Source organism: Microcoleus sp. S13_B4, assembly GCF_036700885.1.
Classification (GTDB): Bacteria; Cyanobacteriota; Cyanobacteriia; order Cyanobacteriales; family Microcoleaceae; genus Microcoleus.
Window position 1 is genome coordinate 173,015 of record NZ_JAUBPU010000004.1, and the last position, 42,369, is coordinate 215,383.

The window sequence follows — 42,369 nt, forward strand, 5'->3', positions numbered from 1 at the left end:
GAGGTCGGTAAAGTTCATATAACAAAGGATACTTGGGTGGCGCTGGATTGTACTCTAAAGACGGAACACCTTGTTTAAAACTAGAGCTTTCTCCAGCCATGACACCTTTCATAATTGAATAACCCAATACATTCTTTGATACAAAAATCAGGTGATGGCTAGTCCTATTGCCGCTCTCATTTTTGAACCCAAAGGGTAGTACATATGAACCACCTATTTCTTTCAATGCCTGACAGATAGCTTCCACAATTATTAACTCTCGCTCGTCTGGTTGCTTCGACTCAAGCTGTTCTCTCAGATGATCTGCTCGTTCTTTACCAAAAAGGGCGTTCATATGGGACTCTACTGCTGCATTATTCAACCCCATATTAATCCGGTTGTAGTTGAAGAAAAATATGCAATCGCATCCCCAACTAATGATTAGTGAACCAATTAGTCTAAGTGACAAGCCTTTGTAACCCCAAGGATCAATAAAAAAGAGTGTAGGAACATTATTAATTTGCCGAACTTCTTGGACGATTTATTCTCCAACCTCCTTATTTAAAACTTTTGGTTCATGCTGTAATCTACCTATGTTGGGGATGGCTGCTATAGCCTGTTGGAGAGAGTGAGTATTATTGGAGTCTTTATCATTAAACAGTGTTACTAGCATTTCTGACATATCTGGATCGGCAATAGCACGTTCCAATATAAGTAGTGGAGTAGATTTAGAACCGTCTTGATAGCGACCTGGGCCCGAGAACAAATCAATATAGGCAATTTTATTACTCCTTTTCTTGGCTGTTTTTATAATTACCTTTGCCCAGGCCCAAAAGTATTTAGCAACTATTTCTGATTTCACTAAAGAATTATCTCTCAACTCATCAAAAAAAGAACTGTCAGCCATGACTGTTACCTCTACACTCTAGTTCATTTTACTGCTGCTACATAATACTACCATATCCTCCGCCCCCTGGTGTTTCAATTACAAACACATCCCCCGACTGCATTTCCACAGTTGCCGTACTCCCCAAATCCTCAACTTTTCCATCAACCGTTTCAACATAATTCTGTCCAACTTTCCCCGCTTCACCCCCATTCAAACCGCAAGGAGAAATCACCCGCCTCCCCGATAAAATCCCCGCCGTCATTTTTTCCAAAAAACGTAAGCGACGAATTGCCCCATTCCCGCCGCGATGATATCCAGTCCCCCCGCTATTAGCCCGAATTTCAAAACTTTCTAACAACACCGGGAAGCGCCATTCTAATACTTCTGGGTCAGTTAAACGCGAATTAGTCATGTGAGTTTGAACCGCATCAGTACCGTCAAAATCTGCACCAGCACCCGAACCGCCGCAAATAGTTTCATAATATTGATAGCGCTGATTTCCAAAGGTAAAATTATTCATAGTTCCCTGAGAAGCCGCCATCACTCCCAAAGCACAATACAAAGCATCGGTAATATTCTGCGAAGTTTCCACATTTCCGGCAACTACCGCCGCTGGATAGCGAGGATTCAGCATACAGCCTTCGGGATTGATGATTTCGAGAGGTTTCAAACAGCCCGCATTTAGAGGGATATCGTCATCTACCAACGTGCGGAAAACATACAAAACAGCGGCTTTGCACACCGCAGCGGGAGCATTGAAATTGTTGGTTTGTTGAGCAGAAGTGCCAGTAAAATCTATTTTTGCACTGCGCGCAGATTTGTCAATTGTAATCGCTACCTTAATTTGTCCGCCACTATCCATCGGATAAGTAAACTCGCCATCTTGCAAAACATCAATTACCCTGCGTACCGACTCTTCCGCATTGTCTTGTACGAAGCCCATATAAGCTTGCACAGTCTCTAATCCATAATGTTCTACCATCTTGCTCAGCTCTTCTGCGCCGCGCTTGTTAGCAGCAATTTGTGCTTGCAAATCGGCTATATTTTGAGCGGAATTGCGAACCGGAAAATTCCCCGCTGTCAGAAGTTCTAGTAATTCTTTTTCTTGAAAATTGCCCTCGCTTACTAACAGGAAATTGTCAAGCAATACACCTTCTTCAGTTACTGTTGTACTGTTAGGAGGCATGGAACCGGGAGTGATGCCGCCGATGTCGGCGTGGTGTCCCCGCGAGGCAACATAAAACAAAGGAAGGGAGGAATCCCGATCGAATACTGGAGTAATAACGGTGATATCTGGCAAGTGTGTGCCGCCGTTGTAGGGATTGTTAGAAACATAAACATCGCCCGGTTGAATCGCATTGCTTTGTGCTAAAATTAAAGCTTCAACGCTTTCGCTCATCGAACCCAGATGTACGGGAATGTGCGGCGCGTTGGCAACTAATTGCCCGTTTTTGTCGAAAATTGCACAGGAAAAGTCGAGACGTTCCTTGATGTTGACTGAGGAACTTGTGTTTTGCAATGTGACGCCCATTTGTTCCGCGATCGCCCGAAACAAATTATTAAAAATTTCCAGCAAAACCGGATCGGATTTAGCCGCAGATAAACGCGAATGAACGCCGATATTATCTGCGTCCATCTGCGTGCATCTGCGGTTCAAAATTAGATCGTTTCTTTCTGTTAATACCGCTTCCCAGCCCGGTTCTATGATATTAGTTCCCGTAGCTTCAACAATCATAGCAGGGCCTTCTATGCAGTCGCCCGATCGCAAATCCTCTCTCTGATAAACAGGCGTTTCCCGCCACCCGCCAGCAACATAGGTTTGCACCGTTGAAATTGGTTGCACGGGCAAGATGCCCGTGCCACAAGAGGGGGAAATTGTGGATGCTTCCGGCACATCCATTCTTTCTACAACTTCCAGCGAAACCGCTTCCACAATCAGCGGTTTTTCTGGCATAATAAAACTGTAACGCTGTCGGTGTGCTGCTTCAAATTCAGCCTGCATCGCCTCAATATTGTTATCAAAATTGACCGCCAAAACCGAGTCACTTCCCTGATATTTTAAGCGCAACTTGCTAACAACTAAAACCTCTGAATCATTCTCTGTGTTCTCTGCGCCTCTGCAGTTCAATTCCCTCTTTCCCTCAGCCTCCAATTCGGCTAAAATATGATGCAAATCAAGTAATAATTCTGCATTTAATTGTTGCTCGATCGCCCTTTCGCGAATAGCCCGCACATCAGCCAAACCCATACCGTAAGCCGACAACACACCCGCATAAGGGTGAATAAATACCCGTTTCATGCCCAAAGCATCGGCGATCGCACAAGCGTGTTGGCCGCCCGCACCGCCGAAACAGCACAATGTATACTCCGAAACATCGTAACCGCGCTGAAGCGAGATTTTTTTGACAGCATTTGCCATCTTTTCCACGGCGATCGCCAAAAAACCCTCCGCCACCTCTTCGGCTGTCCTCTCGCCCCCAATTTCCCCCGCTAATTGCCCAAATTTTTGCTTTACTACGTCAGGGGCGATCGGCCAATCTCCATTCAATCCAAATACTTTCGGGAAAAAATCCGGTTGAATTTTCCCCAACATCACATTGCAATCAGTCACCGTCAAGGGGCCGCCTTTGCGATAGCAAGCAGGCCCAGGATTCGCCCCTGCAGACTCCGGCCCGACGCGGTAGCGAGCCCCGTCAAAAAAGACAATTGAACCGCCGCCGGCTGCTACAGTGTGAATTGCCATCACGGGCGATCGCAATCTCACCCCAGCAATTTCCGTCTCAAATTCGCGTTCGTATTCGCCGTTAAAATGGGCAACATCGGTCGAAGTTCCGCCCATATCAAAGGTAATAATTTTATCAAAACCTGCCTTTTTGCTGGTTTGAACAGCACCGACAATTCCCCCAGCCGGTCCGGATAAAATACTATTTTTTCCTTGAAATTGTGCGGCGTCCACTAAGCCGCCATTCGATTGCATAAACATTAATTTGGGGAATTGGGAATTGGGCATTAATAATCCCTCGTTCCCGGAATCTGCCTCGATTAACTGACTGGTTACTTGTTCGACATAACGCCGTAAAATCGGAGATAAATAAGCATCGACAACCGCAGTATCTCCCCGCGAAACTAATTTCATCAGCGGGCTGACTTCGTGAGATACTGAAATTTGAGTAAAGCCAATTTCTTTCGCTATTTTAGCAACTTGTTTTTCGTGTTCCGAGTAGCGGTAGCCGTGCATGAACACGATCGCACAACTGCGAATTCCCTCATCGTATGCTTGCTGCAAAGACGGGATAAACTCGGGATTGACCGCAGTTAACTCCTCACCTTGAGCGCTGTAACGTTCCGCAACTTCAATAACTCGATCGTACAGCATCTGGGGCAAAACAATGTGACGCGCGAAAATATTCGGGCGGTTTTGATAGCCAATTCTCAGCGCATCGCCGAAACCTTTAGTAATTAACAGAATTGTGCGATCGCCCTTTCGTTCCAGCAAAGCATTTGTCGCTACCGTCGTCCCCATTTTAATCGCTTCAATTTCGGCGGCGGGTATAGCTGCACCGGCGGGAATTCTCAAAATATCGCGAATTCCTTGAACTGCGGCGTCGGTGTAGCGTTCTGGGTTTTCCGATAGCAGCTTGTGAATGACTAACTTACCGTCGGGGCTCTTGGCGACAATATCGGTGAAAGTGCCGCCGCGATCGATCCAGAATTGCCAGCGAGTGCGATCGGGAAAATCAGCATTCATATCTTTTTCCTGAGTTTTGTTGTTTGACTGAATTATTCAACGAAATTATCTGAAAGTCAATTCATAAATTTCATAAAATGCAGAACCTGAGACTCATAAAAATCATATCTGTTTCTCTCTTATCTTCTTTCTTCTTCCTTCGCGCCCTTCGCGCCTTCGCGGTTCGTTAAAATAAAACTGCTATATATATCGAATAGCCTCAACCAACCCCTGACAAACACCACCCAGAAAATCCAAATCCAAAGTCTCAATCCTATCGCTATCTCGATGATAATGCGGATTTCGCATATTAGCAGTATCAGTCACCATGATAGCCGGATAACCATTATCCCAAAAAGGAACATGATCGCTGCGGCGAGTATCCGGCACAATTAAACCTCGATTCGGCACCGGCAGCCACTCGCAGGGCTGACCAGATTTGCGAATTTTGCCACTCAAATTAATCAAATCGGGAACCGTCCGCAAAGTGCCAATTAAAGCAATAAAATTACCACTATTTGGATAAAAATATTTCAAGCCAGCGGGATAGCTTTGAGAATTAGGATTATGGTTGCAATAACCCAACATTTCCAAAGAAATCATTAACCGGATTGACTCTTGCTGTTGCTTGTATTTAGCTGCATAATGCTTGCTGCCCAAACAGCCGTATTCTTCCATATCAAAGGCGACTAATTGCACCGGATATTTGAGCGGCGCAGATGCGATATCCCTTGCGAGTTCCAGCAAAACAGTAACACCAGTAGCGTTATCATCGGCCCCAGGCGATCCGGGTACAGTATCGTAATGAGCACCAATTACGATCGGTGGCAACCGCTTCTTACTCGCCCGATCTAAGGGGGGTAAATCCAAGATAAAATTGTGATGAATTCGCCCGCGCACCGAAAAATCGTCAATTTCTACAGTTCCCCACTGTGCGAACTGTTCGCGGATGTATTGCTGGGCATAAAAATGCCCTTCGGATGCGAGGTATGGATTGCGATCGCGTACAATTTGAATCAGATGGCTGTGCAAGCGTTCCTTGAGATTCATGCAGTCTGCTACACAATGAGTAAAATAAGATTATATTCGATTTAATCTCGGAAATTATAGGAAAACAACCCAAATGCCCTACAGCGATTTTAGTTTAGAAAAAGTCAAGCGAACCTTTGAACTGACAACTTCAGAAACAGTCGAGCTTTTCGGAGATGTACCCGAATTAGAATGCAGCGCCCTATTGACCGAAATTCTCCGCTATAATACACCTTTAGCCGTTGCTAGTAACAGCGAAAAAGCGCGATCGGAAATGATAATTTCCCCAATTTTAATCGACCTCAGAAGACAGTTAAACGAACGAATTAATTTATTTTCTGGAATAGAGTTTGACGTGGAAAGCGAAAACGGATTAAATGGGGTTTGTGACTTTATTATCAGCAATTCACCTGAAATACTCTTTGTCAGCGCTCCTGTAATTACCTTGGTAGAAGCAAAAAAAGAAAATATTACTGCGGGCTTGGGACAATGCGTAGCTGAAATGTTAGCCGCAAGGATATTTAATGAACGTGCAGGTAATGAAGTTTCAACAATTTACGGGGTAGTGACGACTGGGAGTATTTGGAAATTCATGAAGTTAGACGGAAGTGTAATTAGTATCGATCTGACTGAATATTACCTCAAAGATGTGAATAAAATTTTGGGAATTTTAGCAATGGGGCTGGTTTCGCAACCAATTGACGTTTGAGTGCGAGCAATAGTTAAATTAATTTATTTCAAAAGAGTTCCCGAACCTCAATTAATGCGATCTGCGGACTTCCTAATTTTTTGTAATATGATTAGTTTTGGATTGGTTACAGAGTGACTTACCGACCATATTGTTATTGAAAATATTTTAGCTGGATATTTCAATATTCCAGATGTTGAAGAGGATTGGTAATGAAGCAGGTTGTTATGTCATATAATAGAAACATAGTTATCGGAGATTACCATGCAAGCATACAAACTTAGAGGTAAAATCGATGCAACTGGCAACTTGGTAGTTGTGGAACCCGTGAATATGCCACCGGGAGATGTAGAAATCATCGTCTTGCAGCTAGCTGACACGGTTAAACAAGCCAGCGCTTCAGAAAGTGCGATCGCACTTTCTGAAGCACCTCAAAAAAAGTTTAAAACTAACGTGAAGGCATTTCAAGGTTTATTCGATCGAGATGCTGTACCGGAACCGCTGGATTTTGACGATCCAGACAAACAAGCAAAATGGGAATATTTAAAAGAGAAACATAACTTGTGAAAATCCTGATAGACACCAATATAATAGTAGATGTTGCGCTCGATCGAGAACCTTTCTTTGCTGAGAGCGATCGCATTTTAACTTTTGTTGAAGAAGCACAAATTCAAGGCTATATTTCAGCTTCAACTTTTAGCGACCTTTACTATATTATCCGCAGAGACAGAGGCCGCGATTGGACGCTGGATTTTTTGCGGCAGTTAGCCACATTTTGTCAAGTAGCAACAGTAGATAACTCTGTTATTTCAATGGCATTAACTTGCAAGTTCAAGGATTTTTAAGATGCGATTCAGTACAGCACTGCTGTAATCAATCGAATTGATGCCATTGTCACCCGCAACCCGCGAGATTTTCCGGTTACTACTCCTAGGATTGTAACTCCCAATCAGTTAATTCAAGAATTAACCAATTCTCCCTAAATTTCTCAAAGCGCTAAACTTCCGATTCCATTTCGCCTACCCGCACCTGCACCGGCAACTCCACGGAATTCAACTCAGACGACTCTAACAATCCTGTTGCTTCAACTTCTGCACTCGCTTCACCGTGCCGCACTTTTCGCAACTTTTCACCCACAGTATCCCGCTGATTAATCAAATAAATACTAACCAAAGTCAGCCCAACCCCCATCGATTGTAGCGGATTGAGCACTTCGCCCAAAAACAAATTGCCGAACAGCAAAGCAAATACAGGCGTTAAAAAAGTTAAAGAACTCAAACTTGTTAAACTGCCACTCGAAGCAAAATAAAAGAATAAACCGTAGGCGATCGCACTTCCGAACACAGTAGAATAAGCTAACGCCATCCAGCCGGAAAAATCGATATTCACAAACTGCTCAGACTCAGTTGCAGCCGAAATTGCCAACAGCGGCAAACCGCCCAAAATCATGTGCCAACCAGTCGCCACCACCGGGTCAACATAACGGCAAACCCAGCGCACCAAAACGGTACCCACAGCCATCGACAAAGCCGCCAACAGCATCAACCATTCTCCACCCTGAAACAACTGTTCGATACCCCCAGAAACCTGCGCGTTTTCAGGATGAAAAAGCCCCAAAATCCAGCCATCGGGCAACCCGATCAAACTAATCCCAGCAACGCCAATAACTAATCCCAACCAGCCCCAAAAACCAATTTTTTCTTGAAACAGCCACAAACACAAAATCGCCACAGCTAGCGGTTGAGAATCAATCATCACCGAACCCAAGCCCGCACCGGTTCTCGCCAAACCTTCGGCTAAAAAGCCTTGAAACAAAGTAGCGTCAACCAAAGCAAACAGCGAAATCCACAGCCAAGCTTTCCAACCCTGCGGCTGTGGCTTTCCCATCAGTGCCGCCGCCAGCAGCACCAACACGCCCGCAGGTACTAAACGCACGAATGCCACAAACAGCGGCGTTGTGTGCGGCATCACCCCCTTCATCGCTACCATCGCCGTTCCCCACAGGAAAAACGGCGCAATGAGCAACAGCGGGGCAAAAGGCAGTTTAGAATCGGTAAGTTTTAGCTGCATGGCGGAGACTCCAAATAATTGATGAGAGTGGCTCTCACGAGAATGATGTAGTTTTGTTAAGCAATTTTTACAATTATATATCGCTGTTGAGTTAAATGCGATCGCACAAATCTTGATCGGCCATTAGGAATAGGCAAGATGCCTGTTCCACAAAATCAAGGTGAAACAGGCATCTTGCCTGTTGCGAACAATCTGGAACGGGCTCTTCGGTCTGTTGCAAACACAGGCACAACATCTACCCCGATGAATAAGGCACACTATAAGAAGTTAGCTACAAAAATCCGTAACATTGCCTGTACACTGCCCATGATTTGGCCATTCAAGCCCCGCTACCGCAAACAAATAGCCCGTATCGAAATCACCGGAGCCATTGCCGGAGAAACCCGCAAACGAGTCCTAGAAGCTCTCAAAACCGTTGAAGAACGCAAATTTCCCGCCTTGCTGCTGCGGATAGACAGCCCTGGCGGCACAGTCGGCGATTCCCAGGAAATTTACAGCGCGCTCAAGCGTCTGCGCGAAAAAGTCAAAATTGTCGCCAGTTTCGGCAATATTTCAGCTTCTGGCGGAGTTTACATCGGCATGGGAGCCGAGCATATCGTTGCTAATCCGGGTACAATTACCGGCAGCATTGGGGTGATTATCCGGGGCAACAATCTAGAACGGCTGTTAGAAAAAGTAGGCGTTTCTTTTCAGGTGATTAAATCGGGGCCGTATAAAGATATCTTGGCATTCGATCGCGAATTGACCGATCCGGAACAGCAAATTCTGCAAGACTTGATCGACACCAGCTACCAGCAATTCGTGGAAACCGTTGCCGAAGCCCGGAACTTGGGTGTTGAGAAAGTGAAAAGTTTTGCCGACGGTCGGGTTTTTACAGGTCAGCAAGCCTTAGAATTGGGTTTGGTCGATCGACTGGGAACAGAAGAGGACGCTCGCCGCCTTGCCGCCGAACTCGCAGGCCTCGACCCGGAAAAAACCGAGTCTTGCACGCTAGAAAAACAAAAACCTTTCCTAAATCGCGTCTTGGGGAGTAGTCTGGATATATCCGGGCTTTCAGCTTACAATAATGTGCTGGAATTCGAGCTTTCTACTAGCGGTTTGCCGCTGTGGATGTATCGCCCGTGATTAAATAAATTAGTCATTGGTCAGGAGTTAGTAGTCATTAGTTACTCCCTGGATGATTGGGCGATTGAAATCTGTTGACCTCAAACTCAAATGTGGCGCTTCGCCCGTCATAAGCGCTTCGCGCTGGCTTCGCCTACGAGTTCGAGGTCAAACTACACAAACGAAGTCCACTCAAGGGCGGACTAAGAAATAAAGTGGGTATTTAAGCCTAATTTAGTATAACTACTTATTAGTGACTAATAACTAATGACTAATGACTAATGAGCGATAACAACTGACAAAAAATGGAGGAAATTTGCGTGGAGTGGCAAGTGCGGGCGATTCGCGGGGCAACAACTGCCAGCGAGAATTCGGTGGAAGCAATTCGAGAAACGGTGAGAGAATTGTTAGATGAATTAGAAGCAAAAAATGATATAAATCCAGAATTAATTATTAGTGCTACGTTTTCTGCAACTCGTGATTTAGATGCTGTGTTTCCGGCCGCGATCGCCCGCGAACGTGCCCACTGGTGTAATGTTCCTTTGTTGGATGTACAGCAAATGCACGTTGAGGGTGCTTTGGAACGCTGCATTCGGTTTTTAATTCACGTCAATTGGCCGGCACACGTTGAAATTTATCATCCTTATTTGCGGGGAGCTCAAAATTTGCGCCCCGATAGGAATTTAGCGGTGGCGGTGTCTGGGGAAAAATAATAGATTCACTTTGGGCTTGATTTAAAATTTAACTCACCATTACAGGTGGGTTGATTTTTTACAGGACTTGATACAGTACAAAACCTGCCTTGGGAATATATCGTTAAAAGTTTTTATTATAAAAAAACCCGGCTTCTCAAAGAAACCGGGTTTTTTGTCAATCAGACGCTTTCTTGTGATGCAGCCTAATCCCTAAAAAGATGTCATATATAAAATTCCAAAAGTCCTTTTTCCCTTCCAATATTCCCAAACTTTGAGGGGAACCTTTCTCATCCAACAGCGGCTTGACAGCCTCATAAGCAGGCTTGTAATTGTACCAAGGAATGGAAGGCCACAAGTGATGAATCAGATGATAATTCTGCCCCAAAATCAAGATATTTAGAATAGGACTAGGATATACTCTGGCATTTTTCCAACGATCGCGATCGTGAAACGGACGGTGCGGCAAATAATCAAAAAATAACCCCAAGGCCAAGCCCACCACCAAAGCCGGAGAAAACCAAAAATTCAGCACATAACCTAAATGGTCGTACTGAATGGCGATATAAACCACCCCCATCACAAACAAACGGCTGAGAAACCATTCCAATAGTTCGTATTTCCGCCACAGTTGGCGCTTAAAAAAGAAAATCTCGTGGTAAAAAAACCTCGCAGCAATCAACCACAAAGGCCCGCCGGTCGAAACATAATGGTCTGGATCGTTATCTGGGTCATTGACATGGGCGTGATGCTGCATATGTACCCGTGTAAACACCGGAAAAGCAAAACCCAACATCAGCGCGCTACCGTGTCCCAAAATAGCGTTAATTGTACGATCGCGATGGGCCGCATTATGAGACGCATCGTGAATCACAGTTCCAGCCATGTGCAAAGCCAACACGTTCAGCGAAAAACAGCACCACTGCGGCCATCCCCAACACCAGAAACCCAAGTTAGAAATCACGAGAATCACTACTGCACTCAAAAACAGCAGCAGTGTCGGATTAAAGTCACCGGGAGGACTCAGAAACTCTTTCGGCACTGTCAGCGGCCGTCCTGCCTCCGACATCTTTGTTAAGACTCCTTAATATTTCACACTTGCGTAGTATAAGATACAAGCCAGACAATAGTAAAGTTTTATGAAAGAACTGAGTTCGATCGCCAGAAACTAGCCTCTGCACAAACAGGAAAGTATTGCTGTTGTACAAGGATACCAGTCCTAGATTAGCCAAAAGGGCTGAGCAGACTACATAAAATAAATGGGTATGTCTGTATTTATGTCAAGCCTGAGAGCGGAAAAATTTGCAAAAAAGAGCGCTCCCGAAGAAAAAATTACCGATGGGTAAAAAGTCAGATATTCTATATATTGTTCAATACCTGCTTTTTTGACGACTATCAAAATTTTTAAGAGTTGAGACTAGCGTCATTGCTTGTAGTGCAAAGATGAAACGTTAGCCGAAATTTAAACAAGAAATCCACCTGCCTCCCCAGAACACCGCTGATGCAATTGCCAAAAGCCCTACGCCGGACTAAAATCGTCGCCACCATTGGCCCAGCAACTTCGGACCCACAAGTGCTGCGTCAGCTCATAGAAGCCGGTGCCACAACTTTGCGACTCAACTTTTCCCACGGAACAGAAGAAGACCACCAGCGCAGCATTCGCTTAATCCGGCAAACGTCCTTTGAACTCAACCAGCCGGTCGCCATCCTCCAAGACCTCCAAGGCCCGAAAATTCGTTTAGGGCGCTTTGAGACAGGCTCTATAGTTGTCAAAAACGGCGATCCTTTCATTCTCACCAGCCGCCAGGTTCCCGGCACCCAGCTCATTTCTTCAGTCACCTACGATCCCCTAGCAGACGAAGTTCCAGAGGGAGCAGTGATTCTGCTCGACGACGGGAAAGTGGAAATGCGCGTCGAAAAAGTAGACCGCACTTCGCGGGAATTGTACTGCCGCGTCGTCGTCGGCGGGCCGCTTTCTAACAACAAAGGCGTGAATTTTCCGGGAGTTTACCTGTCAATTAAGGCGCTGACTGATAAAGACCGCAAAGATTTAATGTTCGGGCTCGACCAAGGTGTCGATTGGGTAGCCCTGAGCTTTGTGCGGAATCCCCAGGATATGCTCGAAATTAAAGAACTGATAGCCAGTGCGGGCAAGCAAGTACCGGTGATCGCAAAGATCGAAAAGCACGAGGCGATCGAACAAATGGAGGAAATTCTCACCCTTTGCAACGGCGTGATGGTCGCCCGTGGCGATTTGGGAGTGGAACTGCCCGCCGAAGATGTGCCGATTTTGCAAAAGCGGCTGATTGCTACCTCCAACCGCCTGGGTATTCCGGTAATTACCGCTACCCAGATGCTCGATAGCATGGTCAACAATCCCCGTCCCACCCGCGCCGAGATTTCCGACGTGGCCAACGCGATTCTTGACGGAACTGATGCGGTGATGCTCTCGAATGAAACTGCTGTCGGCAAGTTCCCCGTCGAAGCGGTGGCGACGATGGCGAGAATTGCGGTGCGGATGGAGAGGGAAGGAATTAAACGGAATATTAGGAATGTAGAAGATATTGGTCGATCGATCCCCAACGGCATCAGCCAAGCAGTCAGCCAAATCTCCGAACAGTTGAACGCGGCTGCCATCATGACGCTGACTAAAACCGGCGCTACAGCCCGAAATGTCTCGAAATTCCGACCGAAAACTCCAATTTTGGCAGTTACTCCTCACGTAGACGTAGCCCGACAACTCCAATTAGTATGGGGAGTCAAACCCTTGCTGGTGTTGGATTTGCCCTCAACCGGCCAGACATTTCAATCTGCGATGACTGTCGCCCAGGAAAAAGAGTTAGTGTGCGACGGAGATTTAGTGGTGATGACCGCCGGTACTCTGCAAGGGGTTGCCGGATCAACGGATTTGATCAAAGTTGAGGTAGTGACAGCGGTTTTAGGCAAAGGAACCGGTGTCGGTTTGGGATCGGTGAGCGGCATGGCCAGGGTTGCTCGCACTGCTGCGGATGTGGCGAATTTCCACGCAGGAGACATTTTGGTAGTGGAGCACACCAGCGTCGCTTTTGTGGAGATGATTCGGAAAGCAGCCGGTGTGGTGACGGAGGAGGACAGTTTGACTTCTCACGCCGCGATTATCGGTTTGCGGTTGGGCGTGCCGGTGATGGTGGGCGTGAAGAATGCCACGCGGGTAATTCGGGACGGAACGATGCTGACGCTGGATATGCAGCGGGGTTTAGTTTATTCCGGGGCCAGAGGCGGCTCAACTGACACGGAAGTGACCGTTTAACTGTTGGTGAGCTAGGAGTTTTGGAGTTGTGAATTAAATTCTACAACTCCTTGCTTTTTTAGCTTAGGTTGTGCTATAATTCAAAATTGTCTGTGCCGATGTAGCTCAGGGGTAGAGTATTCGATTCGTAATCGAACGGTCGTGGGTTCAAATCCCACCATCGGCTTTGGGTTTAAGGGATTTTTGTCTATGCTTTAGTCTATGACTGAGCTCAAACTGAGCTCAAAACGCAGTTTAACTACTCAAAAATGCTCTCGGCAAAGTAGCCGAGAGCATTTTTATTTGCCCTAACTCCTTGTGTGGTGGAGATGGTGAATTTTTTAAATCAACAGTTAAACCTGAGTTCGTGAAAATGGCGATCGTCATGAACCGAGTTAATGACCTGGCAGTCACAAGTTCGAGCCACAAAATGCGTGAATGGCGATCGCGTGCATCAGCCAATCATCGCGCAAAAATAGGGTAAAATTGCGATCGAAGCGTCACACTCTGTTCAACATTCAGCAGCCCATGCAAAAAGTATCGGAGATGAGAGTAGAAAACTTAGATGATCGGGGCTGAGTAGCAGGTCTAATTGATCACCTAGGAATCTTCCCAAAAATCGGTAGTCCTGCATATAGCAATCCTAAGTGATTTTCTAGATTTCTAAAATCTGAAAGTCTTGCTATACAAGAAGTCTAGGAAGACAAGAGGAAGTTGTGTTGTGAGACTCAGATCGGATTGCTATAATTCGTTGATGCGATTCCTTGGGAGGGAATATTTCTAGTAGTCGCATACTCCAAACCCTGCCTCAATAGTTTAAAGTGAAGGATCTCACCAGTTAATTAAGAGCAGCGAAAAGATGACCCAGAATCCTATCAATCAGCTTGGCGAAACTATCCCCCAAACACTAAATGGTTATGATCCTAATGTGTTTCCAGCTTTTCATCAAATGCTCTCTACTCACTTTCCAGGGGCATTACCCATGAGCAAGTACATGAGAAAGACGTTCCAAAGCTTGAGTACCTACGGTTTTTGTGATGAAAATACGATGGGAATGATAGCAATTTGTCGGGATGAAATCGCCGAACCCCTATTCGCCGAAGTAATTCGATACTGGGGGAAAACCTTTAATTGTTGCAGTTTAGCTGGATTTGTAATGATGGGCAAAACTGGGTTAGCTTCTGCGACAGACCATACCCCTATAGTTGATGGCATTCGTCGTTTTACCTTTTATGCCATGCCCCACATCGCTATTTCTAGACATGGCGATATTGGCATGGTTTATCGAGATGGTATTCAAAAAGCTTCCCATGCCTGTGGAGCATTAGAAGCGATTGTTGAAGAGTTGGCAGCGGGGCACCTGAAGCTAGAAATGGATATGCAGGATATTGAACAAACAATTATTCGGCAAAAAATTCTTTCAACCATTACCTATGGAGATAAACCCGATTTAATAGAAATTACAAAATTGGCATCTCGAATTATTTCTGAGGATGTCGAACATCTTTTAGATACCCTGGATCGCTCTATTTTTACCTATGCCGTTATGACCGGCATTCAAATTCACGGCCCCCTGGGCACCCACTGGATTTATCCGCAAGATTTTTATGTTGTTGACAGCGATATTCCGGGAGGAAAAAGAATACTTCAAACTGTTCGATAATCTCTACTAAAAGGAAGATTCAAGGTGCGCTAGTATAAGAAATTATTAGAAATTATTAGAATATATAGCAAAACCATTTGATTTGTAAACAATCGATTCAATCATCACAAGCGTTTCAGGTTGTTCTACATTCATGACTCAAATAGACTTGCTATAGATCCCATGTGATTGGATAGTGTTTTAGAGAATTAAACAGTTTTTCGGACGCTACGAGATATTCTTTGTCTCAGGGTATTATTAAATCTTTCTAAAAAGTTGGTCATACCCGTATCCTTTCCTACTAATCTGTGTCTTTTTTGAGGAAAAAGTATCCCATAAGGACGCCAAAAGTTTGTAGAACTTACAGCACATTGACGATATACTGCGAGCAATGCTGTGTCCTTACGGGAAGCTTTTTTAGATTGGTATTAGTTCCGATCGCACAATTTCCACTGCAAAAACGCGAGCAAACTCAGCGATAACGAGCGATCGCACTCGATCGACCTCAATTCCCGGAATAAACTGCTCCAAACTGCCAACAGGTCGATCGGGAATCCCGCAAGGTACAATTTGCCCAAAGCCTGCAAGATCCGGACAAACATTTAAAGCAAAACCGTGCATCGTAATCCAGCGGCTGACTTTAATGCCGATCGCACCTACCTTGCACCCATCCACCCAAACCCCAGTCATACCGGGAACCCGCGAACCCTTCAACCCCAAAACTTCTAGCACCCCCAGCAGCACTTCCTCTAACTGTCGCAAATACCAGTGCAAATCTTGTTGGTGACGCCGCAAATTTAAAATCGGATAGCCCACCAATTGCCCCGGACAGTGGTAAGTCACCTCGCCGCCCCGCTCAACTCGGTGCAGTTCCGGCTGAGTTTGGCCCGGGTCAAATTTCAGAAATTCCAACTTTGCTCCCATTCCCAAAGTGTAAACCGGCGGATGTTCCAGCAAAATCAGGACATCTGGCAAATCAGGCGTGTCGCGCCGTTCTTGCACGAGTTTTTGCTGGATTTCCCAAGCTTGGGAGTAGGGCACTTGTCCCCAATCGAGGAGTAAGCAGGGTTGTGCATTTAGTTGTTGAGGGATGAGAGGAGAAATCATGAAAAAAATCAAGAGTGTATTTACGGAATATTGGCGCAGCTTAAATCAAGAATTGTCAACATATAATAAAAGATTTGGAAGATAAGTGTTTTCCAGAATACATAGTGCTACTGTGTAAAATATACCCACGTTACAGAAGGGAGGGAGCTCTATGAAGCTTGTTATCCAGGGTAAGAATATAGAAATCACCGATGCGATTCGCGAGTACGTCAATCAAAAGGTTGAAAAGGCAGTTAGCCATTTTCAAACTTTGACTACAGAAGTGGACATACATCTATCGGTGGCTCGTAACCCCAGGATCAATCCTAAGCAGACTGCTGAGGTGACAATTTATGCTAACGGCAGCGTGATTCGGGCTGAAGAAAGCACGGAAAGCCTTTATGCTAGCATCGATTTGGTTGCCGACAAGATAGCTCGTCAACTGCGGAAATTTAAGGAAAAACGCCACGACAACAAGACCCAGAGTAGTGCCAAAACGGTTACGGTAGTTGAGGAACATCCTGTAGTAGCAGATCTGATTGGCGATCGAACTCCCGAACTTCCTGCTGAGGTGGTGCGGACTAAGTATTTTGCCATGCCTCCAATGACGGTGCAACAAGCTTTGGAACAATTGCAGATTATCGATCACGATTTCTATATGTTCCGTAACGCGGAAACCGACGAAATTAACGTACTCTACGAACGCAAGAGTCACGGTGGCTATGGAGTTATCCAACCCCGCCACAGCAACGGTAACGGTAATAGCAAAAATGGCAAAACTGCCGAAAGCGCTACATCGGAAAAATCGAGTGTTGCAAAAAGCTAGATAATTGCTGAGTGCTCATTGTTAATGGCTGCAAGTCGTTAGCAAAAAAGGACTAAAGTCCTTACTACGAACCACGAGTTTTTAGTAAGGACTTTAGTCCTTTCTGGGTTTTTTAGAGAATCAGGACTGAGGTGTTCACTACGAACAAGTGGTAAAATCTGTCTTTACCAGCTAGCTGTATCTCGCGACTAAATCTTTCGCTGCTTGTCGGTGTTTTTCTACCAAACTCGGCGGGGAAAGCACTTGGGGGCTATCCATATATCTTTGCACCCACAGACTGAATTCGTTCAGGGAGCGATGGGGCAAATCTATCTGATAATTAACATACAGCAGCTTGCCAAAACTGTCCCTCGGCTCTTCCTTAATTTTTTGTCGCGGGTGTCGCCGATCTCCCTCTAGACTATTTGCGCTGTCTGGGGTGTAGAATGGAGGTGAAACTAATTGAATGGAATGTATGCGGAAGTTAGTTTTCTCAGATACAGAAATTTTTTATCGTGAGCTAAAGACAGCCTTGGAGCAAAGTGAGCAAGTTGAAGTTATTACAGACTACGACCGATATTCAGACCTTCCAGAGAAGTTAAAAACCATTTTTGAGTTACACAAGAACAAATCGGGAGAGTGGGTAAATATAGCTACAGGCGCATTCATCGCTTATTCTGCTGGGGTTACTACAATTAACTACTCTGCCCTCTATATTTTTGCTGGTGCAGGTGCAGGTGCTATTCTTGGATTTATAGTTGGTGGCCCTGTTGGAGCAGCAGTTGGCGGTGGTATCGGAGCCATAGTTGGAACTCTTGCTGTTGTGACATCAAGCGGAAGGCATCATGTAGATATAGAAATTGATGCGAATGGTAAACTCCGGCTTAAGATTAGCCCAATCGATTGAACAACGCGCCACTCCCCACTCGCTGGGGAAACTAATTGAATGGAAACTGAGCTGCATCGGCGCAAGGGTCGCACCAAATTTGTTGGCTCAACTCCCCACTCGCTGGCGAAACTAATTGAATGGAAACGCGCCGCCTGCACGACGAACTGCACATCACCCGCCTCCCCACTCGCTGGGGAAACTAATTGAACACACACTCCCTACAAAAGCAAATCCAACAGCAATACAAACCCTGTCAATATATACTTTTTTTTGACTTTTGCTACAAACATTAACCTAACTCCTGGCCGGGCACGGCAAAGCCGTTTCCCTACGGATGAGAACCTCTAATTTCTATGTATCAATATTTTTCATAATTAGTATAATATTTTCTCCTGTCAATCAAGCATCCCCGTCTCAGTCCAATATTCTTCAATAGACTTGAGCTAAAAAAGGGCGATTTATTAAACCATGTAAACAATAGATTGCGATTTTCGCGCCAATATCGCAGAAACCGGGTTTTTTAACTAATTTGCTAAATACAGCAAATCATTTTCGTAAAAAAACCCGGTTTCTGGCCACCCGCGCGCCATCTAAATTTTGATAGCTTCTAAAGTTTTGAGTGCTTCTGCAACGTGTGCTTTGAAGTCTAACATCGAGTCAAAAATATGCTTAACAACGCCTTCTTTGTCAATGACATAAGTTACTCTACCGGGCATAATCCACAGGGTAGCTGGAACTCCGTATAATTGCCGAACTTTGTTGCCAGTATCGCTCAGCAGTGTAAAGGGTAGCTGATATTTGGTGGCAAATTGCTGGTGTGATTGTTGGGTATCTTCGCTAATTCCTATGACTTCTGCACCTGCGTCTTTGAAGACTTCGTAGCTATCTCGAAAAGCGCAAGCTTGGGTGGTGCATCCGGGTGTGTCGTCTTTGGGGTAAAAGTAGACGATGACGTTTTTTTTACCTTTAAAATCTTTGAGGCTGACTGATGTGCCAGTTTGAGATGGTAAGGTAAAATCGGGTGCGGTGTCTCCTACTTTGACGGTCATGTTTTTTTAACTTAGTAGATCTGTTTGCTGGAAATTTTAACTTTTGTTATTGTACAGTTTTTTTGAGCAATAGTTCGCAGTTGCGATCGCCCGCTGCGACAGCCTCCCATTTTTGCTGTCTCGCACTCCTAAAAAAAAACCATTTTTACCAAATCTGGATGCAGCCGACGATTCGCAGTTACGGGTATTAATTGAAGAGGCTTTTTTGAACCGCACATCCACGGGGATTAAGGAAGATCCTGATTAACAATGAGAGGGGCGGCGCTGAAGCGTTACCACAAAGTTAATTGTTATGGGCCTTTAGTTAAATTTTTTAATTCCCGCCATATTGGAGGAATTTGACCGGAGTGTGTGCGGGGCTGGGTGAGGATTCCTTGAGTGGGACTGAACAGCAATGATAGCACAAAGAATCCCGAGCCAACTAAAACTATTGCGGGGCCGGATGGCAAGTTATAGAAGTAGCTGAGATACATTCCGCTAATGCTGGAAATAACTCCGATTATTGCGCCTAAAATCATTACTTGGTGCAGGCGAGTGACTAGGAGATAGGCGGTACTTGCAGGTGTAATTAATAGGGACAAGACTAGCACTACGCCAACGGCTTTAAGGCTGGCAACTATTGTGAGCGCGATGAGTACCATCAGTCCGAAGTTGAGCAGGTTTACTGGCAAACCTGTTGCTTGCGCTCCTAATGGATCGAACGTGTAAAATAGCAGTTCTTTGTAAAACAATACTACAACTAATAAGACTACGGCGACTATGACGGCTGTGTCGATCGCATCTTCAGCCGTAACCCCGAGGATATTGCCGAAAAGAAAGTGGTTGAGGTCGATTTTGTTGTCTTTTTGGACGATCGTAATTAGGGTGATGCCGAGGGCGAAGAATGCCGAAAATACGATGCCCATTGCCGCGTCTTCTTTGATTGTCGATCGAGCTTTGATCCAAGCTATGATTACTGTACTCAAAACTCCGGCAATGAACGCGCCGAGAAAGATGTTTGCTCCGAGGATAAATGCGATCGCCAATCCGGGCAAAACCGAGTGGCTGATGGCGTCTCCGAGCAAGGCCAGCCGCTGTACCATTAGGTAGCTGCCGACGATCGCGCAGACGATGCCGACGAGAATGGCAATTATGAGCGATCGCTGCATGAATCGGTACTGCAACGGCTCAATTAAGGTTTGTATCATAAAATTATAAAATCACAGTTAACTAATTACTAACAATCAAAGCAACCCGCTTCAATCGGAGATTTACAGCACTTCCGGATATTATGAGGTACAGTATAATCGACTAAAAAATAATTTTCCCCTGAAAGCATATTCAGTAGATTTGCGAAAAAAAATAGTAGCAGCACATAAGCGAGCAAAAGCTGTCTATCCGAACAATAGCAGCAATATTTGCTGTGAGTAAAAGCTTAGTTCAAAAGCTTGTCAAACAACAAAATATAGAGGGAAATGTACAGCCAAAACCCAGAGGGAAACCGAGGTATAGTCATTTGAATAATTCCGAAACAGAGATAACGAGAAATAGTGACAGCAAATGCCGATGCAACCTTAGTAGAGTTGGGTGAGCTATTTGCCCACAGAACAGGAAATTGGGTGGGTAAAACAGCAATGTGTAGCGCGTTACAGAAGTTGGGATTAAATCGCAAAAAAAAACGGTCAGGAGTAGCCAAGCAGGGACAAAAAGAGTGAGGAAGAGTTTTATTGTCTGTGCGGATAGGGGGACACCTAACTGATAGCCGTTTCAAACAAGAATGCCACTGTAGGCAATATCCAAACCCCGATAGTCATCCTTGATTCGCAATCTAAAATCTAAAATCTAAAATTGTAGGACGCACCCAACCAGTTTCAGTTTACCTGCTTCGACAAAATTAAATTAAGCACGTTTAACTCGTTGGAACTTAAAAGATATTTATCTGTAAAAATCTTTTCTCTACTTTGCTCTAAACTGTAGCTTCTAAACACGATAAATGGAAAATCTCGATACTTGTGCCCGATCGGCATTACACTATCTACAGGGTAGATTGATCGCACATAAGCCGACAAGATATCCCGATACCGCCTGTCTTCCGGTTCTTCCAGCTTACTGTCAGCAAAATACTCCTGCATTTCCTCCCCGCTAACAAAAGCAAACAGGGGTATGGCATAATAGCGATCGAACTGCTGACTCTGCTCTTCAAAATACTGAGTTTTCTCCACATCGCTGTTGAGAAATTGCAATAACTCGATCGCACCTCCTCTAATTGCCGATCGTACATTCTCCGGGTACGACTCGCTATCCCTGATGCGATACATTTTTTGCAGCAACTGATTATCTACACATTTCTTGATTTCCTGATGCAGTCGCATCTGGTAGTTTTCCAGCAAATTTTGCTTAGCTAGAGGTACTACCAACAAACTCCCACAAACATGACCAATCTCTAAATTATCATAACTCAGCAAACCTGCAAGAGGATTACACTTGTCCAAAAACTTCCGATTAAAATCCTCCCGCATTTCCAGGTAAGAATCGCCCTTTTGACGAGACTTATCAGAATTCGTCAAAACGAACTCCCCGCGACCCAAAAGCTGTTCCAGACTCCTATAAACCTCCTGTAACAACCTATTTCCTCGGTGGCTTTCGCTTTTTAACGTCTTAATTAGAGAAGCCATTTTGCTGCTAAAAGTATCCCCCACTGCGGAAACCGACTTTCCACCAATCGGAATCATCAAAAACTTATCCCTACCTAAATAACCGTATCCCGAAATTCGCGTCATCACCGCCGTCTTGAGAATTAGCAATAAATTTAACAAACTCAATTTGCTTTCTTGCAGGGAAAGTTCCGCATCATCAGCGTAATAAACTGCGGTATCAGATAGATAAAAAACCAATTCTTTGTCTTCACCATCAAGGGTTTTACCTGACTCATCTTCCCCGCGTCCCCGATAAATCACCTGTATCACTTCCATCAGATTTTTCTCTATTTGGAAGCGGGGAATATCCACTAAAATATGCTTAGTTTTCGGGAAAGAAAGTCCACGACTTCCCGAGGCAGTCATAAAGATTACTTTAGCTGTAGTTTTGAATTCCTGTATTTTTTGTTTCTCCTCTTCCGAGATATTCGCGTGAATTTCCAGATAATCGGTAAAAGGCTCAAACTTTTCGCGACTCTCTTTAATTTTTTCAATTAATTCTGCCAATCTTTGCTTGTTTTGAATATATACTATAATTTGTTCCACACCGGGGATTGCTAATCGCTGATTGATATCCTCAATTATTTCAGACTGTACCCGCTTGAGTAAATTACTATTTTGTTTCAAAGGGGCATCTTCCTGATATTTAACACTTTCTACAAATACCTTGTAAGTTATCTCTAAACTGCGCGCCGGGTAGGAATTCGCATTGATCACCTTTGCAGGTAGATTCTTAAATTTAAAAGGAATGACTTGTAAAGGTTCAATTATATTAGAATTTTTGGCTAACTTTTTAAAGTAGATTTTATCGGGTTCCGGTGACGTGTTATCAAGGTGTTGTTTAATCACCTCGGAGTCCACAATCGAAGCATCTGCTACAATAATTTTAGTATTAAAGCCGTGTTCCAGCTTGTGCAACTCATGTTTTTTGACAATCTTAGCAATTCCATCTAAAAACTCAACCCCACCATCATCTCCAGTAATTTCATCGATCATAATAAAAATATGTTTGATGCGACTGGATATTTCTTGCATCTTAGCGGGAATGACAAATTTATCCCGTTTGTTGTAAGTATCTTGAAATATATTTTCTAAATAATCAAGGGTATTTTGTCTATTTTCTTTCATTCTCAAAGATTGGATAGAAACCGTAGCGACAATATTATTAGAAATTTTACAGTTAATTACGCTATAAATTCCATTGCAAATGCTATTTAGCACTCCCATAGTTTTGAGGCTAGCTGGTTTAATTACGGTTTCATTCTTTCTTTCAATTTCTCGCTGGTGGTATTCTTTTACCTGAACCTCGGGATTATCTTTGAGAAAATGAACCGTTTTTTCTGTAAAGTTTTCGCTACGGCTATTGGAGGCGTACTTGACAGTACGCCGGCCAGCATTACTTGCAATAAGGTCTGAGTTTGTGTTAATACAGAATAACCGATCCTCGCACAGGAAACCAGTCTTTGTATCTTTAAATTTTTCGATAATATCCAAGTTTACTTGCTTGCGGGGACTGACGTACAGGAATAAGAAACCGTCGTCGATATGGGTTTTGAGGAAATTGGCGATCGCAGTTGTTTTACCTATTCCCGGATTCCCAGTCAAAAAGATATAAGTTTCATCAGACTGAAGCGCTTTCACAATCAATTCAGCGTGAGCACTTCTCAAATGTAATCCGCGAGAAATTTGCAACTCATCTGCCAGTTTATCTGATATAATATCTATTGAATTAACAAAATTGTCTATCCGCTCAGTATGAGGTAGAGGTTCAGTGACATTTTTCCCAATTCCTAACAAAGAATCAACAAACTTTCTGCCTTCTTTAAAACTGCGAGCCGCGTTGAGTTGAATAACATCTAAAACTTCGCTGCGAGCATCGCTAATCTCTTTACCTTTCGGTTCATTCTGGTAAATCTGGGCACAAGTTGCTAATAACTTGATTTTGTCCTTGCGTAGGGAAATTGTGCTAATATTGCGATCACCATAACCAACCACATTAAACAAAACCTCAGCATCGCTTGAAATTATACCAGTTTGTTGTAGAAATCCATAGAAACTGTGAGCATAGCTACCAGCCTGAATTAACTTAGTGCTTTCCTTATCCTTATACTTAAAAGCTGTAAAAAATCGTTTTAAATCCTCCGAGAAATCCACACCTAAAGTGCTGGTATCCATCCGCAGATTAGAAAACACACTTTTCGATCGCAAATAGCTAATTTCTCTCATCAAATATTTCCGTATCACCTCTATTTCATTGAGATCCTCCGGTTTTGGAGCTAGCGTCGGAGAAAACACAGACAAATCAACGCAGAGAATTCTAAAATCATTGCCATACTGTAACAGCATCAGCGTATCAGCCTGCAAAAACTCGCCTTTTTTCGAGTAGCGACGGATGTAGGAGTTAATCTCATCATCTGATAAACTCGGTTTGGCGGTTTTTAACTGAGACAATAGCTCTTTAAATGCTTCTTTCTCACCCTTGTTATAGGTTCTGATACTGTTAGCATCACTAAAACTGCACTGACAGTACAAAATTTTTAAGCGCGGCAAATTCCAGCCAGTAGATTTGACGTAATCCCGGAAAAAATTTAACCCACCAATAAAGCCTTTTTGGACAAAAAACAGGCTCCATTTTTCAACAACCTCAGCATCTAAAATACTCAGCAGATTAGCTTCTCTGATTATTTCCGCCATCATCTTTGGCAATTTGAGATGCTGCAAATCCAGACTGTAAGAATTACCAAAATTGTGAGCTAGCTTTTCCTTTTTAATATATGCCAAAATCCCAATATTAAATCCAACCTCAAACAGCCGTCCAAAATCTTCACTTATCATTATTTTGTACCTCCCTCAGTTACGCTCAATACTTCTCTTACCTTATTCAAAAAAGCCAGCGAGTTAAAATCCGCACACCCGCCTCCATGAATAAAAACAGATAGAGTACCAACTGAATCATCGCCGATAATATGAGCGTAAGGATCGAGTTTCAAACTAATCTGTTGACGGGCTTCATACCTAGAAAAGTGGAAGATGGTTAAATAGTGCAGTAAAGTATCTTTAATTTCACCATCGTACATCAAACCTTGACGAATATCTTGGTCATCGAGAATGCCTTCGTATATATTCAACAGTGTCGAGTAAGAAATTACACCGTTGTAAAAGTTCTTTTCCCCTTGCTCTACTTTGATACCATTAAACAGATTAAAAAACATCACAGCTTGTTGACTGGGATCTTTTGATAAACTTTCCAGTTCCGTTGTATCCTGAATGTAAAAAGATTCTCCCTTGTGTTGTTTAGGACTGCGGACGTAATATTTATCAAAAAATACCGGATAAATCCTGATATCTTGCCGCTCTCCTTTCAACGTTTGGATTAAGCTTTTCGACATAAAAAACAACTCCTCATCTTCATCCGTCTGGGTAATGTGCAGCGTGCTCATATAAGGTACTTGTGCAATATATAGGAAATTGCGATATCCATATTTATATAGCTGACTGACAGTATCTTCGAGGATTGACGGCTGACTGTAAAGGTGTTGAACGCTGTAGTTTTCGGACAAAGTTTTCAGCATTCCGACTTGAATTGTATCCTCTGATAGGCGTTTAATTCCCGCAACTTCGCCTAACAAACAGGTTTTTCTCTGAAAGCGATCGCTATTACCTTTTTTTGCATCGCTTTCGCAACTTGATACGACAATAATTGCTAAATTGTCCAACTCTGGAGATAGTGGAACATTCCGAAATTTAAACTTTTTAGGCAATATTGAGTACAGGGAACTCAAACCGTTGCGAATACTGTAACCATTCGGTTTTTGCTTGACGCGAAAGCCTTGAGAAGTCGAGCGATATTTTTCACTAAACAGATGAGACAATGTTTTAGAAACGTTAGCCATAAACTTTTCCGACGGCGAAGGGTTATTGTGGTCGCCTTCGTGAAGTCTCACCATCGGAACAAACAAATTCTTTTTCTGATTTTGTAACAAGATTTGCAGGCAAATATAAGACAGCAGCGAAACACAAAATTTGTAAACAAATGCTGCATCTGGTTTCAAACCGTCCTTGCTGTCTAAACGTTTATTATTATAACGAAACAACAGCAATTTATACTGTTTGGAAAAACTGCTGTTATATACATTCATCTGACTTTCAGGAACCCAAAGTACAGGCAAAGCATTGATGTCCTTAATGTAATATTCCATGCTGAAATTCTGGAATTCCTCAGTAGGGAAGTAGCGGACATCTTCGATTGTGATATTGACTGGTAGCTGACAGATAGCTGTTTCGTTGATGCTCGATTGTTCGACGGCGATATACTGGAGTGATTGTTTGGGATTTTGTTGCAGAACATCAGTGAAAAATCGACCAGTCGTTAAAGCGTTATCGATATCTTCTAGGATGCCTCTTTTGATGCTGATATGTCGCGGTTCTGTGCGAGTTGGCAAAATTGTTTGCCTATCTATAAAGTTTTTCAATAATTGCTTGAGACTGTTTATTTTAACGTCAACATTATATTCAGTAAGCCCTCTTTTGATACCTCGAAATATCCCCTTTTTCTTTTCTTCATCAGAACCTCTGAGTACAGAAATTACTGATTCAAAGCTTTGTCTAGGATCGTAAGTTAATTCAGATTCAGGGTTGTAATCCGGCGCTAAAGGATTGCTCAGAGAAGCAAATACAAAATAGTACAACAATGCTATTTTTAATACCTTGCGAATAAAGGTTTCGCTAGTGTAACTATCGGCTAATTCGGCTTTGTGTTCCTCACTTTCAGGATTGAGCAAATTCAGGTTATAATCAAATACAGGTTCACCGCCGCGGGCTTGAACTTCATTGCCAAATTTCAGTTTTAAACCAAAAATATATTTACGTTCGTTCAAATGGCTGTCTGTGGTTTCTCCTAAATAACCTGCTACAATCGGAATGATGGGAAGTGCATCTAAGACTTCCGCTCGGGAAAACATATCTCTGTAGTTAACCGTGACACCAGCATAATTGACATTATAATAGCCGTCATCTTTTGTGCGATCGCCAATGTATGCTTCGAGCAACCTAATCCGCCGGATCAAGTCTTCTAAATAGACGCTCCCAAGACTATCTGTGCTGCTATTGCGAATGTTTTCTAGCAGGTACTCCAAGTAAGTAATCTTAGCTTCTTTATTCAGCTTACCGAGAGTTTCTTTGTCTACAAGTTTGAGCAACTTATGGAAATCAGAATTTTCATTTTGCACCATCTCATCAAGCAGATGATGCAGTTCTTGCTTATCGCTTTCAGTGTCAGCATTTTCATCAATGTAATTCTCTAAACCCTCCTTCAGTTGTTGCTGAAAAATGTCTGAATCTCGCACGGCGATAGTTAATTTATGCAGCTTTAAAATTGCCGTTGTTCCAACAGTATTTGGGCGCTGCAAAGTTAGCTTTTTTTTTGCTAAGGTAGGATAGGATTTGGCAAAATCGTATTTGAAACCTAAGTCGGTGCCACTTCCCTGAAAAGACGGTGATTCTAAAGGCTCAATTAAGCTAGCTACGAAATTTTCAATACCATCTCCTCCCACAACAGATGCTAAATGTTGTCGCAAATGTTCTCTAATTTGTCTAATTTGAATGCCAAATCTAGTTTCAACTTCCGCCGGAAAATTGACAGTAGCCGAACGTGCTTGACGTTCACAAGAACCCAAAGGTGGCAAGACTTGCGAAGTGGCTATTTGATTAGCTGCCGCGTCAATATCTATTAGCAGACGACGCTTATCAGCCGAAATGCTAAAGAGATTGTTTTCCTGCAAAACTTCTAAAATCTTGGCCAGCAAATCGCCATAGTCCACTGGAACTAAATCGCTGTCATGCAATCTTAAGATGTTCACCCTGTTAACCCCTTCAAAAAGCTTGAATCCACTCTTTCACATCGTACTCAGTCCAAACCCCATTTACCCAATAAGGATCGGCTTCCACCAATTGTCGCACCGCCGCCTCATCTTCGGCTTCGTAAATTGCAAAAACTTTAGTTAAATCTTTTGTAGGCCCGATCGTACTTAACACACGCGATTCCTTCTGCTTAGCCAATCCGGCTAAATGAGCGTCCCGAAAGGGAGCGCGTTTTTCTAGAACATCTTCGCAGTAACTTCCCCACATCACATATTTGGTCATATTTTTGAGCTTTAGATGAATTTGTTTAAAAGTTATTGTACAATAAGAGTAAGAGGTTTTAACTAAAATTTTAAGAATAAGATTAATGAACTGCAGAGGGCGCAGAGGAAGAGGGGAAAGAGAGATGATTGTTAGATAGGAGAAGATTGCTATGACTTTATTAGACATTCGCCTGTTGACGGTTGAAGAATATCACCGGATGGCGGAAATTGGGATTCTTGACGAAGATGAACGAGTAGAATTACTGGCGGGACAGATAGTAAAGATGGCAGCCAAAGGAACAGCCCACGGTGCGGCGATTGCGCGCACGAAGATATTACTGGATAACCGTTTAGGAGAGCAGATTTTTGTGCGACTGCAAGACCCGGTTCGGCTCAATAATTACTCTGAACCAGAACCCGATATTTCTGTAGTCATACCAGATCCACTTTACTATGAAGACCACCATCCAACTCCCTCAGAAATTTATCTGATTATTGAAGTAGCCGATACTACGCTGAGAACAGATTTGGGGATAAAAGCAAATCTTTATGCTCAATCTGGAATTGCAGATTATTGGGTTTTGGATGTTAATAATCGGCAACTTCACGTTTTTCGAGAACCGAGTCAGGATGGTTATCTAAGTCAAGTGATTCTGGCGGATGATGGGAGTATTTGTCCTTTGCAATTTCCTGATATTTCCTTCGCTGTGCGGGATATGTTGCGGCCCTTGGTGTCAATTTAACGATTTTTCCCTGAGTCCGCCAAGGAATTCATTCCCTGGCGGTTTATTAGTGAGTAGGAGCCTATTTTAGCTTCTCAAACTAACGCCGAATTTTTCAACTAAAACATCGCGCACTTTTTGCTGCGCCGGTTCGACATCGCTTTCGCTTAATGTTCGATCGCCCGCGCGGTAAATTAACCGAAAAGCCAAACTCCGCTGTCCCGCCGGTACGTTGTCGCCCCGATATTCGTCGAACAGTTCCACGGAATCCAGCAAACTACCCGCCGCCTTTTTCATCGCACTCTGCATCTCAACAACCGCAACCTCTACAGGCGCGAAAAATGCAATGTCTCTGTCTGAAGCGGGGAAACTCGAATAACCCGCGAACTTGCGAGTTAAGTTGCTCGATCGCCCTAATTCACCCAACAGCACCGCTAAATCTAATTGAAACACGTAAACTTGCTCAGGCAAATCCTTTTGTTGCTGCAATTGCGGGTGCAACTGTCCAAAAACCCCTAAATGTTTCCCGTTTAACGATAACGCAGCCGTGCGGCCCGGATGCAAGCGCGTATCAGAGGAATCGCTTTGATATTCCACCGCCAAACCCAACCATTGAAACACGCTTTCCAAAACCCCCTTGGCCTCAAACCAAGTCAAAGGTCGATCGCGCCCTCCCTGCTGCCATTTCCACACAGTCGGATCGCCGCCGATAATACCCGCAACTGCATCGGCTTCCTTCATTGCATCCCCATCTTTCCAGAAAATGCGGCCGACTTCAAAACCGTTTAGCGCCCCATTTCCCTGTTCCAAATTGTACTGGAAAGCATCAATCAAACCCGACAGCATTTCTGTCCGCAAAGCCGAATACTCCACAAACAGCGGATTCGCCAGCACAACCTGATTTTCTCCCTCAGTTTTCACCAAAGAATAGTGCATCAACTCCGTCAACCCGGCCGCCCGAAAAGCCGATCGCACATTCCGAATTGCGGCATATTCCGGTGACAAATAACCGGGTTCCGTTTTGCTGGGTAAAGTATCGCAGAAATTGTCATAACCGTGCAGTCTGGCAACTTCTTCAATTAAATCTATTTCCCTTTCTAAATCGCGATAGCGGTAAGGCGGCACCGTCACATTCCAAACCCGCTCTTTTTCCGTTGGAACAACGTCGCATCCCAAGGCTGTGAGAATATTTTTTACCTCTTCCGGTTCCAGATATTTAGAACCGCCTGTTTCTCCTCTTTTCAACTGCCCCAAAACCAGATTTACTCGATCGAGACGCAATTCGAGCGATCGCGAAAAACTCAAATCATCGCCCGAACTCGCCGTTTTCTGCACCGTCGCAGTGCCTCCAGCCAACTCCAAAATTAGAGCTACAGCGCGGTTGCAAGCCGTCGTTAAAGCCGCCTGATTCACCCCCCGTTCGTAGCGGATCGATGCCTCGCTCCGCAAGCCTTGAGCGCGCGCAGAACGGCGAATCGTTGCCTGGTCAAAAATCGCGGCTTCCAGGACTAAATTTTGCGTTCCTTCGTGAACTTCCGTGTCTTCACCACCCATTACTCCAGCTAATGCAACAGGTTTGTCGCTAGCAGTAATTAACAGATTTTGTGCTTGCAAATTGCGGTTTTGTCCGTCCAAAGTTTTGAATGATTCGCCTGTTTTAGCAAAGCGGACGCCGATGCTGATATCTTGAGTACCGGTGAAAGATTGCAGGCGATCGCGATCGAAAGCGTGCAGCGGCTGGCCCCATTCCAATAAAATGTAATTAGTCACGTCAACTACATTATTAATCGGCCGCACTCCCGCCGCCTGCAACCGCTGCTGCAACCAAGCTGGAGAAGCAGCAATTTTCACACCTTCAATTGCCGTGCCGATGTAAATCGGGCATCCTTGCGGTTCCGATATTTCTACTGCCAAACCAGGACTTTCTTTGCCCTCAATCGCAACACCATTCGCTGCGGGAATTCTCAAACTCGCCCCAGTCAGCGCCGCCACTTCCCGCGCCACGCCCACCATGCTCAAAGCGTCTGCCCGGTTGGCAGTTGCTGTCAAATCTAAAATCACGTCATCTAAACCCAAAAGCGGGCGAATATCGCTGCCCAATTCGGGATTTTCTAAATCGAAAATGTGAATCCCGGCTGACTCTTTAGATAGTCCCAATTCGGCCAGAGAGCAAATCATTCCTTCGGAAGGAACGCCCCGCAATTTAGCCGGTTTAATCTTTAAATCAATAGTCGATAAATAAGTGCCCACAACCGCGACAGGCACATAAATGTCTGCCCTAGCGTTCGGTGCGCCGCAAACAATATTCAAAGCTTCTGAGGAACCCACATCCACTTGACAAACTCTCAATTTGTCTGCATTCGGATGCTGTTCGCAGGCAATGATTTTGCCCAAAACTACGCCGCTTGCCCACGGGCGGCGGTCTTCAATTTCTTCCACTTCAAACCCAGCCATTGTCAGGGTTTCGGCTAATTCTTCCGGGGATATCGCCACATCCACCAATTCCCGGAGCCACTTTAGAGATATACGCATAATTTAGTCAGTAGTTAGTTGTCAGTGCTCGGTAGTTATTAGTCAAAAGTCCGCGCCGACAGGCTACGACTTTTGAGTCCCAGAATTTATTCGGGAAAGCTTTTCTTAGCATACTAATTCAATTTTGTCAAGACTGTTATGGTACACATAAGCAAAAAGAAGGGATCTGCCCCAAGGTAGATGTCTACTGGGGGATGAGTAGCATTCTTATTCAGAGAATGAGGTATGCTAGAGACATCTAACAATGCAAAAAGCACCTAAGTTTAGAAAGACTTTACACAAAAAAGGACAACTTTAGCAAGTCTTTAAACTATCTTCAAGGATAATCAACCGAAAAAACTCAGACCAGCGAGATAATCAAAATAGGGAAAAGATATCGGCCTAAAAGACTTAGGTGCAATTCCAATTCGCCATCGAAGGCACGGCCAGCCGACAACTGATAGATTAGTATGTCTACCAGAAGTAGGAACAGGCTATTTGTGCAGTCGAGCGACGCTGACAAGATCAGAACAACATAGGCAAACTCAATCAATATGAGCTACTGCGTAAATCCGGGCTGTCCCCATCCTCAAAACCCTGCTGACTCTATTCTTCAGTGTCAGACTTGCGGTGCGCGGTTATTGCTGCGCGCTCGCTACCAAGTCATTGAACCGTTAGGACAAGGAGGTTTTGGAGCTACATTTCTGGCAAAAGACATCTCATTGCCCGGTCAACCGAGTTGTGTAGTTAAGCAACTGCGACCCAGTAGTTCGTCGCCGCGAGTTTTAGAAATGGCGCGGGAATTATTTAAGCGAGAGGCGAAAACCCTCGGCCAACTTGGCGACCACCCCCAAGTACCGAGGCTGCTAGACTATTTTGAAACGGAACAGCAATTCTACTTAGTTCAAGAGTATGTTAAAGGCTCGACTTTGAAACAAGAAGTCAAGCAGTCAGGCCGTTTCAACGAATCGGATGTTAAAAAATTTCTATTAGAAATTCTGCCAGTAGTGCAATATATCCACAGCCAAGGAGTAATTCACCGAGACATCAAACCCGCAAATATTATTCGCCGAGTTCAAGACAGCCACTTAGTTCTGATTGACTTCGGAGCGGTAAAAGACCAAGTTAGCCAAACAATATTATTAGACCCCGCCGACCAAAGCGCCAACACGAAATTTTCAGTCGGCACATTTAGTTTTGCCCCCCCGGAACAAATGGCGCTGCGGCCGATATTTGCCAGCGACATCTACGCGGTGGGCATGACTTGCTTGTACTTGCTGACAGGAAAATCGCCCAAGGATTTAGATTTTGATGGAGTAACGGGCGAAATTGTTTGGCAGCCCCACGTTCAGGTGAGTCCAAATTTTGCGCGGATTCTCGAAAAAATGCTGAAGCCGATGGTTGGGCACCGCTTCCAATCGGCAGCAGATGTCCTCAGAGCTCTCTCGGGCCAATTTGAAGACCCAAGTCTTATGGATGGCTTGGCAACTCAATTCAACGCCTCTTCTCGTACAGTTGAAGAACCGACAATATTTAATGACGAGGGTTCTTCCTGGTCACCGCCTCAGAGCAAAATCAATCAAGATTTACGATCGAACCACACCCGCGCTGGTAGAACTTCCTTCACCCAATCCGGGAACACGGGGATGCAGCCGAGAGTTTCCCGGACTCTGGCTGAGTCCGGCAGAACTTTCGGAACGGTTGGACCTTCTAGCGGCAATTTAGCAGCGTCAAAGGTATCGAAAGTTGCTCCTAAGTGGGACACCAACAGCGTGCGAGCAGCATATTTTAAAGGCAAGCGCGATTTTGCTGACTGCGAACTGTCGGGTTTGCAACTGCAAAAAGCGCAGTTAGCGGGGGGGAATTTTTATCAGGCTAGGTTGGTGAAGGCAAATTTGCAAGCAGCGGATTTGTCGGGGGCGAATTTGGGTCACGCCCGGTTAATTCAGGCGAATTTGCGAGATGCTAATTTGACTGAGGCTTATTGCAGCACTGCCAATTTTGAAGGCGCGGATTTCCGAGGTGCTGACTTGACGGGGGCTTATTTGACTAAGGCGAATTTGCGGGGAGCAAATTTGTGCGGGGCGAATCTTACGAACGCTACAGTTTCTGAGGAACAACTGGCAATGGCAAAGACCAATTGGCTGACTGTTAAGCCGGATGGTAAGCGGAGTTTTGGATTTTAATAGAAGGAAGAAGGAAGAAGGAAGAAGGAAGAAGGTAGAAGGTAGAAGGTAGAAGAAAAAATGCTCCTACTCTCCCACTCTCCCACTCTCCCACTCTCCCACTCTCCCACTCTCCCCACTCCCCACTCCCCCAGTCAGGTGAGTCGTCAGGAGGAAGTTCGATCGCCCCAAAGCCGCCTAAATTAAAAACTAGGAATGGAGGATTCGATCGCACTAAACATGAAACTGCTCAACCCCCGCACTCGAATGCTTCTGTACACCGGCATCCTGGCCCTGGCCTACTTTGTTACCGGAAAACTCGCAGCGTCGATGCTGGGACTGGTGAAAGCCGAACCCTCCCCCGTTTGGCCGCCGGCCGGTATTGCTCTAGCGGCACTGTTACTGCAAGGGCGACGGATGTGGCCGGGAATTGCCCTCGGTTCGGTGCTGTTAAACTCTACCGCCGGTATACCGTCGGCTGTCATTGTCACATCAGCCTTTAGCGTCACCCTACAAGCGCTGGCTGGAGAGGCTTTGCTGAGGGAGAGCGGATTTTCTACCAAACTCGATCGATTGCGAGATGTTCTGGCTTTAGTGGCGGGCGCTGTCATCGGGTCTACTTTCCTCGGTTCTATCCTCGGCAACTTGGGAACGTGCATTTTTGGTTGGGCTCAGTGGAGCAATTTCTCTCGCAACTGGTGGACTACGTGGCTCGGAGACGGCATGGGAATTTTGATTGTGACGCCTGTGCTGCTGACTTTGAACCACGCCGTTAATAGTTTTAAATTTCCCTTAAAACCCCGCATTATATCAATTTTTATCGCACTTTTCAACAAGCAAAATAATCAATTACTAATTGCCAATTCTCAATTATTAATTACTAATTCTAGGCACAGAATTACTGCACCTGAAAACCGCTACAATCTTGTATTTTTAATTATTAATTATTCAGAAATAGCCCTCTGGCTGACTCTATTGCTGAGTGTGAGCTGGCTGTTTTTTTGCTCAAAAACACAGGCGGCGATCGCTCAGTATCCGCTGGAGTATCTGCCTTTTCCTCTAATAGTTTGGGCCGCCCTGCGGTTTCAATCGGCGGGAGCGATTTTTGCTTATTCGATCGTCTCTTGCATCGCGATTTGGGGAGCAGTACAGGGAGGCGGCCCGTTTTTGGCCAAAAGTGATAATCTCAAACAGGCGGTTTTATTTTTACAAGCTTTTACCGGCACGATCGCCCTTGTGGCTCTGATGTTGGCCGCCGCCGTAGCAGAACGCCAGCAAGCGCTGGTGGAGGTGCGCCGCACGGCCGCCATGCTGCGCGATCGCGAAGCTAGTTTAGCCAACGCTCAGCGCATCGCTCAGTTGGGCAATTGGGATTTAAATTGCGCCGCCCTCACAGCAACTGACAACTGCGAAGAATCTGCAGAACATCATATATCCAATATCGAATTGCGGTGGTCAAACGAACTTTACCGCCTCTTAGGTTTTGCTCCTGGAACTGTCAAACCGACACCAGAAGTTTTTTTGCAAGCTGTACATCCAGAAGACCGAGAATTGGTGGCGCGATCGCAGCGCCAAGCTATGTTGGAGCGCCAAGCCTATTGCATTAACTACCGAATTGTGCTTGCAGACGGCTCCGAACGCACTGTCTGCGAACAGTCGGCCATTCAGTCAGGGGCGATCGCCGCCACAGTCCAAGACGTTACCGAACGCCACCGCGCGGAAACCGCTTTGCGGGCGTCCTCCGATCGCGATCGCTTGCTCTCAGAAATCGCCCTGCGAATTCGCAACTCCCTCGACCTCGAAGAAATTCTCAACACTACTGTTGCCGAAGTCCGGCAATTTTTCAAGGCAGACCGCGCTTTCATCGGTATTGTGGACGCGGACGGGGTAAATCTTCCTAGCCCGGTGTACGGTAAGGTTGTGGCCGAGTCTGTGGATACCCAATGCCGTTCTCTTTTCGGGTGGGTACTCGCTGACGAGAATCACCTCGAAAACCAGAAAACTTTTTATGCTAACAACCGCGTCCGAGCTATCTCCGATACTGCTAGCGTTCAACTCAGCCTTTCAATTGCCCAATTGTACAGCGACTATCAAATTCGCGCGACGTTAAATGTGCCGATCGTCCTGGGGGATGAATTGTTCGGGATCTTGGCCGTCAACCAGTGCTCCGGGCCCCGCCAGTGGCAGGAATTTGAAATTGATTTGTTAGAAAAACTCGCTACCCAAGTGGCGATCGCTCTCCAGCAAGCCCAACTTTTACAGCAGGTAAAAGCTCTCAATGCCAGCTTGGAATCTCAAGTGGAGGAACGCACCCGCCAACTACAACAAAAAATGCACGAACTGCAAGAAAGCAACCGCCTGAAAGACCTATTTTTGCACGCAGTTTCTCACAATCTCCGCACTCCTGTTATGGGAATGTTAATACTGCTGAAAAATTTGCTCAACAAATCGCCTTCTGACTCTGTACAAGATGTTCCGGTTTCTCGATCGATTTTGCAGCGGATCGTTCAAGCCAGCGAACACCAGTTGACTATGGTTAATGCGCTACTCGACGCTCACGCTAGCGAGGTCAAAGGTATTGTTATCAATACTTTACCGCTGCATTTGTCGTCTTTAGCTTCAGCCATTATTGCCGATTTAGAACCGATGCTAGCCAAAAATCAAGCAACTTTGACTCAGGAAATCCCGGCGGATTTACCACAAGTCAATGCCGATCGCCAACACCTGCAGCGCGTGCTAGAAAATCTGTTGACTAATGCTATTAAACACAATCCTCCGGGAGTCAATATAACTTTTAAAGCCGAGGTAATTGCAGTTGAAAAAAGGCTAACTTATGAAGAAAATTCACAGGCTTTAACACCGCTAAATAATCTGAGCGCCCGCTGTATCGCTAACCTCGCCTCTCCTGCGGGCGATCGTCCTAGGATGGGCGAGACCACGCAGAAAAATCAGGAAACCCTGGCCAAATTTAACCTCGACGGCAGTTGCAAAATGCCCCGCTATCAGGGTGAAATTGGCAATATCGGCAGCAAATTCCCCGGAGTCACCGTAAAAATGGTTCGCTGTACTGTAACAGATAATGGAGTGGGAATCAGCGCCAAACAGCGGGAATCTCTATTTGAACTTTACGTTCAAGACCCTAATAGCCGACAATTAACAGGGCTGGGTTTGGGATTGTACCTGTCCAAGCAAATTATCAAAGCTCACGGCGGCTTCATCGGCGTCGAAAGCACTCCCGGCGGTGGTTCGACTTTCTGGTTTTCGCTACCTGCTGTTAACTCGGACGATCGATCTTTGTCAATCTAAAATCTAAAATCTAAAATCTAAAATGGTATGAACTATTTGGGCAATGCAAAATCAGTTCAGGCGTTAACGGTTTACGAGGTGTGGCGCGATCGCTTCCTCCGAGAGCGGCTGCGCCCTGCTGTGGGAATTGCCATCTTTTTTGCCTTCACAATAACGGTCTATTTTCTGGGCGAAAGATTCTTCGCTCGCCAGGAGTTTAAAAGTGTTTATTTGTACACGAGCGCTGCTGTAGAATTGGGTTTGTTGACCTGTTTTGTGTTGCAAAAAACCTCCTTCGGACAGCGCTATCCCGGTTGGCTATTTTTGGGTTTTTCGTGGTCGCTGACGCTCGTTGTACAGCTTGGGTTAGCCGTCGCACAAGCCGGGGAAGTACCGATTTTTACCTGGACTTTAGCGTTTCTGATCCAAGCTACGCTGATGCCCGTCCGCTGGCGCCTCCACCTGATTTCTCAACTCGGCGTTTTGTGTTGCCACGTCGGGATAAATTTGGTTTTAAATCTAAGTTTTGCTAAGTATACTCCTTTTAAGTTGACCGGGTTGTACTTATATTTGTTTTGGTTTTGTTTAATATGTGACTTGTCCGTTTATTGGTACGAATGTCTGCAACGGAAAGAGTTTAGTACCAGGCGTGAGTTGGAATCTGCTTACCAGCAGTTAGAGGTGGCCGAGGCGAAGTACCGCAGCATTTTTGAGAATGCGGGCGAGGGAATTTTTCAAAGCACTCCCGATGGCCGTTATATTACTGCAAATCCAGCTTTGGCGCGGATTTACGGCTGCGATTCCCCGGAAGAAGTGACGGAAAAGTTTACTGATATTGAGCGGCAGTTGTACGTCGATCCAGCTCGCAGAAATGAGTTTTTGCGAGCGATCGAGGAAAGCGGCACAGTATCGGATTTTGAATCTAAAATTTACCGATCAGACGGCAGTATTGTCTGGATTTCTGAGAAGGCGCGGGCGGTACGGGACAGCAGCGGCGCCGTGCTTTATTATGAGGGTTTAATTGAGGATATCACGCAGCGCAAACAGGCACAAGAATCGCTGCGGCTGTTTATCCACGCTCTTTCTCACGACTTGCGAAACCCGGTGGCGGGAATGTTAATGGTGCTGAAAAATTGGCAGACGAAACCTGGGGATGCCATCGCAATTCCCCGTTCTATTTTGGAGCGGATGATTCAAGGTAGCGAGCAGCAATTGCGCTTGATAAATTCGCTGTTGGAAGTTCACGCCGGGGAATTACGCGGTTTGGTTTTGCATTGCGAGCGGGTTGATTTGAGGGCGATAGTTGAAGCTGCTGCTACCGATTTGGAGCCTTTAATAAATGAGGGTAAAGCTACTTTTAAAAATTTGGTTCCGGATGATTTGCCAGCCGTGAAGGCTGACAAGACTCAGTTATGGCGCGTCTTATCTAATTTAATTGCTAATGCTTTGAAACACAATCTACCCGGGCTGAATTTAACAGTTTCGGCGAAAGTAATTAAGGCGGATAAATTAATTATAAATCCAAGCACAGCAAAACCAGACATCGACAAATTACCGATTACAAATCCCCAGTCCCCAATCCCCAATCCCGGAACTAGGATGATTTACTGTACCGTGGAAGATGACGGGGCGGGAATATTGCCGGAACAGTGTGAACATCTTTTTGACCTTTACGTTAGGGGTGAGCAATCCCGACACTCCGTCGGTTTGGGTTTGGGTCTATATCTTTGTCGGCAAATTATTGTTGCTCATGGCGGCACAATAGGGGTAATTAGCACTCCTGGTGCTGGGGCAAGTTTTTGGTTTACTTTGCCGCTGGCTGAGAATTCCCGGTGATTTTTTTGTATGTTTAATTACATTTTATCTAGCAATCGTGCCAGATATTTAGAACGTTATTAATTGCTGAAACCCTTGCGAAATATGCTTCTTCCTTCTTTCTTCTTGCGGCGGCTATACTTGTGTTGTGCCGTCGCAGGTGGCTTTTTGAGTGGGTTCAAGCCAAATTAGTCGATCGGACTATTTCGAGTGGACTATTGATATTAATTTAAAACCGTGGTATAGTTACCCAAATGTTTTTCAATGAAAAATAAATTTTCGATCTTCACATTTTCTTTAGAAACATCATTTAATCTAGAAAATCTCTAAAACTAGATAAAAAGTATGCAATTTATGTTTGTAGAGCAAAGCTCAGAAAATACAGCTAAAGACGATGCAGCTAAATATAACGAGCGGTCGTTATCAACTTTAATTAGGACGCTCCGTCTTTCCCAAGGTTACTTTTCTTTCGTTTTAGTCAACTGCAACTCCCTGGCTTTGCGGCAGCAAATAGTCGATCGGCTGCAAGTAAATTGTCCCGTGAAACCGCAGCAACTGTTTTTGCCCAAATCGGCGACAACTCTCTACAGGACAATCGCAGCAGAAATAGACGGGGAACAGCCTCCAGCTTTAATGCTTCTCGGTTTGGAATCAGTGGAGACGATCGATCGATTGCTCGTTTCTACCAACCTACTATGCAGCGAATTCAGCAAAACATTTTCGTTTCCCCTCGTCTTTTGGGTGACGGATGAACTTCTGAGAAAAATCATTCGCACCGCCCCGGATTTATACAATCGGATGACGACAATTAGATTCATCAGTCCTTAGTAATCAGTAGATCGATGTTAGATTTTAGATTTTAGATTTTAGATTTTAGGTTTTTAACAGTCAACAGTCACCCGCCAACAGCCAACAGTCAACAGTCAACAGTCAAGTGTTAAATTCCGCTTCCCAAATCAGGACTAATTCTCGGGCCGCCGCAGTTCCCTCAGCAGGAAAACCTGCCAAAAAGTCTTTATCCGCCCCCACGTCGTAAGGCCCTTCCTTAAACTCCAAAATCACAGTATCCTGTGTCAAAGCTACTAACGTGTGAATAGTGCCCTCTGGCAGTTCGACAGCGCGAGTCGGGCCGGCCGCGCTGACTCGCAACGATCGCAGGATTTGACCGTTTTCGTTCAAAATAATAATACCGACTTCTCCTTGAATCACGGCAAAAAACTCAAAACCGTTAACTGTCGGCGGGCGCAGGTGTCGGTGAGGGCGGACGTAAGTGCCTGGTTGGAGTACGTTGACAAACCGCTGCACTTTTTCAGACAAATCGTGGAAATTGTAGTTTTGTCGCTGGCGGGGATTGCGGCGGGAGGAAGCGGCAACCTCGTCTAGCAATTCTTGCGTCAGCAATTTGATCGGAGGGGACTGCACAACAGATATCCTGTATTTAATAGTTTTTGAACAAATGGGCTAGTCTGGGATCATCGTTATCAGCATCTCTTGACACATGGAAATCGCAACTCAGGTGCTTATCACTAAGGCAATGCGTTTGTCAAGTATCTTTAGAAAAAGTATTAGCCCGATCGCCCTTTCGACTATTCTAGTCTGCGCCAGTAGCGTTTCTGCCTCTGAACCGACGGCGCCACTGTTGGTTCAGCAGCAATTCTCACAGCAGCAAGTTAAAGAAGAAATTCGCGATCGAGTTCAAGAAGAAGTTGACATTGCTTTCGGGCGCACGGCGGTACTGCTTAACGGGCTGATAATTGCCCTAACTTTGTTTCCGACAGCAGTCGGAGTCGGGGTTTGGTTTCTGTGGAGCAAATTGTCCAAGCAGACAACTATTGCCCGCCAAGAAATTGAAAGTCTCCATTACGATACAATCTCTCAATTAAAACTATTAATTTCGGACGCTGAAACTATCTTAGGCGAAATTCAACAGCAAAGTCACCCGGCAGAGGCAGAAACAGACCTTTTATTCCCCGATGCCCAAATTCAAGAATTTGCTCCGGTTAACTATGGCAATTACCAAAAGTTATTGACGGCCGGCGACTATGCTAAACAGGGAGATGCTTGTTTTTTTGAAAACCGTTATCAAGATGCGATCGCAGCTTACGATCAGGCCCTGCAAATTCAGCCGGATTTAGCCGATACTTGGAATAACCGGGGAGTAGTGCTCACAAGAATGCAGCGGTATCCAGAGGCGATCGCCTCTTACGAACAAGCTACTACAATTCGTCCGAATTATCCCGACGCTTGGAACAATCGAGGCGTGGTATTGTTGGAGTTGCAGAAGTACCAGGAGGCGATCGGCTGTTACGAACAGGCAATTCAAGCCAAACCCGATTATGCCGATGCTTGGAACAACCGAGGCGTTGCTTTTTCCAAAATGCAGGAGTACGAACAAGCAGTAATTTCTTACAATCAAGCCCTACAAATTAAAAATGATTATACTGACGCTTGGAACAATCGAGGCGTTGCACTCTCCAAATTGCAACAATACGAAGCGGCGATCGCGTCCTACGACAATGCTGCTAAAATTCGACCTGACTTTTACAGAATTTGGTACAATAAAGCCCGATGTTATGCCCTACAAGGTAAAATTGAATTAGCCATTGAAAATTTAAAGCGCGCCCTCAATCTCAATCCGAATGTGTGTAAAGAGTTGGCAAAAAGTGAAGCTGATTTGGAGAAGATTCGCGAACACGACGCATTCAAGCAGTTGATTAATTGATCGGAACTCAGTAGATGAGTGGGAAAATACCTACAGCCTATTTCAGGTTTATGAAGTTTATGGACAAAGGTTTTCGCCGTTTCCCTACGGGGAGAGAAGGATAGGCGGGGGTACTTCATAAACGTGGAATCTGCTTTAAGTAGTCAAAAGCGAGTCAAACGAAGCTATTGGCTTTCGGTTCGGGCAGTTGTAGATTCGGTTATAAGCTAATCCGCATTTAAATTGCATAGTAAAATAAATTTTTCCTCTTGTGGGGTGGGCATCCTGCCCGCCCTTAACATACAAATTAAATGCACAACAGCTTACAGCAAGGTTTATTGGTGCCTACCTACTGACTTCTGTTTGATTATTACCAAAGTAATGTCATCAAATACTTTTTGCTCCCCGATGTATCGCCGCACCTCGTCAATAACAGCTTGCTTGATTTCTATTGCTGACTGTTTCCTATTAAGGACAACAACTTCAATCAATGGCTCGATACCGTATTGAGATTTCTTCATATCCAAAGCTTCGGTAATTCCATCTGTGTAGAGTACGACAACATCGCCCGAATTCAACTGTATTTCAGTAGAAGCAATGAAATCAGTAATATCTGCTTCCAAGGCGATGGGAAAGCCTAACTCCATGGTATCAATCCGCTCTACTTCGCCGCTGGAACGCACGACAATCACCTCTTCGTGCTGTCCGCTCAAGCGCAGGATGTTGTCCTCCCGATATTCCAGCAAAGAAAGGCTCATACTTTTACCGCAATCCATGCGCTCTACGTTGTCAAAAAGCGTTTGGTTGACTGTCTGCAATAATTTAACTGGGTTGGTTTCATTGTGAACCAACAAAGTGCGAATTGCTGTTTGCGCCATAATCATTAACACGCCGCTTTCTAAACCGTGTCCTGTCACGTCGCCGATGCCAATTGTGGCTTTACCGCCGTGATTTAGTACGTCGTAGTAGTCACCGCCAACTTCATCAGCCGGTTCCATGAATCCAGCTATTTCTAGCCCTTCTATTGACTCTAATTCCTGCTGTTTAGGCAAAATCATTTGTTGCAGGCGGCGGGTTACGTCTAGTTCGGCACTCATGCGAAGGTTTTCTACTTCTAGGCGTTCGTTCAAAACCAATATTTCTTTATTAGCTTGGGCTAATTGTGCGGTGCGTTCTTCTACTTTTTGCTCTAGGGTTTGATAAAGTTGGGCATTTTCTAGGGAAATAGCAGCTTGGGCAGAAATTATGCTCAATACTGCTAATCTGTCTGCTGTAAAAGCGCCAGTTGCGAGATTGTTTTCTAGATACAAAATGCCGATGAGTTTGCCTTGATTGAGGATGGGGGCGCACAAAACAGATTTGGGTTGATTAATTGCAATAGACCTCTTGCGAAAGTCTCAGGCGATCTCTAATTTAGTCTTTAAAGAAAGTTCATAATTATAAATGCCAGCGATCA

At 44.9% G+C, this 42,369-nt stretch carries 29 protein-coding genes, 1 tRNA gene and 3 pseudogenes (1 of these 33 running past the window's edge); 16 read left to right on the forward strand and 17 right to left on the reverse strand.

Annotated elements, in window-relative coordinates:
* From QT994_RS27750 to QT994_RS04610, 4 genes and pseudogenes are all read right to left on the reverse strand, one after another.
* Nucleotides 1–112: the beginning of a hypothetical protein gene (locus QT994_RS27750; RefSeq protein ID WP_445243868.1), read on the reverse strand. Its footprint begins 230 nt before the window's first position; 112 of the gene's 342 nt are visible here — the first part of the coding sequence; the start codon lies at nucleotides 110–112; its stop codon lies off the left edge, out of view.
* A pseudogene (locus QT994_RS04600) lies at nucleotides 101–886 on the reverse strand (three-Cys-motif partner protein TcmP); the annotation flags it as partial. The pseudogene QT994_RS04600 and the gene QT994_RS27750, both read right to left, overlap by 12 nt.
* A 37-nt stretch (nucleotides 887–923) precedes the next feature.
* Nucleotides 924–4,616, reverse strand: a complete 3,693-nt coding sequence (locus QT994_RS04605) for a hydantoinase B/oxoprolinase family protein (RefSeq protein WP_333172151.1) — start codon at nucleotides 4,614–4,616, stop codon at nucleotides 924–926.
* A 180-nt stretch (nucleotides 4,617–4,796) separates the two neighbouring features.
* On the reverse strand, nucleotides 4,797–5,645 hold the full coding sequence (locus QT994_RS04610) for a M20/M25/M40 family metallo-hydrolase (protein WP_333172153.1): 849 nt from the start codon (nucleotides 5,643–5,645) through the stop codon (nucleotides 4,797–4,799).
* A 73-nt stretch (nucleotides 5,646–5,718) separates the two neighbouring features.
* Between QT994_RS04610 and QT994_RS04615 the strand changes: the two genes are divergently transcribed.
* The 3 genes from QT994_RS04615 (at nucleotide 5,719) to QT994_RS04625 (ending at nucleotide 7,157) form a co-directional block, all read left to right on the forward strand.
* Entirely contained in the window at nucleotides 5,719–6,333 is a 615-nt protein-coding gene (locus tag QT994_RS04615; protein ID WP_333172155.1) for a hypothetical protein, read from the forward strand.
* A gap of 243 nt (nucleotides 6,334–6,576) precedes the next feature.
* Nucleotides 6,577–6,879, forward strand: a complete 303-nt coding sequence (locus tag QT994_RS04620; RefSeq protein ID WP_333172157.1) for a hypothetical protein — start codon at nucleotides 6,577–6,579, stop codon at nucleotides 6,877–6,879.
* Complete coding sequence (locus tag QT994_RS04625) at nucleotides 6,876–7,157, forward strand: PIN domain-containing protein (RefSeq protein ID WP_333172158.1); 282 nt, start codon at nucleotides 6,876–6,878, stop codon at nucleotides 7,155–7,157. The genes QT994_RS04620 and QT994_RS04625 overlap by 4 nt, the downstream gene beginning before the upstream one ends.
* Nucleotides 7,158–7,308: 151 nt before the next feature.
* Here QT994_RS04625 and QT994_RS04630 read toward each other — a convergent pair whose 3' ends face one another.
* Nucleotides 7,309–8,382: a DMT family transporter gene (locus QT994_RS04630; RefSeq protein WP_333172160.1), complete on the reverse strand. Its 1,074-nt coding sequence runs from the start codon at nucleotides 8,380–8,382 to the stop codon at nucleotides 7,309–7,311.
* Between the two features lie 306 nt (nucleotides 8,383–8,688).
* Here QT994_RS04630 and sppA point away from each other — a divergent pair, with 306 nt between their 5' ends.
* Together sppA and aroH are read left to right on the forward strand one after the other, a co-directional pair.
* Nucleotides 8,689–9,507, forward strand: coding sequence for a signal peptide peptidase SppA (sppA, locus tag QT994_RS04635; RefSeq protein WP_333135812.1), 819 nt, complete (start codon nucleotides 8,689–8,691; stop codon nucleotides 9,505–9,507).
* A 284-nt stretch (nucleotides 9,508–9,791) separates the two neighbouring features.
* On the forward strand, nucleotides 9,792–10,199 hold the full coding sequence (gene aroH, locus QT994_RS04640) for a chorismate mutase (protein ID WP_333172162.1): 408 nt from the start codon (nucleotides 9,792–9,794) through the stop codon (nucleotides 10,197–10,199).
* A gap of 157 nt (nucleotides 10,200–10,356) precedes the next feature.
* Here aroH and crtR read toward each other — a convergent pair whose 3' ends face one another.
* A complete protein-coding gene (crtR, locus tag QT994_RS04645) occupies nucleotides 10,357–11,247 on the reverse strand; it encodes a beta-carotene hydroxylase (RefSeq protein WP_333172164.1) in 891 nt (296 codons plus the stop codon).
* Between the two features lie 432 nt (nucleotides 11,248–11,679).
* Between crtR and pyk the strand changes: the two genes are divergently transcribed.
* From pyk to QT994_RS04660, 3 genes are all read left to right on the forward strand, one after another.
* Nucleotides 11,680–13,467 (forward strand): pyruvate kinase, encoded by a 1,788-nt coding sequence (gene pyk, locus QT994_RS04650; protein WP_333046742.1) that lies wholly within the window; start codon nucleotides 11,680–11,682, stop codon nucleotides 13,465–13,467.
* 94 nt (nucleotides 13,468–13,561) lie between these two features.
* Nucleotides 13,562–13,633 (forward strand) — tRNA-Thr (locus tag QT994_RS04655).
* Nucleotides 13,634–14,305: 672 nt separating this feature from the next.
* The gene (locus QT994_RS04660) at nucleotides 14,306–15,109 is read left to right on the forward strand and encodes a hypothetical protein (RefSeq protein WP_333046741.1); all 804 of its coding nucleotides are present in this window, start codon (nucleotides 14,306–14,308) and stop codon (nucleotides 15,107–15,109) included.
* Nucleotides 15,110–15,300: 191 nt separating this feature from the next.
* Here the strand turns inward: QT994_RS04660 and QT994_RS04665 are convergent.
* Nucleotides 15,301–15,483: pseudogene (locus QT994_RS04665) on the reverse strand (IS1 family transposase); the annotation flags it as partial.
* 22 nt (nucleotides 15,484–15,505) lie between these two features.
* Entirely contained in the window at nucleotides 15,506–16,195 is a 690-nt protein-coding gene (gene lipB, locus QT994_RS04670; protein WP_333172166.1) for a lipoyl(octanoyl) transferase LipB, read from the reverse strand.
* Nucleotides 16,196–16,346: 151 nt separating this feature from the next.
* Between lipB and hpf the strand changes: the two genes are divergently transcribed.
* On the forward strand, nucleotides 16,347–17,000 hold the full coding sequence (hpf, locus tag QT994_RS04675) for a ribosome hibernation-promoting factor, HPF/YfiA family (protein ID WP_333046739.1): 654 nt from the start codon (nucleotides 16,347–16,349) through the stop codon (nucleotides 16,998–17,000).
* Between the two features lie 171 nt (nucleotides 17,001–17,171).
* On the opposite strand, the gene QT994_RS04680 is transcribed toward hpf, so the two are convergent.
* Nucleotides 17,172–17,306, reverse strand: coding sequence for a hypothetical protein (locus QT994_RS04680; RefSeq protein WP_333172168.1), 135 nt, complete (start codon nucleotides 17,304–17,306; stop codon nucleotides 17,172–17,174).
* 148 nt (nucleotides 17,307–17,454) lie between these two features.
* Between QT994_RS04680 and QT994_RS04685 the strand changes: the two genes are divergently transcribed.
* Complete coding sequence (locus QT994_RS04685) at nucleotides 17,455–17,886, forward strand: hypothetical protein (RefSeq protein WP_333172169.1); 432 nt, start codon at nucleotides 17,455–17,457, stop codon at nucleotides 17,884–17,886.
* A gap of 572 nt (nucleotides 17,887–18,458) precedes the next feature.
* Here QT994_RS04685 and QT994_RS04690 read toward each other — a convergent pair.
* The 5 genes from QT994_RS04690 to QT994_RS04710 form a co-directional block, all read right to left on the reverse strand.
* Nucleotides 18,459–18,917 (reverse strand): peroxiredoxin, encoded by a 459-nt coding sequence (locus QT994_RS04690; RefSeq protein ID WP_333172171.1) that lies wholly within the window; start codon nucleotides 18,915–18,917, stop codon nucleotides 18,459–18,461.
* A 290-nt stretch (nucleotides 18,918–19,207) separates the two neighbouring features.
* A complete protein-coding gene (locus QT994_RS04695; RefSeq protein WP_333172173.1) occupies nucleotides 19,208–20,104 on the reverse strand; it encodes a metal ABC transporter permease in 897 nt (298 codons plus the stop codon).
* A 663-nt stretch (nucleotides 20,105–20,767) separates the two neighbouring features.
* Nucleotides 20,768–24,427 (reverse strand): helicase-related protein, encoded by a 3,660-nt coding sequence (locus QT994_RS04700; RefSeq protein ID WP_333172175.1) that lies wholly within the window; start codon nucleotides 24,425–24,427, stop codon nucleotides 20,768–20,770.
* Complete coding sequence (locus tag QT994_RS04705) at nucleotides 24,427–27,450, reverse strand: hypothetical protein (RefSeq protein ID WP_333172177.1); 3,024 nt, start codon at nucleotides 27,448–27,450, stop codon at nucleotides 24,427–24,429. The genes QT994_RS04700 and QT994_RS04705 overlap by 1 nt, the downstream gene beginning before the upstream one ends.
* 13 nt (nucleotides 27,451–27,463) lie before the next feature.
* Nucleotides 27,464–27,733 (reverse strand): YciI family protein, encoded by a 270-nt coding sequence (locus QT994_RS04710; RefSeq protein WP_333172179.1) that lies wholly within the window; start codon nucleotides 27,731–27,733, stop codon nucleotides 27,464–27,466.
* Nucleotides 27,734–27,884: 151 nt separating this feature from the next.
* Here QT994_RS04710 and QT994_RS04715 point away from each other — a divergent pair, with 151 nt between their 5' ends.
* Nucleotides 27,885–28,457 carry a Uma2 family endonuclease gene (locus QT994_RS04715; protein ID WP_333172181.1) on the forward strand — a complete coding sequence of 191 codons (573 nt, stop codon included), beginning with the start codon at nucleotides 27,885–27,887 and terminating at the stop codon, nucleotides 28,455–28,457.
* Between the two features lie 66 nt (nucleotides 28,458–28,523).
* Here QT994_RS04715 and pheT read toward each other — a convergent pair whose 3' ends face one another.
* Nucleotides 28,524–30,968 (reverse strand): phenylalanine--tRNA ligase subunit beta, encoded by a 2,445-nt coding sequence (pheT, locus tag QT994_RS04720; RefSeq protein WP_333172183.1) that lies wholly within the window; start codon nucleotides 30,966–30,968, stop codon nucleotides 28,524–28,526.
* 533 nt (nucleotides 30,969–31,501) lie between these two features.
* On the opposite strand from pheT, the gene QT994_RS04725 reads away from it, so the two are divergent.
* The 4 genes from QT994_RS04725 to QT994_RS04740 all read left to right on the forward strand — a co-directional run bounded on the left by QT994_RS04725 (nucleotide 31,502) and on the right by QT994_RS04740 (nucleotide 39,040).
* Nucleotides 31,502–33,133 (forward strand): serine/threonine-protein kinase, encoded by a 1,632-nt coding sequence (locus QT994_RS04725; protein WP_333172185.1) that lies wholly within the window; start codon nucleotides 31,502–31,504, stop codon nucleotides 33,131–33,133.
* Between the two features lie 219 nt (nucleotides 33,134–33,352).
* A complete protein-coding gene (locus QT994_RS04730; RefSeq protein ID WP_445243869.1) occupies nucleotides 33,353–36,418 on the forward strand; it encodes a sensor histidine kinase in 3,066 nt (1,021 codons plus the stop codon).
* 27 nt (nucleotides 36,419–36,445) lie between these two features.
* Nucleotides 36,446–38,233: a PAS domain-containing sensor histidine kinase gene (locus QT994_RS04735; protein WP_333172189.1), complete on the forward strand. Its 1,788-nt coding sequence runs from the start codon at nucleotides 36,446–36,448 to the stop codon at nucleotides 38,231–38,233.
* 324 nt (nucleotides 38,234–38,557) lie between these two features.
* The gene (locus QT994_RS04740) at nucleotides 38,558–39,040 is read left to right on the forward strand and encodes a hypothetical protein (RefSeq protein ID WP_333172191.1); all 483 of its coding nucleotides are present in this window, start codon (nucleotides 38,558–38,560) and stop codon (nucleotides 39,038–39,040) included.
* A gap of 102 nt (nucleotides 39,041–39,142) precedes the next feature.
* Here the strand turns inward: QT994_RS04740 and QT994_RS04745 are convergent, their stop codons facing one another.
* Nucleotides 39,143–39,634, reverse strand: coding sequence for a WbuC family cupin fold metalloprotein (locus QT994_RS04745; RefSeq protein WP_333046726.1), 492 nt, complete (start codon nucleotides 39,632–39,634; stop codon nucleotides 39,143–39,145).
* Between the two features lie 94 nt (nucleotides 39,635–39,728).
* On the opposite strand from QT994_RS04745, the gene QT994_RS04750 reads away from it, so the two are divergent.
* On the forward strand, nucleotides 39,729–40,934 hold the full coding sequence (locus QT994_RS04750) for a tetratricopeptide repeat protein (RefSeq protein WP_333172193.1): 1,206 nt from the start codon (nucleotides 39,729–39,731) through the stop codon (nucleotides 40,932–40,934).
* A gap of 314 nt (nucleotides 40,935–41,248) precedes the next feature.
* Here the strand turns inward: QT994_RS04750 and QT994_RS04755 are convergent.
* Nucleotides 41,249–42,292: pseudogene (locus tag QT994_RS04755) on the reverse strand (SpoIIE family protein phosphatase); the annotation flags it as partial.
* Between the last annotated feature and the right edge of the window lie 77 nt (nucleotides 42,293–42,369).

Excerpts from the sequence above, each read along its gene's own strand:
- QT994_RS04725 (WP_333172185.1), top strand. The coding sequence starts at position 31,502 with ATGAGCTACTGCGTAAATCCGGGCTGTCCCCATCCTCAAAACCCTGCT.
- QT994_RS04660 (WP_333046741.1), top strand. The coding sequence starts at position 14,306 with ATGACCCAGAATCCTATCAATCAGCTTGGCGAAACTATCCCCCAAACA.
- sppA (WP_333135812.1), top strand. The coding sequence starts at position 8,689 with ATGATTTGGCCATTCAAGCCCCGCTACCGCAAACAAATAGCCCGTATC.
- QT994_RS04710 (WP_333172179.1), bottom strand. The coding sequence starts at position 27,733 with ATGACCAAATATGTGATGTGGGGAAGTTACTGCGAAGATGTTCTAGAA.
- lipB (WP_333172166.1), bottom strand. The coding sequence starts at position 16,195 with ATGATTTCTCCTCTCATCCCTCAACAACTAAATGCACAACCCTGCTTA.
- QT994_RS04630 (WP_333172160.1), bottom strand. The coding sequence starts at position 8,382 with ATGCAGCTAAAACTTACCGATTCTAAACTGCCTTTTGCCCCGCTGTTG.
- QT994_RS04700 (WP_333172175.1), bottom strand. The coding sequence starts at position 24,427 with ATGATAAGTGAAGATTTTGGACGGCTGTTTGAGGTTGGATTTAATATT.
- QT994_RS04615 (WP_333172155.1), top strand. The coding sequence starts at position 5,719 with ATGCCCTACAGCGATTTTAGTTTAGAAAAAGTCAAGCGAACCTTTGAA.
- QT994_RS04620 (WP_333172157.1), top strand. The coding sequence starts at position 6,577 with ATGCAAGCATACAAACTTAGAGGTAAAATCGATGCAACTGGCAACTTG.
- QT994_RS04735 (WP_333172189.1), top strand. The coding sequence starts at position 36,446 with ATGAACTATTTGGGCAATGCAAAATCAGTTCAGGCGTTAACGGTTTAC.
- QT994_RS04695 (WP_333172173.1), bottom strand. The coding sequence starts at position 20,104 with ATGATACAAACCTTAATTGAGCCGTTGCAGTACCGATTCATGCAGCGA.
- QT994_RS04740 (WP_333172191.1), top strand. The coding sequence starts at position 38,558 with ATGCAATTTATGTTTGTAGAGCAAAGCTCAGAAAATACAGCTAAAGAC.
- QT994_RS04715 (WP_333172181.1), top strand. The coding sequence starts at position 27,885 with ATGACTTTATTAGACATTCGCCTGTTGACGGTTGAAGAATATCACCGG.
- pheT (WP_333172183.1), bottom strand. The coding sequence starts at position 30,968 with ATGCGTATATCTCTAAAGTGGCTCCGGGAATTGGTGGATGTGGCGATA.
- QT994_RS04730 (WP_445243869.1), top strand. The coding sequence starts at position 33,353 with ATGAAACTGCTCAACCCCCGCACTCGAATGCTTCTGTACACCGGCATC.
- pyk (WP_333046742.1), top strand. The coding sequence starts at position 11,680 with ATGCAATTGCCAAAAGCCCTACGCCGGACTAAAATCGTCGCCACCATT.
- QT994_RS04685 (WP_333172169.1), top strand. The coding sequence starts at position 17,455 with ATGCGGAAGTTAGTTTTCTCAGATACAGAAATTTTTTATCGTGAGCTA.
- aroH (WP_333172162.1), top strand. The coding sequence starts at position 9,792 with ATGGAGGAAATTTGCGTGGAGTGGCAAGTGCGGGCGATTCGCGGGGCA.
- QT994_RS04610 (WP_333172153.1), bottom strand. The coding sequence starts at position 5,645 with ATGAATCTCAAGGAACGCTTGCACAGCCATCTGATTCAAATTGTACGC.
- QT994_RS04605 (WP_333172151.1), bottom strand. The coding sequence starts at position 4,616 with ATGAATGCTGATTTTCCCGATCGCACTCGCTGGCAATTCTGGATCGAT.
- hpf (WP_333046739.1), top strand. The coding sequence starts at position 16,347 with ATGAAGCTTGTTATCCAGGGTAAGAATATAGAAATCACCGATGCGATT.
- crtR (WP_333172164.1), bottom strand. The coding sequence starts at position 11,247 with ATGTCGGAGGCAGGACGGCCGCTGACAGTGCCGAAAGAGTTTCTGAGT.
- QT994_RS04690 (WP_333172171.1), bottom strand. The coding sequence starts at position 18,917 with ATGACCGTCAAAGTAGGAGACACCGCACCCGATTTTACCTTACCATCT.